Annotated in this window: 43 protein-coding genes and 1 tRNA gene (1 of these 44 running past the window's edge); 27 read left to right on the top strand and 17 right to left on the bottom strand. The window is 40.8% G+C overall.

Annotated elements, in window-relative coordinates:
• The 3 genes from aceK to A9479_RS04890 form a co-directional block, all read left to right on the top strand.
• Positions 1–404 carry the 3' end of a bifunctional isocitrate dehydrogenase kinase/phosphatase gene (aceK, locus tag A9479_RS04900; RefSeq protein ID WP_013464685.1) on the top strand. Its footprint begins 1,315 nt before the window's first position, so only the last 404 of its 1,719 coding nucleotides appear in the window; the start codon falls outside the window, past its left edge; the stop codon is at positions 402–404.
• 16 nt (positions 405–420) lie between these two features.
• Positions 421–1,359, top strand: a complete 939-nt coding sequence (locus A9479_RS04895; RefSeq protein WP_064662851.1) for a LysR family transcriptional regulator — start codon at positions 421–423, stop codon at positions 1,357–1,359.
• 172 nt (positions 1,360–1,531) lie between these two features.
• Positions 1,532–1,975 (top strand): PA2169 family four-helix-bundle protein, encoded by a 444-nt coding sequence (locus A9479_RS04890; RefSeq protein WP_024601388.1) that lies wholly within the window; start codon positions 1,532–1,534, stop codon positions 1,973–1,975.
• A 330-nt stretch (positions 1,976–2,305) separates the two neighbouring features.
• On the opposite strand, the gene A9479_RS04885 is transcribed toward A9479_RS04890, so the two are convergent.
• Genes A9479_RS04885 through A9479_RS04875 form a run of 3 tightly spaced genes read right to left on the bottom strand, consistent with a single transcriptional unit; the run spans position 2,306 to position 6,978 of the window.
• The gene (locus A9479_RS04885; RefSeq protein WP_064662850.1) at positions 2,306–5,338 is read right to left on the bottom strand and encodes a TonB-dependent siderophore receptor; all 3,033 of its coding nucleotides are present in this window, start codon (positions 5,336–5,338) and stop codon (positions 2,306–2,308) included.
• A gap of 9 nt (positions 5,339–5,347) precedes the next feature.
• Positions 5,348–6,424, bottom strand: a complete 1,077-nt coding sequence (locus A9479_RS04880; RefSeq protein ID WP_064662849.1) for a FecR family protein — start codon at positions 6,422–6,424, stop codon at positions 5,348–5,350.
• Positions 6,421–6,978: an RNA polymerase sigma factor gene (locus tag A9479_RS04875; RefSeq protein ID WP_064662848.1), complete on the bottom strand. Its 558-nt coding sequence runs from the start codon at positions 6,976–6,978 to the stop codon at positions 6,421–6,423. The genes A9479_RS04880 and A9479_RS04875 overlap by 4 nt, the downstream gene beginning before the upstream one ends.
• Positions 6,979–7,278: 300 nt before the next feature.
• On the opposite strand from A9479_RS04875, the gene A9479_RS04870 reads away from it, so the two are divergent.
• From A9479_RS04870 to A9479_RS04845, 6 genes are all read left to right on the top strand, one after another.
• Positions 7,279–7,887: a PilZ domain-containing protein gene (locus A9479_RS04870; protein ID WP_013464679.1), complete on the top strand. Its 609-nt coding sequence runs from the start codon at positions 7,279–7,281 to the stop codon at positions 7,885–7,887.
• Positions 7,888–8,001: 114 nt separating this feature from the next.
• Positions 8,002–9,057, top strand: coding sequence for an agmatine/peptidylarginine deiminase (locus tag A9479_RS04865; protein WP_024601384.1), 1,056 nt, complete (start codon positions 8,002–8,004; stop codon positions 9,055–9,057).
• Positions 9,054–9,947 carry a carbon-nitrogen hydrolase gene (locus A9479_RS04860; protein WP_064662847.1) on the top strand — a complete coding sequence of 298 codons (894 nt, stop codon included), beginning with the start codon at positions 9,054–9,056 and terminating at the stop codon, positions 9,945–9,947. The genes A9479_RS04865 and A9479_RS04860 overlap by 4 nt, the downstream gene beginning before the upstream one ends.
• Positions 9,948–9,997: 50 nt before the next feature.
• Positions 9,998–13,471 carry a transcription-repair coupling factor gene (mfd, locus tag A9479_RS04855; protein ID WP_064662846.1) on the top strand — a complete coding sequence of 1,158 codons (3,474 nt, stop codon included), beginning with the start codon at positions 9,998–10,000 and terminating at the stop codon, positions 13,469–13,471.
• Positions 13,471–14,307, top strand: a complete 837-nt coding sequence (locus A9479_RS04850) for a peptidoglycan binding protein CsiV (RefSeq protein WP_064662845.1) — start codon at positions 13,471–13,473, stop codon at positions 14,305–14,307. Before mfd ends, A9479_RS04850 begins: the two co-directional genes overlap by 1 nt.
• A gap of 16 nt (positions 14,308–14,323) precedes the next feature.
• Positions 14,324–14,578, top strand: coding sequence for a DUF3862 domain-containing protein (locus A9479_RS04845; RefSeq protein ID WP_064662844.1), 255 nt, complete (start codon positions 14,324–14,326; stop codon positions 14,576–14,578).
• Positions 14,579–14,601: 23 nt separating this feature from the next.
• On the opposite strand, the gene A9479_RS04840 is transcribed toward A9479_RS04845, so the two are convergent.
• The 3 genes from A9479_RS04840 to A9479_RS04830 form a co-directional block, all read right to left on the bottom strand.
• Positions 14,602–15,969, bottom strand: coding sequence for a hypothetical protein (locus tag A9479_RS04840; RefSeq protein ID WP_013464673.1), 1,368 nt, complete (start codon positions 15,967–15,969; stop codon positions 14,602–14,604).
• Between the two features lie 107 nt (positions 15,970–16,076).
• Positions 16,077–18,764, bottom strand: a complete 2,688-nt coding sequence (locus A9479_RS04835) for a TonB-dependent receptor (RefSeq protein WP_013464672.1) — start codon at positions 18,762–18,764, stop codon at positions 16,077–16,079.
• Positions 18,765–19,519: 755 nt separating this feature from the next.
• Positions 19,520–19,948, bottom strand: coding sequence for a hypothetical protein (locus A9479_RS04830; protein ID WP_013464671.1), 429 nt, complete (start codon positions 19,946–19,948; stop codon positions 19,520–19,522).
• Positions 19,949–20,284: 336 nt separating this feature from the next.
• Between A9479_RS04830 and ccoN the strand changes: the two genes are divergently transcribed.
• The 11 genes from ccoN to ttcA all read left to right on the top strand — a co-directional run bounded on the left by ccoN (position 20,285) and on the right by ttcA (position 30,300).
• Complete coding sequence (gene ccoN, locus A9479_RS04825) at positions 20,285–21,718, top strand: cytochrome-c oxidase, cbb3-type subunit I (protein ID WP_064662843.1); 1,434 nt, start codon at positions 20,285–20,287, stop codon at positions 21,716–21,718.
• A 12-nt stretch (positions 21,719–21,730) separates the two neighbouring features.
• Entirely contained in the window at positions 21,731–22,405 is a 675-nt protein-coding gene (ccoO, locus tag A9479_RS04820) for a cytochrome-c oxidase, cbb3-type subunit II (protein WP_064662842.1), read from the top strand.
• Between the two features lie 6 nt (positions 22,406–22,411).
• Entirely contained in the window at positions 22,412–22,597 is a 186-nt protein-coding gene (locus A9479_RS04815; RefSeq protein WP_064662841.1) for a cbb3-type cytochrome c oxidase subunit 3, read from the top strand.
• Positions 22,594–23,628, top strand: coding sequence for a cytochrome-c oxidase, cbb3-type subunit III (gene ccoP / locus A9479_RS04810; protein WP_064662840.1), 1,035 nt, complete (start codon positions 22,594–22,596; stop codon positions 23,626–23,628). Before A9479_RS04815 ends, ccoP begins: the two co-directional genes overlap by 4 nt.
• A gap of 149 nt (positions 23,629–23,777) precedes the next feature.
• Positions 23,778–24,269, top strand: a complete 492-nt coding sequence (locus A9479_RS04805; RefSeq protein ID WP_024601378.1) for a FixH family protein — start codon at positions 23,778–23,780, stop codon at positions 24,267–24,269.
• An 8-nt stretch (positions 24,270–24,277) separates the two neighbouring features.
• The gene (locus A9479_RS04800; protein WP_064662839.1) at positions 24,278–26,650 is read left to right on the top strand and encodes a heavy metal translocating P-type ATPase; all 2,373 of its coding nucleotides are present in this window, start codon (positions 24,278–24,280) and stop codon (positions 26,648–26,650) included.
• A complete protein-coding gene (gene ccoS, locus A9479_RS04795) occupies positions 26,647–26,814 on the top strand; it encodes a cbb3-type cytochrome oxidase assembly protein CcoS (RefSeq protein ID WP_008109812.1) in 168 nt (55 codons plus the stop codon). The genes A9479_RS04800 and ccoS overlap by 4 nt, the downstream gene beginning before the upstream one ends.
• Positions 26,807–27,478: a sulfite exporter TauE/SafE family protein gene (locus A9479_RS04790; protein WP_064662838.1), complete on the top strand. Its 672-nt coding sequence runs from the start codon at positions 26,807–26,809 to the stop codon at positions 27,476–27,478. Before ccoS ends, A9479_RS04790 begins: the two co-directional genes overlap by 8 nt.
• A 42-nt stretch (positions 27,479–27,520) precedes the next feature.
• Positions 27,521–28,258: an FNR family transcription factor gene (locus A9479_RS04785; protein ID WP_064662837.1), complete on the top strand. Its 738-nt coding sequence runs from the start codon at positions 27,521–27,523 to the stop codon at positions 28,256–28,258.
• Between the two features lie 107 nt (positions 28,259–28,365).
• Positions 28,366–29,292: a universal stress protein UspE gene (gene uspE, locus A9479_RS04780; RefSeq protein ID WP_064662836.1), complete on the top strand. Its 927-nt coding sequence runs from the start codon at positions 28,366–28,368 to the stop codon at positions 29,290–29,292.
• A gap of 93 nt (positions 29,293–29,385) precedes the next feature.
• On the top strand, positions 29,386–30,300 hold the full coding sequence (gene ttcA, locus A9479_RS04775; RefSeq protein WP_064662835.1) for a tRNA 2-thiocytidine(32) synthetase TtcA: 915 nt from the start codon (positions 29,386–29,388) through the stop codon (positions 30,298–30,300).
• A 48-nt stretch (positions 30,301–30,348) separates the two neighbouring features.
• On the opposite strand, the gene A9479_RS04770 is transcribed toward ttcA, so the two are convergent.
• Both A9479_RS04770 and A9479_RS04765 read right to left on the bottom strand, forming a co-directional pair.
• A complete protein-coding gene (locus A9479_RS04770) occupies positions 30,349–31,413 on the bottom strand; it encodes a hypothetical protein (protein ID WP_064662834.1) in 1,065 nt (354 codons plus the stop codon).
• A gap of 64 nt (positions 31,414–31,477) precedes the next feature.
• Entirely contained in the window at positions 31,478–32,536 is a 1,059-nt protein-coding gene (locus A9479_RS04765) for a hypothetical protein (RefSeq protein WP_064662833.1), read from the bottom strand.
• 324 nt (positions 32,537–32,860) lie between these two features.
• On the opposite strand from A9479_RS04765, the gene A9479_RS04760 reads away from it, so the two are divergent.
• Positions 32,861–34,150, top strand: a complete 1,290-nt coding sequence (locus A9479_RS04760; protein ID WP_064662832.1) for an amidohydrolase — start codon at positions 32,861–32,863, stop codon at positions 34,148–34,150.
• Between the two features lie 115 nt (positions 34,151–34,265).
• Entirely contained in the window at positions 34,266–34,898 is a 633-nt protein-coding gene (locus A9479_RS04755; RefSeq protein ID WP_013464657.1) for a trimeric intracellular cation channel family protein, read from the top strand.
• Positions 34,899–34,911: 13 nt separating this feature from the next.
• On the opposite strand, the gene recD is transcribed toward A9479_RS04755, so the two are convergent.
• The 7 genes from recD to A9479_RS04720 all read right to left on the bottom strand — a co-directional run bounded on the left by recD (position 34,912) and on the right by A9479_RS04720 (position 49,731).
• The gene (gene recD / locus A9479_RS04750) at positions 34,912–36,930 is read right to left on the bottom strand and encodes an exodeoxyribonuclease V subunit alpha (RefSeq protein ID WP_064662831.1); all 2,019 of its coding nucleotides are present in this window, start codon (positions 36,928–36,930) and stop codon (positions 34,912–34,914) included.
• Positions 36,927–40,493 carry an exodeoxyribonuclease V subunit beta gene (recB, locus tag A9479_RS04745; RefSeq protein WP_064662830.1) on the bottom strand — a complete coding sequence of 1,189 codons (3,567 nt, stop codon included), beginning with the start codon at positions 40,491–40,493 and terminating at the stop codon, positions 36,927–36,929. The genes recD and recB overlap by 4 nt, the downstream gene beginning before the upstream one ends.
• Positions 40,480–43,779 carry an exodeoxyribonuclease V subunit gamma gene (gene recC, locus A9479_RS04740; RefSeq protein ID WP_064662829.1) on the bottom strand — a complete coding sequence of 1,100 codons (3,300 nt, stop codon included), beginning with the start codon at positions 43,777–43,779 and terminating at the stop codon, positions 40,480–40,482. Before recC ends, recB begins: the two co-directional genes overlap by 14 nt.
• A 166-nt stretch (positions 43,780–43,945) precedes the next feature.
• On the bottom strand, positions 43,946–45,007 hold the full coding sequence (locus A9479_RS04735; RefSeq protein WP_064662828.1) for an alkaline phosphatase D family protein: 1,062 nt from the start codon (positions 45,005–45,007) through the stop codon (positions 43,946–43,948).
• The gene (locus A9479_RS04730; protein ID WP_064662827.1) at positions 45,004–46,149 is read right to left on the bottom strand and encodes an alkaline phosphatase family protein; all 1,146 of its coding nucleotides are present in this window, start codon (positions 46,147–46,149) and stop codon (positions 45,004–45,006) included. The genes A9479_RS04735 and A9479_RS04730 overlap by 4 nt, the downstream gene beginning before the upstream one ends.
• Positions 46,150–46,217: 68 nt before the next feature.
• On the bottom strand, positions 46,218–48,491 hold the full coding sequence (locus A9479_RS04725) for a TonB-dependent receptor (RefSeq protein WP_064662826.1): 2,274 nt from the start codon (positions 48,489–48,491) through the stop codon (positions 46,218–46,220).
• A 196-nt stretch (positions 48,492–48,687) separates the two neighbouring features.
• Positions 48,688–49,731, bottom strand: a complete 1,044-nt coding sequence (locus tag A9479_RS04720) for an alkene reductase (RefSeq protein WP_064662825.1) — start codon at positions 49,729–49,731, stop codon at positions 48,688–48,690.
• A gap of 173 nt (positions 49,732–49,904) precedes the next feature.
• On the opposite strand from A9479_RS04720, the gene A9479_RS04715 reads away from it, so the two are divergent.
• The 5 genes from A9479_RS04715 (at position 49,905) to A9479_RS04695 (ending at position 55,869) form a co-directional block, all read left to right on the top strand.
• Entirely contained in the window at positions 49,905–50,483 is a 579-nt protein-coding gene (locus A9479_RS04715; protein ID WP_013464648.1) for a TetR/AcrR family transcriptional regulator, read from the top strand.
• Between the two features lie 64 nt (positions 50,484–50,547).
• A complete protein-coding gene (locus A9479_RS04710; protein WP_013464647.1) occupies positions 50,548–50,937 on the top strand; it encodes a DUF2750 domain-containing protein in 390 nt (129 codons plus the stop codon).
• Positions 50,938–51,166: 229 nt separating this feature from the next.
• Positions 51,167–52,279 carry a methyl-accepting chemotaxis protein gene (locus A9479_RS04705; protein WP_064662824.1) on the top strand — a complete coding sequence of 371 codons (1,113 nt, stop codon included), beginning with the start codon at positions 51,167–51,169 and terminating at the stop codon, positions 52,277–52,279.
• 292 nt (positions 52,280–52,571) lie between these two features.
• Positions 52,572–53,453, top strand: a complete 882-nt coding sequence (locus tag A9479_RS04700) for a c-type cytochrome (RefSeq protein ID WP_064662823.1) — start codon at positions 52,572–52,574, stop codon at positions 53,451–53,453.
• Positions 53,454–53,697: 244 nt separating this feature from the next.
• Positions 53,698–55,869 (top strand): M3 family metallopeptidase, encoded by a 2,172-nt coding sequence (locus A9479_RS04695; RefSeq protein ID WP_064662822.1) that lies wholly within the window; start codon positions 53,698–53,700, stop codon positions 55,867–55,869.
• A gap of 276 nt (positions 55,870–56,145) precedes the next feature.
• Here A9479_RS04695 and A9479_RS04690 read toward each other — a convergent pair.
• Together A9479_RS04690 and nadA are read right to left on the bottom strand one after the other, a co-directional pair.
• Positions 56,146–56,235: transfer RNA gene (locus tag A9479_RS04690), tRNA-Ser, on the bottom strand.
• 170 nt (positions 56,236–56,405) lie between these two features.
• On the bottom strand, positions 56,406–57,446 hold the full coding sequence (nadA, locus tag A9479_RS04685) for a quinolinate synthase NadA (protein ID WP_016899824.1): 1,041 nt from the start codon (positions 57,444–57,446) through the stop codon (positions 56,406–56,408).
• Between the last annotated feature and the right edge of the window lie 225 nt (positions 57,447–57,671).

Genomic DNA, 57,671 nt, shown 5'->3' with positions numbered 1-57,671 from the left:
AGTATGGCCAGGCGCTTAAAGAAATGATTGCCGTGAATATTTTCCCTGGCGATATGCTGTTAAAGAACTTTGGTGTAAGTAAGCACAAACGTATTATTTTTTATGATTACGATGAAGTGCAATATTTAACAGACATGAACTTTAGAGCACTACCCAAAGCAAAAAGTTATGATGATTATTTGATGGATGAACAAAGTTACTCGGTTGCTCCGCAAGATGTATTTCCAGAGCAATTATGTACCTTTGTAATGCCTAACCCAACATATAAACAATTTTTAACCAGTACGCACCCAGAACTACTTGATGTGAGCTTTTGGAAACAAGCACAACAAAATATAAAAAATGGAAAGGTGAGTCATATTTATCCCTATCCTACAGCACAGCGTTTTATCCATTACTGGTAAACGTTAAGGACACACAATGAATATAAGTAAAATAGATTTAAATTTACTGGTTTACCTCGATACATTACTGCGCGAATGTAACGTTACTCGTGCTGCTAACCAGCTTAATATTACTCAACCGGCAATGAGTAATGGACTTAAACGCCTACGTAACCTTTTTAACGATCCTATTTTAGTGCGTACCAGCGATGGTATGGTGCCGACCGAGCGCGCTATTGAGTTACAGCCTGTTATTCGCGGTATTTTGATGACGCTTGAAGAAACGCTAGCACCTAATCGCGAATTTGAAGCTAAACAAAGTAAACGCGTGTTTAGAATTATGGCCAGTGACTATGCAGCCAGTACCATGGCACCGCGTTTGTTAGGGAAATTACATGAAGAAGCCCCAGACACCACATTAGATATTTTAACGCCCAGCGATGTAACTTTCCATGATGTAGAAAACGGTAAAGTAGACATGGCAATTAACCGCTTCGAGAACTTACCGCAATCGTTTCATCATAAGCGAATTTGGAAAGATAGCTTTTGCTGTTTAGTAAGATCCGACAACCCTATTATTGAAAACTTTAGCCTAGATAGCTATTTAAAAGCCCGTCATATTTGGGTAAGTAAAACAGGCTTTGGTGTTGGGGTTGGCATGGATCCAAAAGATGTGCAAAAGCTGGGTTGGGTTGACGAAGCGCTCGCACATTTTGGGAAGCATCGAAATATTGCCACCTTTACTCGTAACTACCATGTTGCGATTCATTTAGCGAAAGAAAAAAACCTCGTGGCGACTTTACCTTCAAAAGCGGCCAATATTTATGTAGACGATCCGGGGCTTAAAATACTTGAACCACCCTTTCCAATTCCACCATTTGAACTTGATATGATATGGAGCCCTTTGTTACACAGAGATGCTAGCCATATTTGGTTACGTCAAAAAGTGGCCGAAGTAGCTGAAGAGCTTAAATAACCTTCTTACATGCTTTTATGTAAATTTTGCTTGCTAGCAGCATGTTAGCAAGCTTACCTAGACCTCCCCATAATAATAAAACCATGAAAAACAATTAGTTAAAAAATAAAACCGCGTTGGAATGCCGCTTGCTTAGTTATCTATGTATTTTAAATTAACAGAGGTCATTATTATGAGCACCCATCAAGGACAAGAGATAAATCATATCACCGACATTATCCAAGTAATGAATAGCGGTATCGACTTTTACGAAAAAGCACAAGATAAAGTACAAGATCCTAGCGTAAGTGCATTATTTCAGCGCATGATCGACGCCCGCAAAGTAAGTGTTGAAAGCTTACAACCCTATGCAATTAATCAACAAGGTGCACGTGAAGATGGCTCTTCGTTCGCGGTAGAAGCACGCAGAGCATTTACCGCTTTGCTCAGTACATTCACTAGCGATAACGACCAAACCTACATTAAAGAGCTTGAAGAAGTAGAAGATAAAACCTTAGAAGAAATCAAAACAGCGTTAAAAAAGCCTCAATCACATGATTGTGAAGCGGCGCTGTCAAAGGTATTGCTTACCATGCAAAGCTGTCATGCTGAAATGAGTAAAATGCAAAAACATTAAGTTTAAAAACTATAAAAGGGCCTTGCGGCCCTTTGGTTGTTAAATAACAATAGGAGAGTTATTAGGGTCTGTTGACCTTTTAAGGTTGAATTTGCAGCAGTCTGTTTGGTATTTAGGCAAGACAGAGCCTATGTGGTGTGGTTATTCCCCATAAATAGGCGATAACGCCGCATCAATACCAAACAGGCGCTGCCCGAAGGGTTCTGCCTGGGGCGATTTACTCTTTGTTGCTCGGTTTTTACTTAGCCCACTAGGTTACAAACCTCGCGCCGCGATTAAACCGCTCCTAGTTTGAACAAATTTTAATCCAAAAAGGTCAACAGACCCTTATTAAAAGCGGTATTCTGCACCTACGTAGTAGTAAGCACCGTTAAAACCAAATGGCGCTGAACGACGAGAGTACTTAAATACCCCATCACTGCTGACAATGGTATTACCTTGAGCATCTACAATAGTACCCGAACGTGAATTACCTATGGTGTTTTCATCTGGATAAACATCAAATAAGTTATTTGCGCCAATATTTACCGATAAATTATCAGTTACAAAGTAATTAACTTTAATGTCAGTTAAAATTTCAGCACCGTAAGTCTGGCGGCCACCATCTTCAACTGTATACTCACCAAAACGATTAAGTGATAAATTAACAGTCCAATCGTCACGGCGATAAAGCGCACTTAAGTTAATGCGATCTTCTGGTTGCCATTCTTCAATGATAGAAATTTCTTGATCAGAAAACACATCATCGACTGGCACGGTTTCAAGACCAGAACCTGCAGGTGTAAATAACGACACCACATCGGTTTCGGTAAAGTTGGCCGCTAATGTAAAATCAAGTGTGCCGCCTAGACCTTCTGTATTCCATGTAGCCACAAAGTCGATACCTTGCGTTTCTGTGTCAGCCCCATTTAAGAAAAACTGTCCTGCACCAGCACCCGAGCTAAGTAACGCGGCATCAAGACTGTTTGATAAACCTTTGCCTAAGCGATTACTAATTACAATACGGTCGTCAATATCGATTGAGTAGTAATCAAGCGTTACATTAATATTATCGCTTACGTTATAAACAATACCTAAACTGCGGTTTTGAGATTTCTCTTCTGTTAACTTAGGAATACCTAAACTTTGCGCCAGGGTTGAATCGTTTCTAAACGTGCCCACTTCTTCAGCCACTAAATTGCCATTAGGACCAACAACAAACTGCGTGCTGATGTTGTTAAAGTACAACTGCTGCATTGAAGGCGCTCTAAAGCCTGAGCTTAATGCACCACGAAGTGAAATATCTTCGGTTAGTGACCAGTTACCCGCGAGTTTAAAGTTAACTGTATCGCCAAATCCTTTGTAATTATCGTAACGTAACGCCCCTGAGATAATCACATCTTCAATAACGTAAGCTTCAGCGTCTAAGTAAAACGAGATCACATCGCGCGACTCATCAACCGACGATGCTGGCGATGAACCACCAAAGCCTTGTGTGCCACCTGATGCATTTTCGCTACCAATACCACCGCTTAGTCCATCATAAATATTAACACCATTGTTGGTATCGTAATCGCGGTATGCGTATTCGCTGCCCTCTAAAATACGGTACTCATCGGTGCGTATTTCTGCGCCCATTGCTAATGAGTAATCATCAAAATTTTGAGTAAAATCAAGATTAATCGTTTGCAGTGATAACTCCATACCATAGGCGTAACCTTCACGTGGAATAGTGGCGCGAATATCTGCAGCGCTTAAGCCTTGGTCGTAACGTAAGAAGTTGGCATAAGAGGCATTAATCGTATCGCTAGTGGTGTAATCAATGCTGTTTTCACCATAGGTGTACGATAAGTCTAAGCTTGAGTCGTTATCAAACTGCGTTTTATAACCAAAGTTATATGAAATATCGTCAATCGTAGTGTTTATTTTTGGTAAAAAGCCAGCCGGAACTGTCGCATCACCATCTTGTAATACTGGGTTACCACCGGCATTGGCATTATGACGGAAAAATGCTGCTGATTCGTTATCACGCGTTGAGTAGGTAATAAAACCGTATAGTTCACCCGCTCCTAATTCGTAGCCGGTGTTAACCGTTAAACCAAATTGTTGAGAGTCGGCATCGCCAATTCTAAATGTATCGCGTGGCGCGGTTAGTTCACGCGGGTCGCCTGCCAGTAACGTGCCGTCACTGAGCTCAGTACAACCATAAAATTGACATGAACCATGAAGCCCTGCACGGTTAGTTGGTGCGCGGTCACGGTAGTTTATAGTTGTATTTAAATAACCATTGTCACCTAAAGCAAAGCCTTTATTAAAGTCGATGTTAACAGTTTCGCCATCACCTTCTGAATACTCACCGTAGTTAATAGCGGCTTTACCACCTTCGCTGCCATCTTTGAGCACAATATTTATAACACCGGCAATTGCATCAGAACCATATTGAGCCGCAGCGCCATCACGCAGTACTTCAATACGTTTAATTGCTGAGGCTGGAATAGCGTTCATATCGGTACCCGCCGTACCACGCCCCACCGAAGTATTAATATGAATTATACTGGCTTGGTGACGACGCTTACCATTGATCAATACCAACGTTTGATCTGGCCCTAGGCCACGTAGCGTTGCTGGTCTTAATGCGTCAGTACCATCACTGATAGATGAACTTGAAAAGTTAAAAGAAGGTGCAATAGCTTGAAGCATGCGGCCAACTTCTGTTTGGCCGGTATTTTCGAGTGCTTCTGCACTTAAAATATCAACGGGGACAGGTAAGTCTTCAACTGAGCGCCCTGCCACACGACTACCTACAATAGCAATTTTTTCGATGTTTTGTTCTGCGCTTTGTTCAGCGGCATTGATTCCTTGTGAATTAACTGCAAGTAAAGCAGGTAATACAGCTGCACTAACTCCTGAAAGCTTCATCATGTTGTTATCTTTCCTATTGATTTGTTTGAGTTTAATACTCAGTAAACCATTTTGATCAACAACCGCATCGAGCTGTGTCTCAGCCAGTAATGCTTTTAGTGCATCAAGTTGAGAATAAAATCCATACAACGAATTTGCTTCGTATTGCTTGGCAAGTTCATACGAAAAAACCAAAGTTTGTTCTGTTTGCTTAGCAAATTCTATTAAGGCTTTGTCTGCTCGTTGCGCTTTTATATCAAATTGCATCATTTGCCCCTCGGTTTGACTTGCATACACACTGATACTTAAAAACAGCGGTGCAACAAGGCCAAATTGAGTTAAATGGCACGTATGGTTACTGCGCAACTTATATAAACAGTTAGCAAACAAAAATCCTCTATAGTTTTTTATCATTTTTTTAATCTTTAAATTACTTTTTACACCCTTATGAGCAACATTGATTAACAATGGTGTGATTTTCATTACGATTACCTATGATTTTTTTTGATATTTTAGGCTAACAACATGCTCGCCTAAACGTTCATGTTCAATCGAAAAATTATTTTGTAAGCTCTCTAACAGCCCTGCCACATCACCCGCTTTAAAAACACCGGCCACTTTTATACGGGCTAACTCATCAGATGATAGTTCAAACCGCGTAGCGGTATAACGGCTGACTTCGTTTAAGGCATCAACCAGTTGCTCACCATTAAATATCAACATGCCATTTTGCCAAGCTAAGTCACGCTGTACATCATCAACCGATAACTGTGTGATTGGTTTGGTAACGCTTTGTTCAATAATGGCTTTTTCACCGGAAATCACAATATTGGCATTAATTTGACGAATTTCATGATTGTTATTATCAGCTTGTTGATACGCTTTAAAATCATCAGCATTAACAGCAACGCTAGGATCGGTGATCATCACTTTACCCTCAGTAACAACCAGCTCGAGATCTGACGAAGTATTGCGCTGCACATTAAATACAGTACCGAGAGCGGTAAAGCTTTTATCACCGGCCATCACGCTGAATGGGCGTGATGCATCTTTAGCAACATTAAAGCGCCCCTCGCCACGACTTAGTAACAATTGCCTACGGCCTTGGCTATAAGCGACTTCCAATGAGCTATTGGTATTAAGTTGTACAATTGTGCCATCCGGTAAAACATAGGTTGCTTGCTCGCCAACTTTTGTTTTATAAATTTTTGTATAATTTACCTTGGCTAAATTTTTGTTGAAATTGCTATCTAAATTTAGCAATAAATAGCTGCACATCATTAATGCAGCAACAATACTTGCTGCCATGCCAAATACATACGCAGGCTTTGTTTTGCTATTAGCCGGTTGTTTATTTGGAAATAATACGCTGAGTTCGTTAAGTACACTCAGGTCATCCCAAAGCTGAGCTAATTCATACACCGCATTTTGATGAGCAGTACTTTGTAGCATCCACAGTTTAAATTGTTCTTGCTCTTCTTTTGTAAGGCCACGGTCAATAGCACTGATCCATTGGGATGCTTTTTCTAATATTAATTCTTTTGAGGTAAATTGATGGATGTTATTCATTTTGCTGCCCTCATTATGTCCGCACTTTGTTGGCAATGGTCGCTCTCATCGTGTGACTGTTCGCGCATATATAGCATGGTATTTAATAACCCTTTGGCAATGTGTTTTTCTACCGTACTTTGACTTAGCTGCATTTGCTGCGCGATCTCTTTTTGGCTCATTCCATAGACTTTTTTTAAAATAAAGCACTTTCTTACAACAGGACTTAATTGCTCAGTCGCCCGACAAAATAATAAAAAACGCTCTTTAGAGGTGTATTCGTCTTCTAATTGCATTGATTTAAGCAATTTGGGGAGTTCAGTTTCGTGATTTAAAGGGGTACTAAATTTATTATCCCATTTAGCTATATGATTAAGTGCTAGGTGTTTAGCTGTTTTTAACATGTAGCTACGGGTGTATTGAATATCTTGCTTTAATTCAGCTTCATAACTTTTAACAAAGGTTTCTTGAACAATATCATCAACATCGTCAGGCAACACAATTTTAGACACGAAGCGCCGCAGTTGCGTGGATATGTCTGAGAATGTACTGGCTAATTTAAGTTCTCGAGCCACGTGGGTAGTCCCTTGTTATTATTATTACCGTAAGATTACGAGTTTTAGGGCTAATTACAAGGAGTTTTGTTAATTATTGGTTATTTATTAGTTGCTAACATACATAGTGCAATGTAAACGTATTACCTTTTAAAACTTTTTTAATCATTATGCCTGTTTGGTAAATATTGAAAGTTAGCGCAATTTTAGTTGATTTGGCTTTTTATAATGAGGGCAAACAGATATTTAGCTTAATTTTATTGGCGTGTTGTGTAGTAATTTAGTAGTCGCAACGCTACTATTAACGGATAGGAGTTACATATGAATAATCAAAAATTATCAGATTTTGAGCTTTACTTTCAAATTGAGGAAAGTAATCGCGTCAATCTGTTTGCCGTGGATGATTCGGCTGTGCCAAAAAGCTTAGCTGAACTTGACGCTGATATTCCGCCTTTATTTAAACTTGCTAACGAAGTAAGCAGTTTAGAGCAAAGCGCCTTAGGCCCTTTGCGTAATTTAGGTGATATTGCCCAAGAACTAACTACTTTTTTACAAGCCCAGTCACGCAAAATAGATTTGATCATGAGTCATATTTTAGCCTCTGAACAACCTGAAGATAACTCAATCTATTGCGACAGTTATGGCGGTGGCGGCATTAAGTTTACCAGTGAACATTTGTATACATTAGGGCAAAAGTTTCGTACTAAACTTTTTTTACAACACGAGGCCTCTGCGGTGTATTGTTATAGCGAAGTGGTTGCCATTGAAAAACAAGATAATGAGCATTACCAATATACCCTGTTATTTGTATCAATAAGAGACAGCGACCAAGAGCTGGTTGTAAGAGCCAGCTTACATGCGCAAACTCGCCAGCTTAAAAAGCGCCAGCAACTTGAAAAAGCCAAAGAGAGTACAAACGATAAAAGCTAGCGTTTATTTACTTCTCAAATCGCTTTAAAATTGTGAGCCAAACGCTCATTTAGAAGTGACTTAGCAGTAATTGAACTGCTAAACTAGCCCCATCTTTATTTGTATTAAAAATCCATGAACTTTAGACTTTTACCTGAATGGGCCGAGCAAGACGCTGTTATGCTTACATGGCCGCATAAAGACACAGATTGGGCTGATAATTTAGCCCGTGTAGAACCTGTATATATTGAGCTTGCTAAGCATATAACAACGCAGCAAAAGCTTGTTATTGTGGCGCATAATAGTGCCTTAAAAATGCATATTACAGCATTGCTAAATAGCGCTAACATCCCTTTGAATCGTGTTCATTTTGTAGTAACCCCTACCAACGATACATGGGCTCGCGATCATGGCCCGCTTACTTGTAGCGCTATTGACTCACCTGAGCAACTAAAAGTATATGATTTTACTTTCAATGGTTGGGGCAATAAATTTGAAAGCGCATTAGATAATCAAATTAATCGTACTTTGGTAAAAGAGTTAAGTAGCAAAAAAAACCACTATCAAGCGCTCGATATGGTACTTGAAGGTGGCGGTATTGAAATAAACGAGCATGGTGTGTTGCTAACAACCAGCGAATGTTTGCTTAATAAAAACCGTAATCCAAATTTAAACCCAAGTGACATAGAAGCGCTTTTAAAAGCGCACTTGGGCGCAACAGATTTTTTATGGGTTGATCATGGCTATTTAGCAGGTGACGACACCGACAGCCACATTGATACCTTAGTGCGTTTTGCACCAAATAATACCCTTGTGTATGTGCAATGTGACGATAAAAGCGATGAGCACTTCAGCGCGCTTAATGCCATGCAAAAGCAACTACAAAGCTTTAAAACTGCCGATCGCACCCCATATAAGCTAATTGAGTTGCCATGGCCAAAAGCCGTGTACGATGATGAAAACACGCGCTTACCCGCCACCTATGCAAATTACTTAATTATTAACAATGCGGTATTAGTGCCTACTTATAACGATGTAAACGACCAACGCGCGTTAGCACAGGTTCAAAAAGCATACCCAGATCACACAATTATTGGGGTAAATTGTTTACCTATTATTGAGCAATTTGGCAGTCTTCACTGCATTACAATGCAATTACCTCGTGGATTTTTAGCTGGAGCAGCACAATGACAAGCCCTGCAAATTTATCAGTTGCCTTAGTGCAACAAAGCAACAGTGACAACGCTGAACACAATATTGAAAAATCAATTGCTGGCATTCGCGATGCAGCCAGTCAAGGTGCACAACTTGTTGTGCTACAAGAGTTACACCGTAGTTTATACTTTTGCCAAACCGAAGATGTCGACGTCTTTGATTTAGCCGAAACAATCCCTGGGCCGAGTAGTAATACGTTAGGTGAACTTGCTAAAGAGCTTGGTATTGTGATTGTCGCGTCTTTATTTGAAAAGCGCGCTACAGGCCTTTACCACAATACCGCAGTGGTGCTCGAAAAAGACGGCAGTATTGCCGGTAAATACCGTAAAATGCACATACCGGATGACCCTGGCTTTTATGAAAAGTTTTACTTTACCCCAGGCGACTTAGGCTTTGAGCCTATTCAAACCTCAGTGGGCAAACTTGGCGTACTGGTGTGTTGGGATCAGTGGTTTCCTGAAGCGGCGCGTTTAATGGCGATGGCCGGTGCCGAGCTTTTAATTTATCCAACGGCCATAGGCTGGGATCCTCGCGATGATAAAGACGAGCAAACCCGTCAAAAAGATGCTTGGGTTATTAGCCAACGAGCCCATGCGGTAGCCAATGGCGTTCCAGTGATTAGCTGTAATCGTGTTGGTCTTGAGCGCGACCCGAGTGGACAAAGTGACGGCATTCTATTTTGGGGTAACTCGTTTATTGCAGGTCCCCAAGGCGAAATATTGGCAGAGGCTGATAACCAAAGTGAACAAATATTAATGGTTGAACTTGATCAAAAACGCAGCGAGAACGTAAGACGTATCTGGCCGTATTTACGCGACCGCAGAATTGATCATTATCAAGATTTAACAAAAATCTATCGCGACTAAATAATAGTATGGCTCTTAGCAGCTAAGAGCCTAATTTAATGGAGTAATTAATGGCGTTTGAGCAATGGGCAGCCTTGCCTTGGGTAAAATCTCAAAAAGATAAAATTCAATGGGGCGAGCTTTTAGGCAGTGGCTTGAGCATTGCCATTGCACAAGGTGTAAAACAACAAGATAACTTAGTGTTAATAGTTACGCCAGATACACCAAGTGCTTTGCGCCTTGAAACTGAATTAGAGTATTTGCTTCCGGATAACCCGGTAATGATATTTCCGGATTGGGAGACATTGCCTTATGACCACTTCTCGCCCCATCAAGATATTATTTCAGCGCGCTTAGCAACGCTTAATACCCTGAAAAACGAGCAACAAAGCGTACTCATTATGCCTGTATCAACGCTGATGCTGCGCACGGCCCCAGCTTCGTTTATATACGGTTCAACGCTTAATTTTAAAGTGGGCGATAGATTAGACACCCACGCTTTGCGTGAAAACTTAGAGCAAGCGGGTTACATGCACGTGCAACAAGTTATGGAGCATGGCGAATATGCAATACGTGGCTCTATTGTTGATTTATACCCGATGGGCAGTAAACACCCATTTAGGCTCGATTTTTTTGATGACGAGCTTGATACCATTCGCTTATTTGATGTGGAAACACAACGCTCAGATAAAAAAGTAGAAAAAATTGAGTTACTTCCTGCCCATGAGTTCCCCACTAACGATACGGATATTGAACGCTTTAGAATAAACTATCGTGAAAAGTTTGGCGCAAGCGCAGAACAAGACTCTGTATATATGCAAGTTAGTAAAGGTAATTGGCCTGGAGGTATTGAATACTACATGCCATTATTTTTTGATGGCTTGGCGACTATTTTTGACTATTTGCCTGAATCAACGACCGTGATGCAATTAGGCGATTTAGAACATGCGGCGGATAATTTTTGGCACGATGTTAATGTACGCTATGAAAACCGCCGTGTGGACCCCTTGCGCCCACTTTTACCACCGGATGAATTGTACCAGCCAATCAATGAGCTATTTTCAAACTTAGGTAATTATGGCCGCATTCGTTTATCGCAAGCAAAATTGGGCACTAAAGCCGGCAATAAAAACCTTGCCGTTAATGAATTACCCAATGTCCGCATTGATCATAAACAACATGAACCTTACAACGCATTCATTAGCTATGTGGCAGAGCAAAAAAAGAAAAAAGGCCGAGTTGTCATTAGTGTTGAGTCGGATGGTCGACGTGAATCCTTACTGAGTATATTAAAACCCAGCGGCTTAAAATTTAAAGAATTTGATACTTTTGAGCAATTTACCAACAGCAGTAGTGACGTTGGTTTAATTGTAAGCCCACTTGAACAAAGTGTCGTGCTTAGCACAAAACCTAGCCTGAGCATTATTACTGAGCAAGAATTGCTTGGAATTAAAGTATCACAACGCAGACGCCGTAAGCACAAGTATGAAGCAAGCCAAGATGCGCTAATTCGTAACTTAGCAGAGTTAAAAGAAGGCCAACCGGTTGTGCACCTTGACCATGGTGTGGGCCGTTATCAAGGACTGCAAACAATTGATGCTGCCGGTGTGGTTACTGAATTTGTAACCATTATTTATGCGGGTGAAGCAAAGCTCTATGTGCCGGTATCAGCTCTTCATATGCTTAGCCGTTACTCTGGCGGTGAAGAAGCCAGTGCCCCACTGCATAAGCTCGGCTCTGATGCGTGGGATAAGGCAAAAAAACGCGCCGCTGAAAAAGTACGCGATGTCGCTGCTGAATTGCTCGATATCTACGCTCAGCGCCAAGCAAAGCCGGGTAATAAATTTATGCTGGATGGCCAAGCTTATCGTCAATTTAGTGATAGCTTCCCGTTTGAAGAAACGGATGATCAACGTAACGCTATTGAAGCTGTACTGGGTGATATGCAATCAAAACAAGCCATGGATCGCTTAGTCTGTGGTGATGTAGGCTTTGGTAAAACCGAAGTAGCAATGCGTGCAGCCTTTGTTGCGGTTAACGATAATAAGCAAGTTGCTATTTTAGTCCCTACCACCCTACTTGCTCAACAACACTACGATAACTTTAAAGACCGCTTTGCTGATTTTCCAATTGAAGTGGGTGTGCTGTCACGTTTTAATTCGACCAAAGAGCAAAAAGAAACCCTTGAAAAAATGAGTAATGGCAAGCTTGATGTGGTTATTGGCACGCACAAACTAATTCAACAAGACATCAATTTTAAAGACTTAGGCCTGTTAATTGTTGATGAAGAACACCGATTTGGGGTGCGCCAAAAAGAAAAAATTAAAGCCCTGAGAGCTGATGTTGACATACTCACCCTGACCGCAACCCCTATCCCCCGTACTTTAAATATGGCCATGAGTGGTATGCGCGATTTATCTATTATTGCTACCCCACCGGCTAAACGCTTAGCCGTTAAAACTTTTGTGCGCCAACGCGACGAAGAGCTTATTCGCGAAGCGGTACTGCGTGAAATTAAACGCGGCGGCCAGGTGTACTTTTTACACAACAATGTAGAAACCATTGAGCGTGTTGCTCAAGAAATTAGCGAATGGGTGCCTGAGGCAACAGTTACCTCAGCCCACGGGCAAATGCGAGAGCAAGAGCTTGAGCAGATCATGACCGATTTTTATCACCAAAAATACAATGTACTGGTATGTACTACGATTATTGAAACCGGCATTGATGTACCCACAGCAAATACCATTATTATGGACAGAGCCGATAAACTCGGTCTTGCTCAGCTGCATCAATTACGCGGACGTGTTGGTAGAAGTCATCACCAAGCCTATGCTTATTTACTCACAGGTAACCCTAAAGCTCTCTCTAAAGATGCGAAAAAGCGTTTAGATGCCATTGCTTCATTAGAAGATTTAGGCGCAGGCTTTGCCTTAGCAACCCACGATTTAGAAATTCGTGGTGCCGGTGAGCTATTAGGAGACGATCAATCTGGACAAATGCAAACCATTGGCTTTAATTTATACATGGAAATGCTTGAACAGGCTGTTAACGCGCTTAAAAATGGTCAAGAGCCAACCCTTGAAAATCTATTACAAAAACAAACCGAAGTTGATTTAAAGCTACCTGCCTTGTTACCTGATGATTATATTCATGATGTTAACGCGCGTTTAGGTATGTACAAGCGTGTAGCAAGTTGTGCTAACCTTGCTGATATTGATGAACTGCAAGTAGAATTGATAGATCGCTTTGGTTTATTACCCGATGCAGCTAAAAACTTGTTTAGCTTACAACAACTAAAAATGCAGGCGAGCAATTTGGGCATAACCAAAATAGAAGCTAACCCGAAAGGAGGCTACTTTGAGTTTAGTCAAAATACCAAGGTTAATCCTAGCTTCATTATTGGTTTGATACAAAGTGCGCCACACATTTATAAAATGGATGGCGCAAATAAATTACGCTTTGCCATTAGCGAGGCGAATGCCCGTGAACGCTTAAAAATGATCACTGCTATGATTGCAGATTTCGAAAAAAAGGTTAGCCATTAATGTTGCTGAAAAAATCGCTGGTTATTTTATGCTGCTTATTTAGCAGTACTGCATTTGCAGAGCGCTGGTTTGAAGTAGAGGTGTTAATATTTAAACAGCGCCCTGCTCCTTACTTACAAGAAGACTTTAGCTTAAAGCATGACGCCATTGAAGATAAAAACACCTTAGATTTATTGGCCTCTGCTTATAAAAACCAAGCAATGGACGCGTGTATAAACGGTGACCCACGCTTTCAAACACGTACATTTGCTGACACTTTGGTTAATTCAAACCCACAGTCTGCAGCGTGTAACGACAGCATTGATTATGTAAAAAGTTACGATGTGCTGCCAGTAACCCCTCAAGCACCAGTACAAGATACGATGGAGCAAACTTATCTGCTCGCTCCTGAACAACTGCAGTTTGAACAACAACGTCAAGCTTTAGACCGCAAAGGACTCACCCCTTTATTACATACCGGCTGGCGGTTTGAAGGCGCAAGTAAATCACGCTCCCCTAGTATGCACTTATTTGCAGGCAACAAATTAAAAAACAATATGAACACCGGTTTTAGTTACGCCAATTCCGACTTTATTAGCTTACTTGATACTCCTGAGCCATTGTTTAATGAAGCACAGTCTCCGACCATGAAATGGGAGTTAGATGGCTTATTGAAAATACATTTACGCCATTATTTATACATTAATGCGGATTTCGATATTAGTGAAAAGCAAGATAATGGTGAGCTAGAATCAGCCCGTTTTTCACAATTTAGACGCGTTTTCAGCGAAGATATTCATTACTTTGATCATCCTCGTATGGGTATGATTGTACAAATTCGAAAATTTAACCATTAACAGTAGGAAAATAATAATGAAGAAGCTCCTAATAATTGCTGCAGCACTGAGTCTTGCTGCTTGTTCAAAAGTAAGCATGGAAAATTACGAAAAAATTAAAATTGGTATGGACAAAACAGAAGTTGAAGCCATTTTAGGCAGTGCTGATAACTGTGTAGAAAAAACATTACATACTAGCTGTACTTGGGGTGATGACGCTAAAAACATCGAAATTACCTTGGTATCAGACAAAGTAACGCTTTACAGCAAAAAAGGGCTAACGGATAAATAAGGACAACAAAGGAATAACGTATGTTATTCCTCTTTTTTTGCATCGCTGGTGTAAATAAGCTCTATGTTGACTATTTTACTGCGGTTTAAAGTGATTTTGTAACGCTGATAGAGCGTTTTATCCGGTTCGGTTAGAACCAATACCATGTTTAACTGATAGCGCCTTTCTACTCCCTGTTTAGAAATTTTATTGTTTTCTAAATGATAGAGCTTCCCTTCCCCTTTTTTTAAATAACGTGCAAACGGCGCGAGATTAAATTGCAGCGTTTGCTGCAAGCTATCGTAGCCTGGCAAAAATTCTTTAGCACTTACCCGGGTTTCACTAGCAAAATGCAGCCATTGCGCCGCCTGTTTGTTTTGCTGACGACGCTTAGAAAAAATTTTCCTCACTTCTTTGGGGATTTTTTTAAACCGGGTGTACTCTAACCAAATAAACTGACTCGCCACTTTATCTTTTGTGATACTGTTTTTAAAAATAAAGCGCCATTTTGGCCGCCCTCGCACAATAGCACGCCAAATAATACGGGTAATATCTTCTTTAAATATTTCTCTTAGCCCGTAAATAACCCCTAAAATTAGAATTAATGAAGCGGTTATTTCAGTAAAGGTAGAGCGCGCATTTAAAATAACCACCATCACAAAAGCCATTATAACAGCTGTTACAGAGCCTTTTACCAACCGCTTTAAATAGCTATTAAGATAGCGTGTTTGGCGCTGTAAAATCACTCCATGCTCTATTAAACGCTGGAGTAAACGCATCTTATTAGTAATTCTGTTGGCGTCTTTAAGTGTTGAATCAGAATTATATTGCTGCTCTGCTCGATACTCACTCTCTGACTTACAAAAGTTTAATAAGTCGTTTCGTTCTTTAGCGTGATCGCTACTACGCGGGCCTTCATCAAGTAGCTTTAAAAAAGTTTGTTCAATTTGCCAGCTTAGGTAGTTATCAGCATTAGTATAAAACGGGATCAGCTTTTCGTTATCTGGGGTGTAACGTCTGAGTTTTCTAAGTAGGCTTTGGCTTTGCTCGCAAAGCTCCATGGCTCGTTGATAAAACTCATCGCTTTCTTGAATTTTTAACGCATCTTTAATATCGGCATCAATTGCCAGACGCACTTGATAACAATATAAATTTAAATTTTGTCGGTAATCTTGCTGCTCACCTTTGTTTTTACTCACAAAGCGGCTTCGTACCAATGGAAGATGAATGTTATTCGCGTTATAGGCTACAAAAGATTTAAATTGGTTATTAAAGTAAGACTCTTCGCTGAGTGTTTGCGCGTTAATACCCATTTCGTTTGGGATAGAAAAATAAAGATCGAGACGCTGCTCTGCACGCGGTGATAGTTGCGGTTCAATAACAAACGATAAATTTTCGTCTTGCTTTAACAATGATGCCTCCTTCGGTTATCTACCTGAGTTTACGTGCCTCTTTAATTTTGTTCAACAAAAAAGGCCTAGTAAAAACTAGGCCTTTTAGTAGTTCTAATGAATTAAAATTAGAACTTAACGTTTACGCCAGCGAATAAACGACGACCTAACGTATCAAACGTGTACGGGTCAGTGTTTGAATCGTTATTACCTGAGTAATACGGTGGCTCTTTATCAAATAAGTTATTAACACCTGCAGACAATGTCACTGTATCATTAATTAAGTAAGATCCACTAATGTCATGGTACACAACTGAAGGCGTTGAAGGTGCATAACATGTCTCACCATCAATACATGCGAAGCTATCTAGGCCAGCAATGTAGCGTGCTTCATAAGTTGCATCCCAGTTATCTCCTTTAACTGTTAAGTTAAAGTTTGATTTGATATCTGCGTAACTACCAGCTCCACCCGTAATGTAACCAGCGTAATCTACAACAGCACCCGTATCAACAACGTATTCATCTAAATATGTTGTATCAAGGCCAGCTCTCCAGCTTAAGCCTAATGCATCAAATGAATACTTCAGATTTAAGTCAATGCCAGATGTTTTTTCAGAACCAATATTACGAAGCTGATTATTGAAAACAATTCGACCATCAGCTTGTAAAATTGCACCTGTGCTTGCACAAAGTTCGTTTGAACTGCTGTTTGAATTACCAATACATTGATCAACAACGAATTGGTTGTTGTATGTTGAAATAGCATTTTCGATTTCAATGTCGTAGTAATCTACGGTCATTGAGAAACCTTCAAACCATTGTGGTTCGTACACCACACCAAACGTTAAAGTATCAGCTTCTTCTGGTGTTAGATTTTGATTACCGCCCACAGTTACTTCTGCCTGGCTATCAGCACCTGGGTATTTTACTTGCTCATAAGATGGCGCATTACCTGAGTAAAGCTCATCTACCGTTGGAGCACGGAATGCGGTTGAACGTACGCCACGGAACATCAATTCATCATTTGCTTTCCAAGTAAAACCAAGTTTCCATGTTTCATCAGAACCAAAAGTGCTGTAATCAAACGCGCGGATTGCCGCACTTAATTCAACATACTCTGCAAATGGAAGCTCAGATAGTAAGGGTAATGCAAACTCAACATAAGCCTCATTCACATCAAACCCACCACTTGTTGGATCTACACGTGGATCGTTACCTAGACCTTGAGCAGCAATTGAATCAGGATTATACCATGCCTTTTCTTGGCGACGCTCTACACCCGCTGCAAATGCAGCATAACCTGCAGGTAGCTCAAACATTTCACCAGATAATGAAGCTGCCAAAATAAATAACTGGCTTCCACCTGAGTTTTGCTCTGTGTATATATAATCTTGAATGTTTTCTTGTGACCAAGATGCCTCATTTAAAGGCTTAAATGTACCTGCAGCTAAGTCTTCTGTGATTGCAGAAACGTTGTGCAGATTACTCATTTTATCAACAGAATCATTGCGACCAAAGTTTGCTGATGCATCCCATGAATAATCACCAATAATACCTTCAGCACCCACAACAACACGAACAGTATCAACTGTTTGCGATAAGTCACGAGTACCACTTTCAGCCATACGACGACGGTAGCTTATTTCATCACCATAGGCGTAATTAGTCGGTGTTGTAACGTAATTATCATTAGCATCTTTTACAAATGCACCGTTAACGACTTGTCGCTTATCATAAGTTTGTGACAGTAAGCTGTCACCCATATCTTCGGTATATTTAAAGCCAAAGTTGATAGGCTGTGGTGCTAACTTTTGCTCTGACCAGCGCTTAGTATAGGTAAACTCGCTGAAAAGCATTGTGTCATCATTTAGTTCATAATTACCTAAACCTGTGATGTTTAAGCGTTCCATAGGTGTGTATAGGTAGCTTTTAGACGCATAGTTGTATGCATCGTTTTCATCGGTATAGCGGTGTAAGTTACCGCCAAGGCCACTTAAACCAGCATCGTCAGCAACACCCTGCTTCTCGATTTCACCTTTATCGTTGATGATATTAGCTGTATTAACATTGTAAATATGGCCGCCTTCGCTGAATGAAGAACCGCCACAGAAAAGTCCATTTTCGCCTTCAAATAAAGGACATGATGAGAAACCACGATCACCTTGACTTGCTTCACCACGATCAGTGTATTGAATACCAAAAACCATATTACCTTTGTCAAATGTTGTACCTAAGGTAAAGTCGATTGATGTTTCTGACGCATCATGTTTTGAAGTCATGGCTGTGTTGACGTTTAAATCTAAACCTTCAAAGTCATTTTTAAGGATAATATTTACAACACCCGCTACAGCATCTGTGCCGTATACAGCAGAAGCACCGTCTTTAAGTACTTCAATTTGTTTGATCATTGATACTGGAATAGTATTTAAATCAACCGTTGAAGCCGCACCAGTACCTGAATTGATCATACGACGACCATTAACAAGTACTAAAGTACGCTGTGAACCTAAACCACGCAAATCTATAGATGCACCACCGCCAGAGCCATTATTAACGCCAGGGTTTGTCATTGCACCACCCGTAGCCGTCATTTGTTGTAATACGCTATCTACAGATGTTGCACCTGATGCTTTAATTTCATCGGCACCGATAAGTGTAACTGGGCTAGCAGTTTCCATATCTGAACGCTTAATACGAGAACCCGTTACTTGAATTTTTTCAATTGACTTTGCTGCTTCGTCTGCAGCTAAAACCTGAACACTTGAGAACATTGGGATCGCTGCAATTACAGCTAAACCAAGAGTTGATTTTTTCATGGATGAACCCTACTTGTTGAAAATTTACCTAAATTGGTAATGCTCACTTTTATGAGAATTTTGAGTGAGCGGGAGCAACTTAGGCGCCTTTAACTGAATGAAAACTTAACGAACGATCACTATGCAACCAATGAAAATTAAGACGTCCCACGAAAGGAACAAAGGTTACAGTATGTTTCATTGTTAATTAATAAAAACATTTAAAAATCATAAACTAAAGACCAAGCAATCACATAAAAAACACAGCTGAAATCAAATGAGTAGAGTTTGTAATCAAATGTAATTATTACAATAATGTGCCCTAAACAGGAAAATTAACATGTTAATCACAGCTCGTTATTAAAACGGTAAAACTAGGTGTTAATTACTAACCATATTTATGCAAGTAGATTGTTTATTTAGTCTGAATTTTTTTGTTATAAGTTTTAATCATGCAAATTTTATGTGTATTGAAGGTTTAAGACGGGCTGCCAATTAAACTAAAAACGGCTATCAAAGTGGATCCATTAGATAAATCTACATATTAATGACATGGGTGCTTTATTGCACGTATGAGCACAATTGAATAAGTAAGCCAAGCAGAGCTTAAGTTATAAACTTGGAAGGTAAATGGATATGTAAAAGCTATATTAAGAATGGTTATTTTATCAGATGTACTTTAATTGCAGATAACTATTAAATGTGAGGCATTTGGCTTTGCCGCTATAATTTTACGGGAATGGCGCAGTTAAAAACCACGCCTGAGTAGAAAGCCTTTAATAGGTAACGTTAAAAAAATATTCAACATTTTCACTTATGCCAGTGTTTGTATCGACAGTAGTAAGAATAAGCTTCCACACCATGTTTTTTTCTGAGCAAATCCCTACCATGGTATTAGCTACCCAAACGCTGCCCTGATTTTTAAATTGTACGGGAATGTAACCCATATACATGCTAACGCCTTCTAATTTAGCTGCAGTTATTGTTACACCAGTCGGTAACTGAGTGTAAATTGAAAACGGTGTCTCTGGTGATAGGGTTTCTTCGCTTAGCCAAACTTTAACTTGATTTGGAAAAATACACGGGTTGTTATTTTTACACTCTGTTTGTGATTGATTTACTTTTGGTGTTGATGTTGATCCAGAAAAGTCACAACCTAGTAAGAATAGTAGAAAAGAAAGTAAACATACTCTATATATATACATGCAGGTTCTCAAAGTATCTAATGTATTAGCCCAACATTTGGGCACGTTGGTTGATTATCGGCTTTAATGGGCAAGTAAGGTACAAATCACCTCAAAAAATAGACAGCAAGTTAATAAAGTTTGATTGATGTCATATTATTACGCAATTGACCTATCTTTTTAAGGCCAAAAAATTTATCATTTCAACCGCAAAAAAAACAAGTATTTCTTGAGATTATTATCTTTAACACCACATATTGTGGGTTTTAGATAGTATACTTTGGAATAGTAGTAGGTCCTACTTTTACAAGTAGGTAATTCATTTCTAAACGCATTTATTGCAGCGGAAGCCAGAAAATGAGCCAAACAGTAGCATCACAAACTGAGTACAATTATAAAGTTGTACGCCAATTCGCTATTATGACAGTGATTTGGGGCATCGTTGGCATGGGTATTGGGGTTCTGATTGCTGCCCAACTAGCTTGGCCAGCACTTAACTTTGACACACCATGGTTAACTTACTCTCGACTTCGTCCGTTACACACGAACGCAGTAATTTTCGCATTTGGTACAAGTGCTCTTTTTGCGACGTCTTATTACGTCGTACAACGTACATGTCAAACGCGCCTTCTTTCAGATAAATTAGCCGCCTTTACCTTTTGGGGATGGCAGCTAGTGATTGTTCTTGCAGTAATAACACTTCCTATGGGTTTAACAAGCACAAAAGAGTATGCAGAACTTGAATGGCCTATCGATATCTTAATTGCCATCGTTTGGGTCACATACGCTATTGTCTTTATGGGTACTATTGCTAAACGTAAAGTAGCGCATATTTACGTGGCTAACTGGTTCTATGCAGGCTTTATAATTACTGTTGCGGTATTACATATTGTAAATAGTATGGCTGTGCCTGTATCGCTAACTAAGTCATACTCTATTTATGCAGGTGCTGTTGATGCGATGGTTCAGTGGTGGTACGGTCATAATGCCGTTGGCTTCCTATTAACAGCTGGCTTCTTAGGTATGATGTATTACTTTGTGCCAAAGCAAGCGGGTCGCCCTGTTTACTCATACCGTTTATCGGTTGTTCACTTTTGGGCTCTTATCTCGCTTTACATTTGGGCAGGTCCTCACCACCTTCACTACACTGCACTTCCTGATTGGACGCAAAGTTTAGGTATGGTGATGTCTATTATCTTATTCGTACCGTCTTGGGGGGGTATGATCAACGGTATTATGACGCTCTCAGGTGCATGGCATAAGCTACGTACTGACCCAGTTTTACGTTTCTTAGTGGTTTCATTGTCTTTCTATGGTATGTCGACGTTTGAAGGCCCAATGATGGCAATTAAATCTGTAAATGCGTTATCGCACTACACAGATTGGACTGTAGGTCACGTACACTCAGGCGCATTAGGTTGGGTTGCGATGATTTCTATCGGTGCTATTTACCACCTTATTCCGGCGTTATTCTCACAAGGTCGTATGTACAGCATTAAATTAATCAATACACACTTCTGGTTACACACAGTGGGTGTTGTTTTATACATTGTTGCAATGTGGATTTCAGGTGTAATGCAAGGTCTAATGTGGCGTGCAGTTAACTCTGACGGTACATTAATGTACAGCTTTGTTCAGTCGTTAGAAGCCTCGCATCCTTTCTACGTTATGCGTTTCTTAGGTGGTGTTTTCATCGTCGTAGGTATGCTGATTATGGCTTATAACGTTTATCGTACAGTTTCAGCGAAAAATAATTCGCTAGAACTTGATGAACAAGCGCAGTTAGCATAACGGAGTCAGATAATGAGCAATAAAAATTCGCAAAATAAACACGAAATAATCGAGAAAAACATCGGCCTTATGGCCATCTTGACTGTTTTTGCAATCAGCTTTGGTGCACTCGTGGAAATTACTCCACTAATGTTCCAAGACGATACAACTAAACCCGTTGATGGGTTACGCCCATTAAGTGCGCTTGAAATGGAAGGACGGGATATATTTGTTAAAGAAGGTTGTCATACTTGTCATACACAAATGATCCGTCCATTTCGTGACGAAGTTGAGCGTTACGGTCACTACTCGGTTGCAGGTGAATCAGTATGGGATCACCCTTTCCTTTGGGGCTCTAAACGAACTGGACCTGACCTTGCTCGTGTAGGTAAACGTTACTCAGACGACTGGCACTATGCACACTTAGTTGACCCACGTGTCGTGGTTCCTGAGTCGAATATGCCAGGCTTTCCTTGGTTAGCAGAGAATACGCTTGATACTAGCCTTACTCTGAAAAAGCTACAAATCTTCCGTGATAAATTTGGAATCGACAGCCGTACCGACCGTTACGATGGTTTGGGTTACGGCAGCGATGAAGAACTAATCGCTGACATTGCTAAAGTTGACGCAATGAATGACGGTAAAGGTGCAACAGAAATGCAAGCCCTTATTGCTTATTTGCAACAACTTGGCACACATTTGAAGTAGATTATTATGGACTACGGGACATACAGAGGCATTTTGACTCTGGTAATTTTAGTATTATTTATTGTGATTGTTGGATGGGCATATAGTAAGCGCAGTAAAAGTCGTTTTAAAGACGCTGCTAATGTCATATTTGAAGATGAAAAAAAACACAACAATACACTCTCTAACGAGGAAAAGGAGTCTGAGAAATGACTAGCTTTTGGAGTATATGGGTTATTGTATTAACCCTATCGTGTCTTTTCATTTTGTTTGGTTTACTCGTGTGGAATTTAAAAAACTACGTTGGTGTACCTGAAGGTGAAAGCTGCGGACATGAATATGATGGCATTGAAGAATTAAACAATCCACTACCAAAATGGTGGACTTACATGTTCTTCGCAACGTTTGTGTGGTCTGTTTATTACTTAGCAGCCTACCCAGGTTTAGGTAATTGGGAAGGTTTAGCAAAATGGACAAGCTCAAACCAAGGTATTACCTCTTTAACTGAATCGAAAGAAGCAGTCCTTGAAGCGAAAGAAGATGGCCGTTTTGTAAAGCTAGATGCTGAATACCGCGCTGCTGAAGAGCGTTTTGGTCCTATTTTTAATGAATTGGCTCAAATACCTGTTCTAGATTTAGTAGAGTCTAAATTTGCTGGTGATGCAGCACAGCAAGTTGCGCTAGAAAACGGCACTAAACATGAGCAAACTCAAGGTCAACTCGCAGTTGAAATTGGTCAACGTTTGTTCTCACAAAACTGTGCACAATGTCATGGCTCTGATGCTCGTGGTGGTGCTGGCTTCCCTAACCTCACTGACAACGATTGGTTGTACGGTGGCTCTCCTGACAAGATCAGAGAAACATTACTTTTAGGTCGTGTTGCAGCAATGCCACCTTGGGGTGATGCATTAGGTGAGCAAGGCGTTAAAGAAATGACAGCTTATGTACTTAGCCTCTCTGGCCGTACTGTTAACCAAAAAGATGCCGATGCAGGCAAAGCAAAATTTGCTATGTGTGCTGCGTGTCATGGTCCAGATGGTAAAGGTTCAGTTGCCCATAACCTACCGTTTGGTGCACCAAACTTAACTGATAACATTTGGTTATACGGTGGCTCTCAACGCGCTGTTGAAGAAACACTTAACCATGGCCGTGCTGGTGTAATGCCTGCTTGGAAAGAGATTTTAGGCGAAGATAAAATTCACCTATTAACTGCTTACGTTTACAGCTTATCGCAAGATAAATAACGATAAAGTTAACAAAACGTTTCAGTTTTAATCTTTTTATTTCAGTAGATTAATTCAGATCAAAAAAGCCTCCACTCGGAGGCTTTTTTTTAGTCTTTTTCTTTTATTTATTATAATATAGCTGCACATTCATCAATTTTAGAGCGACTATGCAACCGACTCCGTGGTATAAAAATTTTTGGCCTTGGTTTTTAATCTTCTTTCCTTTAGCTGCAATTATTGGCTGCATTAGTTTATTTATTACAGCCATTGGTAACGGCCCAGATATGGTTGTAGATGATTACTATAAAAAAGGCAAAGCAATCAACTTAGAACTCGTTAAGTTTGATAAAGCAAAAGCGTTGTATTTACATGGCGACCTAAATGTATCAGATGAGCGTGTCAGCTTTAAATTTACCAAAGGCGATACCAGTAATATACACGCATTAAGATTGTCGTTTTTTCACCGTACCATAAAAGCGCACGATTTTGAGGCCACTCTCACCCCAAATGCTAATCAAGAGTTCACTGCATTATTAGAAAGCTATATACCAGGCGCATATTCGGTGTTTATTGAACCCGTTGATAACAGTTGGAAAATGAAAGAAAACGTTAGTTTACCAACCACCGCCACCGTTTTAGTGACTCCTAACTATAAGTAGTATTTAGTATGTCTAAAAATTGCTTTCATTGTCTTGAAAGTGTGCCTGCTGGATTTAGCGCACATGTTGTTATAGACAATACCGCTGAGCCAATGTGTTGCATTGGCTGCCAAGCTGTTGCACAAAATATCATTGACCAAGGGATGACCGACTACTACAAATATCGCACTGTTAGTGCCGGTAAAGTAGAGCAACTCGTCCCTGAACAACTCGCTTTTATTAAAAGCTATGACAATGAAGATATTCAAGATGAGTTTATCAGTACGCATAACGACAACTCTGAGGTGCTTCTCAGTGTTGAGGGCATTACCTGCGCCGCCTGTGCCTGGCTTATTGAAAAGCAATTACTTAATCTTAAATCGGTAAAGCGCGTTGATGTAAACACCTCAACAAATCGCGCCATGATCCAATGGGATAAAAGCGCAACCCCTTTAAGTGAGCTAATCACCTCACTGGCTGAAATAGGCTACGAAGCATATCCATTCCAATCAGATGTAGAAGCCCAGCAAAAACAACAAACAGCTAAAGCCTATATTCGCCGCCTCGGCGTGGCAGGCTTAATGACCATGCAAGTGATGATGTTTGCCTTTGCTATGTACTTTGGCATGTTCTCTGGGATGGACAGCAACTTTGAACAGTACTTTAGATGGATCAGCTTGATCCTTGCAACGCCCGTTATTTTATACAGCGCCCTGCCCTTTTTAAGTAATGCAATTAACGGCTTAAAAGCAAAACAACTGAATATGGATTTACCGGTATCATTGGCGATTTTTGGTGCCTATGGTGCAAGCTGTTACGCCACCGTAATGGAAGTCGGTGAAGTTTACTTTGAATCTATTTGTATGTTTACCTTTTTACTCTTATTAGGTAAATACTTAGAATTTAGAGCGCGCTTAAAGGCCAGTGAATTTACAGCAAACTTACAAAAGCTACTGCCACTGACTGCCCGTACACTCGATGAAAACGGCAAAGAGCACATAATTGCCGCTAAAAAGCTCAAGCTTAACGATATCGTTTTAATAAAAGCAGGCGAAACTATCCCTGCCGATGGCATCTTAGTCAAAGGCAGCACCAGTGTTGATGAGTCTATGATGACTGGTGAACATCAGCCAGTACGAAAGTATATTGATCATAACGTATATGCGGGCACGGTTAATCATGATGGTATTATTGAAATAAAAATCAATAAGCTGGGCCAAAATACCCTGCTTAATCAAATTATTCGCCTGCAACATAATGCCCTAACAAAACGCCCACGGTTAGTAGAAATTACCGACAAAGTAGCGCAGTGGTTTGTTGCCGTATTACTGGTATTTGCCTCTCTAACCGCCATTGGCTGGTATCAAATTGACCCTGATGTCGCTTTTTGGATCACTATATCGGTGTTAGTGGCCACCTGCCCGTGCGCATTGAGTTTAGCTATTCCAACCGCGTTAACGTGTGCTGTGGCTACCTTAACTCGTAAAGGAATATTAATTAAGCAAGCACATGTGCTCGAAACACTCTCAAAGCTTACTTTAGTTGCTTTTGATAAAACCGGGACGCTTACGCAAGGTAAATTTAGCCTCGACGTTGTTGACATACTTGATGGTAAGTACAGCAAAGAGCAAATTCTTGATATTGCAGCACAGCTTGAGAGCTATTCTGAGCATCCTATTGCTAGTGCCTTTAAAGAGTTTAAAGGTCAGCGTAAATTTGACGATGTACAGCTCCATCCAGGGGTTGGGATCAGCGCTCAATACGATAATACGCACTACGCCATTGGTAAAAGTGGCTGGTTTGATACCAAAAAAACCAATGCGCAAGCTACCCTTTACATAAACAAGCAACCCGTTGCACGCTTTTACTTTGTTGATAAAGTAAAAACAGATGCCGATAAACTCATTAACTCGTTAAAGGCTGCCAATCTAAGTTGTCATATGCTAACAGGTGACGCCTCAGATGCCGGTGCCAAGGTGGCAAAAAAATTAAAGCTTGATTCAGTACAAGCCAGTTGTAGTCCAAAAGATAAACAAGACGCCGTTGATCATTGGTCAACTCAAGGTGAAGTTGTTGCTATGGTTGGCGATGGCGTAAACGACAGCCCAGTATTTGCCAGCGCCCACTTATCAATCGCCATGGAAACAGGAGCTGATATCTCTAAAAACAGTGCCGATGTTGTGCTGCTTAACAGTGATTTAGCCTCTATTGATCATTTGTTGACGATTGCTAAGCAAACACGACGTATAATTAAGCAAAACCTAGCGCTTTCTTTATTATATAATGGCTCTATATTACCGCTTGCTGCTATGGGTTTAGTTGCGCCTTGGATGGCGGTAATTGGTATGTCTGCCAGCTCTATTATTGTGATATGTAATTCACTAAGGCTATTAAAGTTATGAGCATAATTTATATTTTAGTTCCTATCGCTATCTTGTTTGTACTAATTGCCATTGGCGTGTTTTTTTGGGCAGTAAAAGGCGAGCAATTCTCTGATTTAAACAAGCAAGGCCACAGTATTTTGTTTGAAGACGATAAAGAGCAACATAATAAAAGTAATGATTGATCCAATTTTTGTTAGCGCTTTTTTAATGGGGTTGATTGGCAGTGGCCATTGCATTGCTATGTGCGGCGGCATTGCCAGCTCATTACAATTAGCCAGTAACAAGCGCCAAACTTGGTTATATTCTCTAGCCTATAATAGCGGCAGAGCGCTAAGTTATATGCTGGCTGGTGCCCTTGTTGCCGGTATTAGTAGTCAATTTGCCACACAAAACTCGGCCTTTGCGCTGTTTTTATCATTTTTAGCGGGCGTGTTTATGTTACTGGTCGGCGTTTATATCATGCGCTTAGCCGCGACATTACAATGGCTCGAAAAACTTGGCAAAACCCTCATTTGGCAGCACTTAATTAAACTTAATAAATATTTAATGCCCATTGATTCCCCATTAAAAGCGCTTGGTTATGGCGCACTATGGGGCTGGTTACCGTGCGGCTTAGTATATTCTGCGCTCACATGGGCGATGACCAGTGGCACTGCCATAAATGGTGCTCTGGTTATGCTGGCATTTGCCCTAGGGACGTTCCCTGCCATGATCACCTTAGGTATGGCTGCACAAAAGCTCAATACGCTTTTTAATCACCCTTGGACGCGAATAATATTAGGCAGTGTTATCATTTGGTATGGTATCTACCTTCTGATCATTGCAACAGACAAGCTAGTGCATTAACATTGGTAAATGTTGTGCATAGAAATTTAACGGATTGAACTTATGGATTTTTCTCAAAGTCGTGCTAAAGGTAATTGTGCCATTAGCTGTAATAACTGTAGTATTAGCCAGTTATGTTTACCATTTTCTTTAAATGGCCAAGAAATGGATAAACTTGATGAGATCATTGAGCGAAAAAAACCATTACACAAGGGTGACTACTTATTTGAATCGGGCGCACCTTTAAATGCAATTTATGCAGTTCGTTCGGGGTCGTTTAAATCGTATACCTTGTCAGAGCAAGGCGATGAGCAAATTACAGGCTTTCGTTTAGCGGGTGACCTTGTAGGCTTTGACGCCATTAATAAAATGCAACATCAAAGTTTTTCTCAAGCACTAGAAACCTCAATGGTATGTGAAATTCCCTTTGAAACTCTTGACGAACTAGCCGGTAAACTGCCTAAATTGCGCCAACAAATAATGCGTTTAATGAGCAGTGAAATAACCTACGATCAGGAAATGCTGTTATTACTTAATAAAAAATCAGCAGAAGAACGTCTTGCTAGCTTTATTTATAACTTATCAGAGCGTTTTGGTGAGCGTGGTTTTTCACGTAAAGAATTTAGATTTACCATGACTCGCGGCGAAATTGGCAACTACCTTGGTTTAACAGTAGAAACTATCAGCCGTTTATTAAGCCGTTTTCAAAAAGCCGACTTAATTAAAGTAGAAGGTAAATTTATTACTATTTTAGATAATGACGCTTTAGCCAAAACGGCTGCGATTGTTAAGCCTCGTTAATTAAATCAATAAATTGATATAGAACAAGAATATTAGTGCTACCCCTTTAACTGTTGTGTATTTGCGTTACACTCAAGGTATAACTGTTAAGTGAATGGAGTAGCACAATGGAAACGATTAAACGTATTATCGCGGTTATTGACCCAACTAAAGACGATCAAAATGCCCTCGCGCGTTCAATAGATTTAGCCAAAAAATCAGGGGCTAGCATTACCGCCTTTATGACGGTGTACGATTTCTCTTACGAAATGACTACTATGCTCTCTGGTGATGAACGTGAAGCAATGCGTAAAGCGGTGTTAAAAGATCGCGAACTATGGTTAAAAGATCTTGTCTCTCCTTATCAAAACATTAATATTAATACCCAAGTCATTTGGCATAACCGCCCTTACGAAGCCATTATTAATACCGTTATTAATGATAAATATGACCTAGTGATCAAAGGTACTCATCAGCATGGTGCGCTTAAAGCGGTTATTTTCACGCCAACAGACTGGCACTTAGTCAGAAAATGCCCAACCCCTGTATTATTTGTAAAAGATATGGCGTGGCCAGCACATGGGAATATTTTAGCGGCTGTTAATGCAGTCAGTGAAAATGATCAGCACCTGTCACTGAATAAACGCATAATTAAAGATGCACAATTTTTATGTGAACTGGCTAATGCTAAACTTAACTTAGTCAATGCATACCCTGCTACACCGGTTAATATAGCCATAGAGATCCCTGAGTTTAACCCAGGGTTATATAACGAATCAGTTAAAAAACATCATATTGAATCAACCAATGAACTCGCTAATGAGTTTAACCTAACCTCTGAACAATGCTTTATTGAAGAGGGATTGCCAGAAGATGTGATACCGGATGTTGCAAAACGCTTAAACAGCGAATTAGTGGTTATTGGCACGGTCGGACGGACTGGCTTAAGCGCTGCCTTAGTAGGCAACACTGCTGAGCATGTTATTGACAGCCTTGATTGTGATGTACTTGCACTTAAACCTGATGGGTACGTAAGCCCGCTTGCAGAAAGTTAGCGTTTGCAGTAGCTCCCATATTACATATGACTTATAATACGCCCCTTTATTTTTAGCAATTAATTTTGCCGTACTATTTTATAAGGGGGCGTAGTGTCTCATTCTGCTCAAGCCAAAGCTCAATACAACTTAAATAAGCTTCAAAAGCGTTTACGCCGCCTCACAGGTCAAGCTGTCATGGACTTTAACATGATTGAAGAAGGTGACCGTATTATGGTGTGCTTATCGGGTGGCAAAGACAGTTACACTATGCTCGACATGTTGCAACATTTACAACGTGTTGCACCTATCAAGTTTGATTTATTTGCAGTAAATCTCGACCAAAAACAACCTGGTTTTCCTGAGCATGTGCTTCCTGAGTATCTTGATAATTTAAATATTGAATACAAAATTGTAGAAGAAGATACCTACAGTATTGTTACTGATATTATTCCTGAGGGTAAAACAACCTGCTCGCTTTGCTCTCGCTTGCGCCGTGGTATTTTATATCGCACGGCTAAAGAGTTAGGTGCGACTAAAATTGCACTGGGTCATCACCGCGATGATATGATAGAAACCTTGTTTTTAAATATGTTTTACGGTGGCAAACTCAAAAGTATGCCGGCTAAACTAATGAGTGATAATGGCGAGCATATGGTTATTCGCCCATTAGCTTATTGTAAAGAAGCCGATATAAGCAAATATGCGTTCAGCCAAGGCTACCCTATTATTCCGTGTAATTTATGTGGCTCACAAGAAAACTTACAGCGTAAACACACTAAAAATATGCTGGAGCAATGGAATAAAGAGCACCCAGGGCGTATAGAAAGTATTTTTACTGCCATGCAAAATGTTGTGCCTTCGCATTTAGCTGATAACCAATTGTTTGATTTTGCAAATCTGCAAACCGGTGACGTTATTGATGGTGGCGACATTGCGTTAGATAAACCCGACATACCAAAAGCGCCGGTTAATTCTGAACAAGATGAGACAAACCAAGCCGATGTAGTTACTATTAATTTAAGCTAATTTTTAAGGGTTTGCAGTAATGCAAACCCTACACTCTGTTCTATGCTGCTACTTACCTGCAGCTAATCCTTGTAAAAACTCTAAACTCTGCATTTCTTGTTTATTCGCCTGATAAGGCAGCTGTTGTAAGCTATCGTAAGCAAAATCTTCAATAGTAAACTCGCTAATTTCACTTTCACCAAAACTGTTACGCTCACCGGGGCTTGGCGACATACGTTCAATAACAAAGTCGCTCAACCGCAAATCATTCGTTTGCTTGGGCAAAACAGACCAATGCGCTTTAAAATCAATTTGTTGGCTGCCTTCATTTAAACGTGCTTTGGCAACTAAATGTGCCAATGGCGAGGTGCCACTGTATAAGTTAGCCCTTAAACGGTATAAGCCACTTTTTATAACTGTTATATTGGCCGGTACTATCATGTTTTCATTACGTGGATAGGCGTTTTCAAAATCAGTTAAGGTTGCACTAGGCGGCATATAATGTATTTGTGCCACCACCGGGACTATTTTACCCGCGATATCGGCTTCAACTAATAATTGTAAATTACGTGGATAGTCTTCTTCACCTTTAAATGTCATTGCCAGCTCATTTTGACGAGCCACACCACTTTGAGTTTTTAGCGACTTTTTGGTGTCTGTATTACTGAGTGTTACGACCGCCTTACCTAAATTTGGGGCGCTTACGGTTAGCTCTATAGCTTGTGGATACACATACCGATATTGAGACAAGCTCACTGTTAACTCCCCTCCTTGCTCACCCACTGGGCTGCTAACAGGAAAGAACTGATTTGGCTTAAGTCTGTCCTCATCATATACCGTTAATGGTTGTGAATAAGGCGGAAACGCCAAACTTTGTTGATACTGTTGTGCCACCGCCGATGCCGCTTTGGCTAAGTCTTCATCAAATGCTGACTGAGTTACTAAGCTGGTTTTTGTTGTTGCCTTTGTCACAGGTTGGCTTAGCGTGCGCTGCTGAGCTGGAGGTGTCGATATCGGCTTTTTATCATTGAGAGGGGCTTGTTTTAGGGGGTAACTTGCATGACCCTCATCAATTAAAAACCACATAAGTAGGCCCATGCTGATAGCAAAGCCAATCACGTAGGACTTTTTCATCGGTTAGTTATCCTATATAAAACGTGTAGTACGTATACTACACGATGTTTTAAGTATGCTTATATTACGGGATCACATTATATATAAGTGCCGATGCACTCAAATTATCTGAGTCTTTTACATAACGATATTGTTTCTTCCAAAACCAACTACCTGTGGTTTCATCTACGGTTTCAAACCCTAGCGTGTCGCCAGCTACCATAATGTTATTCATCGCAATCGTTACATTTCCTTGGCGCTGCGCTTGTTGAATCTCATTATGGCTGTAACTGTTAGTCATCATTAATGGATAATGATATGGCATAAAACTATTAACAGCATCACCTTGCGATTTTAAACGCCCATTAGTGTCAATATTGGTGCTACAGCTACCAAATGAGTTTACCGAGCTTGCACCACATGATGAGTGAGTAGCCACTACCGAGTCGTCATTACCGCGTAAAAATCCAGCCGTTAAACCTAAGTAAGCATTACCATCGGCTACAAAACGTAAACGAGGTGTGCGTGCATCAGGTAATGGCGCAATTCTGCGTGCATTATTTACTTTTAAATCGTGCAATACGCCTACCGCCTCATTAACTTCACTGCCTAACCACCACGTTAGTGCGGCATCTACAGCAAAATTCCACGATGCGCCTGTTAATGTACTCACCGCTAAGTCGGCCAATTCACTGCCGCCACCAGCACCGGCTAAATCAAAGGTGGCAATAATATTAAGCGGCTGTAATCCGGCATTTGCAAGCCAGTTTTCTTGGTTATCTATAATATATCGGGCAACTAAATCACCGGTTGAATGAGTCACAAATACACAGCCTGGCTCGCATAGATTTGAGCGAGAAATTTGCTGTAGTTTAGGCCATACCCAATCGGTGGTGATTTTTCCTTCTATTCGTTCATATGCAGGCCAATCGATGCGCTCATCTGCGCGGTTCACCCAGTAAGACTGCCAATAGCTTTGTCCATCGTTTACCACATCACTGGCTGCTCTATTGGTAAGTTGTGATACCTGCAAACCATGAATTAAAATTACTTTATACTCTTTACTGAGCGCAGAAAAACTCATTAGCAGGCTTAATGCTGCTGCAAATAAAGAGATGCGTTTAAATATGTGTGTGTTGTTCATATTAATCCTTAACTGATTCAATATTTTTATTATGCTTAGCTTGTTACACGCTGTTGTCGGTGCATGGTAACAGCAACGCATTGACCAGTATTGGGAACAAAGTTAAAAAATGCAACATTTTGTTATCATTTTCGCTGTTAAGGCTAAATATCTGCGTTAAAATACGACAAAAGCGCTAAACTATTGTGCTATTTGGAACAGTTTGTGGGCTTTATAAACCGCCATTGAAAACACCGTGAACTTTTTTGTTAACTATCGCACGGCACTACTTTTTATCAGCGTAATAGCGTAAGTTAGTTACATACGAACAACCAAGGAATCATAATGATAAAAAAAATAATATGTGGTGGCTTTTTATTAACCGCCATTTCCGCCCCTAGTTTTGCCGCGAGTGTTAACACCCAACTTGAACAAGCAACACAAAGTGTGAGTGAAAAAGTCATTACATGGCGTCGTCACTTACATCAATATCCAGAGCTGAGTAATCGCGAATTTGAAACCGCCAAGTACATTACTGAACATTTAAAATCACTGGGTCTTGAAGTGCAAACGGGCGTTGCTCATACCGGTGTTGTGGCTAAATTAAGTGGCGGTAAAAAAGGCCCTCTAATCGCATTGCGTGCTGATATGGATGCTTTACCGGTTACCGAACAAGTTGATTTACCCTTTGCCTCTAAACAAACATCAACCTATCGTGGCAATGAAGTAGGCGTAATGCATGCCTGTGGTCACGATACCCATGTTGCTATTTTAATGGCCGTGGCAGAGTCACTGGTAAAAATAAAAGATCAGTTAGCGGGCGAAGTACTGTTTGTATTTCAACCGGCTGAAGAAGGTGCCCCCGAGGGAGAAGAAGGTGGCGCAGAGCTAATGCTAAAAGAAGGCTTATTTAAGCAAAAGCCTGAGGCCGTGTTTGGTTTACATGTCACCAGCTCACTCAATACAGGGCAAATTGGCTTTCGTGAAGGGCCACTAATGGCCAGTGAAGATTCTTTCACAATTAACGTTACTGGGCGTCAAACACATGGTTCACGTCCATGGAATGGCGTAGACCCAATTGTTGCTTCATCGCAAATTATAATGGCAACCCAAACTATCGCTTCTCGCCAAGTTGATGTAACCAAAGCGCCTTCTGTCATTTCGTTTGGCGCGATTAACGGTGGCATACGCTCAAATATTATCCCCGATAATGTAGAGCTGATTGGTACCATTAGAACCTTTGATCAAACTATGCGTGCCGATATTAAAAAACGTTTAGCTAAAACCGCAGAGCTGGTAGCCGAATCAGCTGGTGCAAAAGCCGATGTGCATATAGATCACGGCTACCCTGTCACAGTAAACAATGTAGCACTCACCCAAAAAATGACCCCAACGCTTGCCCGTATTGCTGGTGCTGAGAACGTTATTACCACCGATTTAATTACCGGCGCAGAAGACTTTAGTTATTATGCGCTTGAAACCCCTGGGCTATTTTACTTTTTAGGCGTCACTCCAAAAGATCAAAACGCTAAAACGGCAGCAAGTAATCATTCACCTCAGTTTTATGTTGACGAAAGCGCCTTACAACTCGGCGTAGAATCATTATCTCAACTGGTTGTTGACTACTTACAATAACAACTCAACGTAGCAAGCACAGGGGTAATAACCTTGTGCTTGTGTTATTCAGCTAATATAAATCCCCTTTCGCTTACCTTTAATTATAAATTCTCAAATTGGAAAGGACGCCTTAGTGACAGCAGAATATTTTAATTTTTTAAGCCTAATTGGTGTGGCTTTTTTTGCAATTTCAGGTGCGTTATTAGGCCATGATAAAGATATTGGCGGATTTGGAGTGGTGGTTGTTGGCTCAGTCACTGCGCTTGGCGGTGGCACGCTCAGAGACATACTTCTTAACCAACCCGTTTTTTGGATAGCCAACCCCGATTTTTTATATGTCACCTATGGCGCTATTTTTGTCACTGTTATGTTTATTCGCCACTTACCCGATGTGTCTAACTATTACATGTTGTTGGTTGATGCAATTGGTATGGCTATCTTTAATGTGGTCGGTATCGAAAAAGCATTAATTGAAGGCACCACCATGATGGTTGCACTTACAATGGGCATGACTACGGGGATATTTGGTGGCTTAATACGCGACGTGATCTGTCGAGAAGTGCCGTTGGTGATGCGAGAAGAGCTCTACTCCACCGCCTGTTTTGCAGGAGGCTTGACCTATGCCGCGCTGTTTTTATTAGAAGCCCCTTATTTATGGTGCATTCTTGGTTCGCTGTTGGTCAGTGTTTTTTTAAGATTGGGCGCGCTCCATTTTGGCTGGCAGCCCAATCTATTTAGAAAAAGAACACCAAAAATAAACGATTAGTATAAGTATGGCGTTACACTAATCGCTCATAGAGTCCTGATGCCCGTGACACACTTTTACCCATCGCCAGTTGCAGCACTTTTTTATCTGCTACCAGCTCAAAGGTCTGCTTTGCACGGGTAATACCGGTATACACTAATTGCCGGTTAATCCCCACACTCGCTTGTTTAAGTGGTGGCAATACCATAGCAGTGTAACTAAACTCTGAGCCTTGCGATTTATGAATGGTCATAACATACACTTTATCGTGCGCTGGGAGTCGTGCAGGTGAAAATGCACGTTCATTACCCTGCTCATCAATAAACACTGCTTTGAGTTGGCTACTGTCATCAGGCATTAAAATACCTATATCACCGTTAAAAAGTTTAAGTTGATAATCGTTTTGGCTAATCATAATAGGCATTCCCGTGTAATGCCGCTGATTAGGGTTAACGCTAATTAACCCTTGCTGTTGCAATACCCGCTCAATACGTTGATTTAAACTATTAACGCCGTAATCGCCTTCACGCACCGCGGCAAGTAATTGATAGCGGGCAAAAGCCTCATGCACTTTGGCAACACTAGCCCCTTGGGCAATCAGTGTTAAATAATCACCGTAGTGACTTGCCGCGCTGTTTATAAGCTTTTCAATCGGTGTAGAGACAAAATCGTAGTCTAAAATAACATCGCTAAAATGCCCTTGCGTACTGTGTTGTTCAACGTAATTTAAAATACCCCGATCATTGGTATTAACAGCCAAAGCCAATTGGCCTATGCCACTTTTGGCATCAAAGCGATAACTATGTTGTAAAAAGGCAATGCAATCAGCCAGTTTAAACTCACTCTGATTTTGCGCGCCAAGTTTAGCAGTGCCATTAAAACACACCTTATTTAATTGCTCACAGCGTGCTTTTGAATACTGCGGTGTTTGCCCAAGCACTAAACCTTGGCATAAATCACTCATTACGCTGCCGGTATCAACCGAGGCGAGTTGGTCTTTATCGCCGAGTAAAATCAATCGGGCATGCGCTGGCAAGGCCTCAATTAATTTGGCCATGAGCGATAAATCGACCATACTGGCCTCATCAATAATCAATACATCAACATGCAACGGATTGCTTTTATCGTGCCTGAATTTATTGGTAAATGGCTTAACTCCTAACAAACGATGAATAGTTTGCGCACTTTGCGGGATCAACGCATTAATATCAGCCGGTATTTCTGTGAGCTTATTTTTAGCCCCTAAAATTGATTCTGTTAATCGCGCCGCTGCTTTACCGGTCGGTGCCACCAATTTTATGCTCAATGGTGCAGCCTGATATAACGACTGTAAAATGGCTAACAGCTTTGTTACCGTGGTGGTTTTACCTGTACCAGGCCCGCCCGTGATCACACTAAAACCTTTTGTAGCGGCAATGGCACACGCTACTTTTTGCCAATCAATATCAATACTCGGATCATCAGGAAAGTAGCGAGTTAATAACTGAGCAAGTACTGCATCATCAATATTGAGTTGTCGCTCACTCATTGCCAGTAATCGTTGCGCTAAGGTTTGCTCATACCCTGCTAAACGGGAAAAATACAACCGCTGATTAAACAATTGCAGCGGCTTGTGATCCCCCACACTGTGATGCGCGTGTAAGTAACTTATTGCTGCCTCAGTCGTAAAATCGTCACTAAATGGGGTGAGAGTGTCAGGTACGGTGCCTTCTAATTTAGTAAAGTCGCTTTGGCGTAAATTAAACGGATTAGCCCAATCAACCTCTGTTAGAGTTAAACAACTATGCTGGCTTTGCTGTGATAAACACAGCATTAAAATAATATAAAATAATTCGTCATAATCATGCTCAGTATTGTTACCACTGAGTAATTCGGCCAGCTTTACATCCACAACACGTACGCGATGCTGCTCAGTTAAATAGCTAAGCAGCGGCACAACTTTAGGTGTTTGAGTAACAGAGTCCGCTAGTTGTTCATTGAGTAGCGCCGACTCATCAACAAGCGCGTCGTCAAAGTCATCAAACAAACCAGGTTGTTGGTTTAAATCACTCATAGCATCGCTCCTTGGCTAAACAAACCATCTAAAATAATAACTTGCTCTGCACTTAACTGTTTAAAGTACACCCCTTCACCCGCTGGCATACCGCGTAAAAAGGTATAATACACGCCGCCTAAATGCGTCTCTATGGCATAGTCAGGAATACGTTGTTTAAGTAATCGATGCAGCGCTACGGTATAAATTAAATACTGTAAATGATATTGGTGGCTGGTCATGGCTTGCTCTAGCTGCTCTGGCACATAATCAGCGGCGGTGTTGCCCAAATAATTCGATTTATAATCTAAAATATAATACTTGCCTTGGTAGCAAAAAATTAAATCAATAAAGCCTTTTAGTAACCCTTTAACATGGGCAAACTCAAGTTTACTTTGGTTAAAGCCAAAATGTTTAATCAACACTTCATTAAGCTTAGGTGCACTGAGGCTACTAAGTGGTAAGTTAAACTCCATTTCTACTAAACAGTCACTTGGCGCTAATTGGCTCAAACTTAAATTATTATCGCTGTTTAACGGGCAATTAAGTGCATCGAGTACCCATTGTTCGGTAATTTGCTGCCATTGCTCATCGATATGGTATTTTTCAAAAGCACGCTCAATCACAGCCGTTAAGTTTTGCTCGGTATTCGTGGGATGACTTACCGGACTGGTAAAATCAAGCTGCTCAAATATTTCGTGCAAACAACTCCCTGGTTTTGCACCCTTTGGAAAGCTATACGGTGAAGGAAGTTCATCTTGCTGCACGGCAAACTCATCTCTGTGATGATCTTCATCGCTGCGCCCAGGAGCAAGTTGCTCTGCATGCTTTTTAAAGCTCAAGGCACTAAAGCTAGTTGCTCGCCAGTCACGTTCAATCTGCGCCGTTACTGTATTAATAAGTAAATCGTGTTGTTTTGTGTCGCTGTTATTTAAGCGAAGTATGCCCTGATCAACTAATTCGCCTGAGGTAAATTGCTGGTATTGCATAGCATGATTAGCCTCACAAAATTCACTTAAATGGGTGCGCCACAATTGGCTGCTAGTTATCTCTAACCCTGAGAACAACACATGCCCCAGCGCACTACTTTGAATTGCTAAACGGCTACTTTGCCCTTGAGAAATGTTATACACGCCCAGCGAACAAAAATGCACTGCACGGGTCAGTGCCACATAAAGCAAACGTAAGTCTTCTGCTAAACGTTCTTGCTCGGCTTTTTGCAGAGCATCTTCATCTTTACTTAAATCGTAAATCAACTTGCCGTTTTGATGATAAAGCGCGTCTTTAGTTTCACGATAACCACTGGCAAATGGCATAAATACCAATGGGTATTCAAGCCCCTTTGAGGCATGCATAGTCACAATTTTAACTAAGTTCGCATCACTTTCTAAGCGAACTTGCACTGTTTCGCCATCTTGCTGGCTCACCTTTTGCGCAAACCAACGTAATAAACGAAGTGTCCCTTCAAGCTCAATTTGTTTTTGCTGCAGTATTTCGCCAAGGTGTCTAAAGTCGGTAAGCCACCGCTCTACGTTATAGCCCAAACCTTGCCATTTGGCACTGAGCTGATTATGACTCAGTAAGCGTTCAAGCATTGCCATTGCCCCTTGCTTATGCCAAATATGGCTAAGTTGAGCAAAAAAGTTTAGGTGTTCTTGCCAGCTATTTTCATCATCGGCTAGAGCAAAAATATCATTATAGCTTAAACAAAATAACGGGCCGGCTAATACACCGCGTAGTAATGCCTCATCGTACTGACCATGCAAAGCTGTTAAAAAATTGAGCAAGTGATGACTTAACTCTTGGCTAAATACACTGTCGCGCGACAAATACACACTAGCAATATTAGCTTTACTCAGCGCTTGCTTCATTATTTGTGCTTCAACGCGGTCGCGCACCAAAATACAAATATCAGCAGCGCTTACCGGCGTACTGCCAATACAGGCTATTCCTTGGTTTGCCTGCTCAAGTAAAGTAACAATTTTATTAGTAAAATGGGTGGCTAAATGAGCTTGCCCTAAGCCTTTACTGGTCGGCTTATTTTTTTCATCGCCGGCTTCATCTACAAACACATTAAACTCAAACGCGGTGGCAGGTTTACCGTCAATTAAAAACGACTCATCTGCTTTTTTTCCTTTCGCTTTCACTTTATTAAATGGAATGGCGTTGTTATAAATAAAGCTGTTTTCGTATTTGCTAAATAAGCTATTTACGCTATTTACAATATCACTGCTTGAGCGAAAGTTAGTGCCCAATGTAAATTGTTGTGGCTCATCTACCGCTTCTTTTGCGCCAATGTAGGTAAATATATCTGCGCCCCTAAACCCATAAATTGCTTGTTTGGGATCGCCTATCATAGCTAAAGTGGTATTGCTTTGAGCATAAATTTTACTAAAAATCCCGTACTGAATCGGGTCAGTATCCTGAAACTCATCTATCATTGCCACCGGAAATAACTGCGCTATTTTTTGTGCGAGCACATCACCTTGTTCACTCTTTAAGGCACTGTGTAAATTAGTCAGTAAATCGTCAGGGGTGATCACGCTTTGTTCTTGTTTGCGTTTAACTATGGCCGCTTTTACCCAGCTCGCCGCATATTGCACTATCGCAATTTTTAACCCTTGGTTAATGGTGTTGTTAAGTGCGGCTAAGGCATCGAATTGGCTAATAAGTGGATGAGTCAGTAATGTGCCATTTTTTTTATAATTAGCGGCATTACTTAAGTTCTCGCTACTCCATACCTCAAACGAATACTTACTGGTACCAAATTCAAAAAAGTCATCACTGCCTAAGCAAAATGCTTCAAGCGCCGCTAAGCTGCCTTTTCGTGCCGGTGTTTTTGAGCCGCTTAAATCGGATGCTTTCACAGCGCCAATAAATTCTTGCTCTAGGCACGCTTTTTTAAAGGCGGGTACAAGCTCCAAGTATTCACCTCGGGCTTGCCATACCGCATCTAAACTAACTTGCGGTGTTATCTCTGCGTTCGCCTTATTTAAAATACTACTTACATGACTAAATAGTGATTCGGGCGCGGCAAATACCGCTAAAATCGCATCTGTTCTTTCTTTACTAAGTGGGTATACAAACGCGCGCCAAAAGTCTTTTATGGTTTCAAGCAGAATATCGCGCTCATCTAAAATGAACTCTAAGTTAAATGCCACACCGGATTCAAACGCATGCTGCTTTAGCATTCGCTGACAAAAACCATGAATGGTAAAAATAGCCGCTTCGTCCATTGATTTAGCTGCGGCATCGAGTAAGTCAAACGCACGGTGCTTGTCATCAACACCCGCGATTACGCCTTCAATTAGCTCATCATTGGGTACTTGCCCTAGTAACGCATCACGCGCGGCAATAATACGGCTACGAACACGGTCTTTAATTTCTTGCGTGGCGGCATCGGTAAAGGTTACTACCAAAATTTGCTCAACACTCAATGGCGTATTCAGCTCACCAGGTATTTGCATGCCCAATAAATAACGCAAATACAAACCCGTGATCGTGTAGGTTTTACCTGTGCCAGCACTGGCTTCAATTAAGCTTTGCCCTGATAATGGCATAGTGAGTGGATTAAGCGCTTGCATAGTCACTCTCCTTGGCGTGCTCAAATAATGGGGCGAGTAATTTTTCGCTCCAATGTATAAATTCGTCTTGGCAGTCATTAAGTGATTGCACCGTTAAACGAATATAAGGGTTTTCCCCTTCACCTCGGCCAATATACTGTGGACTAAATTTACTGTTGGCTTTTGCCATGTCGCCACCGCTTTTAACGTATTCATAACCGCTCACCGGAAAAAACGCCACGGGCGCATTTCGCAGTGCTTTGTATAGTTCAAACCAGTCAGCGAGATGTAAGTCGGCATCGGTTTTACTCATAGGTGCAAAGCTAATTTGTTTATCTAAACCCAGTAATAAAGTTTCAACCTCTTGTTGCATGCTTTGAGCTGCCAGGTGATAAAGAAAACCTTTTATTAAATCTTTGGCTTTAATACTGGCACTGCGGTAAAACACTTGTTTATGCATATACACATGGTTAAGCCAGCCTTCAATGGTGGTATTTTCAAGCGTAAGTAACACTTCTATCGGTTCGCTTTTACCGGCTTTTATTTGCTCTTTTACTTGCCCTGCAAGCGCATCAACTCGGTGCTGCATACCCTCATAAATTAAGCTGCCTACATTGGCTTGCGGCAACTCACCGCGCTGCAGTATTTGCTCGGTACTGAGTGGTGTATCGTTAATGTTTGCCTCAAGAATTTCATCAAGGTAAAAATAACGGCGCAGCGCATCTAGGCTAAACGGTTCTTCGTCTTTCGCTATATCGTTAAATTGCGGCAAACGTAACCCTAAGCTTTGTTGATAAAAGCTCTCTTGGGCATGACATACACTACGAATAAACACATCAAGATCAAGTAGCTCTGGGGGCGTTACATCAAGCGCAGTGATTGCTTTTGGCTCAATAGCCTCGCTAGGCAGCCAAATTGGGTTATAGCTGTGATTATTTACTCCCGCCTGTTCATCGCTAGGGGCTGAGTAATACAGGCTATTAAAAGGCTGCAAATGCTGCTGCGTAATAAGGCATTCAGGCAGAGGTTTATCACTGGGTTCGCAAAGTTTAAAACTGCGTCCAATGTATTCTAAAAGCTCACTTACTAGGGTTGATGGCATGCGTGGTTGATTGTCAAAACATGAGCGACCAATGTAGCTCATATATAAATTATCTCGGGCACTAAGAAGTGCTTCTAAAAAAAGGTAACGGTCATCGAGTTTTCGTGAACGGTCACCTTTTTGCTTTTTAGAATAAGGTACTAAGTCAAAACCGATAGGTTGAACGGTACGTGGGTAATCGGCATCGTTCAAGCCTAACATACACACTACCTTAAACGGCACGGCGCGCATTGGCATTAGCGTACAAAAATTCACTTGCCCCACTAAAAACCGTTGGCCGACACCTTTCTCTTGTATGCCTTGTTTAATTAAATAGCTAACAATGCGCTGCGATACGCCCTCACTGTAATCACCATTATCATGATGTTTGCCAATGTCTTCGAGTACTTTTTGCAGTACTAATAAATCCCAACTGTCGTCACTTTCGCTCTCATAAATAGTGTTGAGCAGCTCATTTAAAATTTGGGCTTTATTGGTGAGTGTGTCATCGGGGGTGAGCTTAGCTTTAAAGTCTTGCAGCACATCAATAAAGTGTACCAGCTTATTGAGTGTATCAAGCGCCATGCCCTCAACCTCATCGGCACTGTAAATACCATTAAATGGGCACTGTTCATCGCGCATGGCAATACCCAGTAGTAAACGGTTTAAGCCATGCTGCCAAGTGTTAAGCTCAATTGCGGGTAAGTCAAAGGTACTTTTATGTTCAGCGTTTACGCCCCATTTAACGCCAACACGCTCCAACCAATACTGAATTTGCTCATATTCATGCGCTTCTAAACCAAACTTTTCAGCAATTTGGGTAACCTGTAATAAATCGAGAATATCCGACACGCCGAAGCGCGAAAACGGTAAATTAGCTAAACTAGCAAACGAACTCAGTACAGGTTTTTCTTGCTCTATGGCTAAATCAGCTAGCGCATAAGGTATAAATCGACTGCCCTGTGCACCACCAAAAACTGCTTCAATATAAGGGCTGTAGGTGCCAACATCGGGCATCATCACGATGATGTCTTTAGGGGTAAGCGCTGAATTTTGATTAAATAAATTAAGTAAGTAGTCGTGCAGGCGCTCTACTTCTCGAAGCGGTGTATGGCAATCACTTAGTGTAATACTTGCATCGTTTGCAGTTATGGGCAGCTTGCCCTCATCGTTAATAAACCATTCTTTATTATCGGTGAGCGACTCACCTTTAAAGGCAAGTTGGTAAATTTCACTTTGCACTTGGCCAAGTAAGCTGTCGTCAAATGCATCTATAAAGCCATCAATCCAGCGGGCATCAAGCTGCACTAGTTGCTCAAAATAATCGCGGCCGAGTTTACCCCACGACGATAACAGCGGATTACCTATAAAATAGTATTCTTCATCGGGATTCGTTTGCTTTTTTTGCTGTGCTTCCACCAGCGGCATTTTTGCGTATTTAGCAGTGATTTTAGCTGCTGTTTTTTCATCAATGATATCGCCCCAATAATGCTCGCTAGGGTTAAAAAAGAACAAAAACACTTCAGTTTTTTTACTTAAAGCTTCAAACACTTCAAGCTGCGAGCTAGCAATCGCAGATATACCAAATAAGCTAATGCGTTTTGGTAATAAGGCGCTATCCATGCTCTCAAGTGCACTGAGTAACTGCCCTTGCATATTGGCACGGTGAAATTGGCTTTGCCCTAGCTGTTTACTTAATTTGACGATACGACGCCATAAATCGGGTTGCCAAGGCGCAATCGTTATATCAACATCGTCAAGCGTATCAACACCACTATCCCAAGTGGCTATCCAATGGGGGCGGTACATCAAATATTGGTCGTACACATCGGCTATTTTTTCACATAGAGCAAAGGTTTTTTGGCCGTCAATATCGCCCTCTAAATAGGTTTTAAGCGGTAAGTACAGTGGCTCGTCAATACAAGTAGGTAAAATTGCAAACAGTTTCCAAGCAAGGTTAGGTTTGTTAAAGGCCGACTCTTTAGGCACGTTTGGCAGTAATTGCTGATACAACTGCCAAATAAAACTCGATGGTAGCGGAAAGTCTACCTGTGCAGCTACGCCTAAATTTTCACTTAAACCGATTTTAAGCCATTGCGACATACCCGGCGATTGCACTAACACCACTTCTTTATCAAATGGGCTTTGCAATGGGTTTATTTTTAATAGCTGATGAAACTGCGCTTGCAGGGCTTCCATACGGTTTGATTGAATAATATTGAGCATACGATACCAGCCTTACTTGAGATAAAGCCAGTGTAAGATATTTTCAATTTAAGCGGTAGCGCTAAGAGGAAATTGGCATTAATAAATCAGCAAGTTAGCCCGCCGATAGATGAAATTTTAAACGCACAGCTTTACCCGCAGTGCGTTTATTATTTAAATAGTGATGCTATTTATAAGGACTAATACTTGAAAGACTAAAGTCACTTTGCATAATAACCTGACCCTCAATGCCTTTAAGCTTTAATGAAATAGCAGGGTCGACTTGTTGCCAGTCTATGCTTAAATCACCATAGTTAACATTATGCGTGTAATTACCCACACGATGCTGGTTAGGGCTAACATCTTTCCACTTTTCTGTCAGGCCTGAGCTGGTCATTTCAATAAGCGGGTAATCAAGATTGTGTTGATACCTTGAAATCTCGCCCCAGTGAGTATCGCCACTAATAATAATCACACCATTTACTTGGTGTTTTTTAATTAGCGCAAATAAACGGTTTCGATCCTCAGGAAAATTTGCCCACGACTCCCAGCCGGTAAAATCTGGCAGTAACTGCAAGCTTGACGCTATTAGCTTTATTGCCGCTGGCTTTTTCAGCTCGGCTTCAAGCCATTGCCACTGTGCCTCCCCTAGCATAGACGCGCCTTGTACTTCAGTTGGACTGTACGGGCCTTGGTTATTTGCTTTACGCTTGGTGTAATACTCAAGCTCGCTAACAGAATTAAGTCTGTCACGATTAAAGCGTAAATCTGGCATGATCACCTGCACGGTTTGATTGCCTTCGCCATACATGTACGAGGTATAAATACCATCAGGGCGGGTACGGCGTTTTGAATTAGCAGGTTCTTGCCAAAAATCGAGCATAATTTGCCGTGATGCTTCTTTATGCGGATACTCTTTACCCGCATCGTTTTGACCATAATCGTGATCATCCCACATGGCTATTAGAGGTGTATTTGCTTTTAAGGTTTTAAAGCCAGGCTTTGCCCCTAATCGTTGGTATTTATTTTTAAGCACGGCCATGTCGTTAGTATCGCCATAAATGTTATCGCCTAAAAATATAAATAAATCACCCTGCTCTTTGTTAATCGCATTAAAGATGGGGATGTCTTTATCTTGATGCCCACACGAGCCAAACAATATTTTAGACGGCGCAGCCATTGCGCCACCACTAATAACAAAAGCAAGTAACAGCGCTGAATGATTAAAAGTTTTTAGTAACTGTTTCATTTTAAAATCTCGTTAATAGCCGGTGCCATATTAGGGTTAATCGTGTTTGGGTTTTGCCCAAGTGCTTTTAAAACGGTGGCGGCAATTTGCGCTTGTTTAAGCTCATTATCGGTTTTTATTAAGCCATTACCTTTAATTGTAGGGCCAATGGCAGCAAGCCAAATATGCTCTGAGCCAATAATTCCCTCAGGAAATGCCTTTTTACCCTGCTCCGACTTTGCTAATGCCCGTTTAGAGCTGTGATGTTGCCAATCGTTTGCGTAGCTGCCACGGCCGTGATCGGTAGTAACAATTAACGTAGTATTATTTTTATAACCTGCTGTACTTTGAATGGTTTGCCATAAATCTTTTAAAAATGCATCGCTTTGTTTGGCCGACTTTAAGTAAGCATCGTAATGGCCATCGTGAGCAAAATCGTCAGTTTCTCCTAAGCTAATCACCAATAATCTTGGCTTTTTAGCCAGCATATAGGCTTTAGCAAATCGATAGGTAAAACTATCAAGCCGCACATTGTGCCATGGGCTGGGGATTTCTGTTTGTAATGCGTTTAACAGGGGCGCATCGGCAAATAAATCATCGGCAAATAAATCATCGGCAATAGGCATAAATCCTGCATTTACATACACATGACTACGCTTAGTATTTACAATGTAAGGGAACACATCCCAGCTACCAAATAAAGCAGTGCTGTTTTTAAATTCAGGCTGCGCATCTAATCGCTCTAAAATGGTTTTATTTGGATTAAATACTTTATCGTTAATGTTAATGTTTTCATCCACTTCGCCGGTAAGAATTTCGTTATAACCCGGGTATGAAAAATACCATGGATTACTCACTGACATCGCTGAGCCGTTTGCTCTGTCGCCAATAATTACGCCTTGAGTGGCAATCGTTTGTGTTAAAAACGGCATTAATAATTGCTGGCGCTGTTGCACCCTTTCATCCCAAAATTCATTGCTTAACTGTGCTGGTTGCTTAACAAATTCTTTATTATTGAGCAGGTTTTTATCGGCACCATTAAATACTTCCTGCCAGCGTACGCCGTCAAGGGTGACTAGCACTACATTTTGTTGAGCAGCCAATGCCACATTATTAAACAATAAAATTAAACTTAATCCGGTTATTTTTATCATGCTTTTCATGGTGTTCTCATCAACCTTTTTATAGCAAAAAGCCCATCGGTGATGGGCTTATATAAGTTTACATTGGTTTAAAAAGTAGCCGTTAATGTAACCGCTGCTGTGCGTGGTGAGCCAATAAAGTAAGTACTCCCATTGCCCGTACCACCTGCCAAGTAACTTTTATCGGTAATGTTATAAACCACAAAGGCAATATCAACGGCTTTAAACGGGCCTGCGTTAACTTCGGCTGAATAACCTGCGTTTAAATCAAGCACGGTGTAGCTATCTACATCGCCACGCTCACCGGTGTATTTAGCCGATAAACCAAAGCGGAAATCGCCACTGTAGTAATCGGTAGATAGCACAAATAAATCATCCACTGAGTCAATTACTTTGCCTCCTGCTTCAAAGCCTGGCGCATCACCTTTGTATTCAGAGCTATTATTAGTGTATGAGCTATATATATTCCACTCATTATTAAGCATGTAACTTGCTGACAACTCTAGACCTTTGGATTCAATACCGCCCACATTGAGGTACGAGCCGTTTGTGCCTATGGTGTAGTCTATACCGCCGGTGTCGCTGCCTGGTGCTATAAAGGTAATACGGTTATCAAATTCAATTGAATAGGCCGTTGCCGTTAGTTTAAGTGCATTATTTTGATAGCGTACACCTAGGTCAATATTTTCAGCGGTTTCTGGCTTAATAGCTGATAAGTCAGAACTGTCGCGCTCAAGCACACCATCTTTAATGGCGGCAAAGTTTTCGCTGTAGCTGGTAAATAACTCAGTATTACTATTTAGCTGATACAAAATACCGCCACTAAATAAAAGGTCTGAATCACTGTTTACTTTAGCTGTTGTGGCGTTTTTATAGTGGTCATACTTTTCTATATCCACTAAGTATTTTTTTACCCCTAGGTTTAACGTAAAGTCGCCAAGTGCCATTGAGTCTTGTGCGTACCATTTAAGCGTATCAGTCTCAAAGGTGTTTTTGTATTGCGTCCAGTATGGGGTGTTATCAAAATGATGATAAATACGGGCATCGATTACCTTATGCCAATCACGCGACTCATCACGGTCACTTTGCTCATACCAAAAACCCGCTTCTATATCGTGCATGCCAAAGCTTGCTTGATAATTAGCAGTTACCCCTAAACGATCTTTATTGTAATGAGTATGACGATAAGACATAACAGGCGTTGCATCATCGTCGTAACACGCAGGATTAAGCTCAGGGCCCGACTCCCACGGCCAGTTTAAACTTGCGGTACAACCTGCGTTCGGCGCAAGTGGATTACCGTTGCTATCGGTAAAACCATAAGAGCCCGCATTTTTGCCACCCTCGGTGGTTGGGTTGCCATTTTCATCTACAGGGGACGTTAAATAAGGTGGGATCCAATCGCCACGGCCAGAATTTTTATGATAATACGGGCTAATGGTTAACAATGATGTTGGAGAAATCGCGTATTCAAATTTTAAATAGCCTAGGGTATTTTCACGCAGGGTGCCCCAACCTTCTGCAAACATTTGGTCAAAGTGCGGAACGCCTGTCCAGTTCCATGTTAGCTGATCCCAATTAGGGGTTTGTTCAAATTGATCTAGGCTCACGCTATTGTAGTTGGTCTCGCTTACATCGTCGTACGATAAACGCCCTGTAATAGTTAAATTATCAAGAGTGGTAACAAATTTCGCCTCAGCGTGTTGGTTATCTTTTCCGCCATTGCTGCCTGAGCCAATCCAGCGGCTAGTATCGGTTTGTGAGTAACTCACGTACGCTTGGGTATTATCGAAAATGGTGCCAGTTTCGTGCTTAACGTAATAACGCGAGGCGTCGTGACTGCCTGAGGTATAAGCAAATGTGGTGCTTTTATCTAAACTCGGTGCTTTACTTACAAAATTAAAGGTACCGCCTAATGCCTCTAATGAGGCCGATTTAATGTCTGAGGTACCTTGGCCAACTTCCACCGTGACTAAATTTTCGCTATCTAGGTAACGATTCGCTTTAGCACCACCGCCATAATTAGAACCGCCATTAGGAATACCGTCTACCGTCATACCTAATTGCTGCTGGTTTGAGTCAATACTAAAACCACGCATGGTAATAGTTGTTGACCAATCGTCGCCGCCAAATGCGTCGCCTTCGTTTATGCTAATGCCAGGTAAGTTATCAATTACCGATAACACACTCGATACCGAGCTTTGTTGCTCAAGCATGGCAGGTTCAATAACGTTGTTTGCATAACTGGTTGGTTTTGCAGTAACGGTTACTTCTTCTATCACGTTATCGTTAGCATAAGCTGAAGTTGATACCGCCATGGCCACAGCCATGCTCAAAATCGATTTATTTTTTAAAGCGTACATTGTTGTCCCGTTTGATTCTAATTATAAAAGGTAATTATGAAAGCGGGCACAGTCTAATTTTTAAATATGACAACGAGGGGGAACTTTATTGACAGCAAGGTTAAACAATTATGAGTTAATTATGGCAAACAAATGTATAAAAAAAGACACCTAACTTTGCAATTAGGTGCCTTATATTTAATTTAGTAAAAAGCGATTACTTAAGCTCAGCAAGCATTTCATCACTATAAGGAACCACTTCTTCACCATTTTTAATTTTGCTAATGTAATCTGGGTTAGCAATAAGTGGGCGACCAATGGCAATTAAATCAAATTTATTATCGTTGATCGCTTGTTTGGCAGTTTCAAAGCTGTAGCTGCCTACACCGACTAAAGTGCTTGCATAACCGGCACGTAAAAACTCAGAAATTGATTTACCTTCCAATGAATCAAAACGCATACTGTCGTCAAAAATACCGCCATGTAAATAAGCTAATTTGCGGTTTTCAAGCTCAGGTAATAAATAGTCGAACACCGCTTTATCGCGGTTATCTTCGCTCATGTTAAAATAAGCACCGGGTGTTAAACGCATTGCGGTACGCTCATTGCCTACCACATCAATAATGGCATCAGTTACTTCGAGTGCAAAACGCGACATGTTTTCTGGTGTTTGGCCGTACTCGTCATCACGCTCATTGGCAGCATAATGTAAAAATTGGTCAATTAAATAGCCATTAGCACCATGAATTTCCACGCCGTCAAAACCTGCTTCCATCGCGTTTTCTGCCGCTTTAGCGTAGTCAGCCACTAAGCCTTTAATATCGTCTTTAGTGGCAGCTTTTGGCGTAATATAAGTTAGCTCGCGCATACGCGGTACTGAACCTTCAACCCCTATCGCCGATGGTGCGAGTACATCACCACCAAAAAAGTGAGGGTGAGCAACACGGCCAACATGCCATAATTGCGCGAACATTTTACCGCCATTGGCATGCACAGCGTCAGTGACTTTTTTCCAACCTTGAACTTGTTCACTAGTGAAGATACCCGGTGTATTTGGGTAACCTTGTGCATCGGCACGAATAATAATTGCTTCACTAATAATTAAGCCTACATCAGCACGGCGAGCGTAGTAATCAACCATGGCTTGTGTAGGCACTAAATTGTCATCTGCCATACAACGAGTTAGTGGTGCCATTAGTACGCGGTTTTGCAGTTCAATGCTGTTATTTAATTTAAAAGGTGAAAGTAAGTCTGTCGACATAATGTTTATCCTTTGTTGAATGTACATTCAAGATAAGGTCACTTGAATGAATATTCAAGTATAATTTTGAAACTTTGTTCAAGATTGCGTAAACTGCTTTACCTAAACGCTGCTTAAGGTAGGATTATTGTTGAGAGTTCGCTTTACCTACTCTGCCAACGAGAAGAGTCATTATGAGAACTGCAGAATTTGATACAGAGTTTGTACTGCGCCAAGCAATGGCGATGTTTATGCTTCATGGCTATGCAAAAACCAGTATGCAAAAACTGACTCAAGCAACCCATTTACATCCGGGCTCGTTATACGCGGCATTTGGAAGTAAAAAAGGCATTTTTTTAGCCGCTACTGAGCAATACCAAACCGATCGCAATACACAGTTTACGGCGCTGTTTGAGCACAGCAGTTGTATTTTAGATACGCTGAAACAATACCTTAATATCATTGTGCAAGAATGCGTTGACGGTGAAGCAACCAAAGTGTGCCTGCTCACAAAAAGCATTAGCGAGGTAGAGGGTAACGATCCACAAATTTGCCACGTATTGCGTACTAATTTAACTGCATATGAGCATGCTTTTGCGCAGCAGTTACAAAAAGCAATTGATAATAAAGAAATTACCAATGGCCGAAGTGCCATAGAGCTGGCACGATTTTGTGTTATGGGTATATATGGATTACGCACCTACGCATTAACAAACCAAGACCCCGACGCACTAAACCAACTAGCCAATGAGCTACTAGCAGCCATCAGCTAAACTAAACTTTAAAGCGCAGCAGCTCGCTGCTCTTTGTATACTCCACAGTGAGAGAGAGCCAAAAATGACCACCGATAATTTATCAAAGCAAGACGACGTAATTTTAGGCCTTGGCGCAAAAAAACGACTCGCATACATGTACGAAACCGTGCAGCAATTTAAGCAAGTGTGGATTTTAAACGATGACGACGGCTGCGTAATGCTCACTAACGAGGACGACGATTGCGTGCCGGTATGGCCAACACGAGAGTTCGCACAAGCCTGGGCAACCGGCGAATGGCAAGGCTGTACACCTAAAGCAATTCCAACAAACGATTGGTTTAGCCGCTGGACACCTGGCCTTGAAGAAGACGACTTACTGGTGGCCGTGTTCCCTACCGAAGAAGACGACGGCACAATTTTATTCCCTGATGAGTTTCAAGCCCAGTTGAGTAAATCAATTAGGAAGTACTAACTTCTAAAGCAGTGTTCACCTTAAACAAGCTTATTATAAGCATTAAAAGAAAAGTTTATTTACCAAAAGGTTATAAAGCATCTATTATAGTGTTGTAACTTACTTTTATAAAAATCGACCTGGGTGGACGTCAATTCCACCCCTGTAAAAAATCGAATAAAGTAATCAATGTTCAGGTAAATTTAATAAAAAATATACGTTTATTTTCTGTGTTTAAATTGGGGTCTACATGCTGTTCAATTCAAAATATAAAAACAAAATTAATGAGTTAAATAACGAGTTAATTCAATTAAAAAAAACCAATGAAAAGCTTGAAGCGCAATTGTTAGCAGCAAACAGCGAGCAATCACAACAAAACGACAATGAAATAGCAAATGATACAGCATTTGTAAAACAGCGTGAATTAAACACATTATCATTACAGTTATCTGATTTAATTAGTGACATCAGAGAAAGCTTAGCCTCAACTTCACATAAACTAATTAATGATATTACGTCATTTAAGTCATCCCAAGAATTACTTGATACAATTTTAGATATGTTAGCAACGACTTCATCGTCAACACATAATATCTCAAGAGATACAAAATCAGCCACTAAATCCGTTAAAGAATTGCAGTCAGTAACAATCGGAATTAATGATTTTGTAAACATAATTAAAGGGATTTCTGATCAAACAAATTTACTTGCACTCAATGCGGCTATCGAGGCCGCTAGAGCCGGAGAGCAAGGACGAGGCTTTGCTGTTGTGGCAGATGAAGTAAGGACGCTCGCTCAGCGCTCTTCTGATGCATCTAACGAGATCTCTAATTTAATAGCTAAGGTCAATGAGCAAATGCAAAGCGTTGTAACTAACATTACTAACGTTAGCGAAGAAAGTGATGGCATTGCAAATAGCTCATCAGAAATTGATGCTACCGCTAAAAAAGTGGTTGAACTATCACAAAATATGTATAGCGTTATTGTTAATTCAAGTGCCGATGCATTTATTCAAACAGTAAAAATGGATCACATTGTATGGAAATACGATATTTATAAAGTCATTTTAGGCCAATCAAATAAGACTGCAGAAGACTTTTCTGATCATACCATGTGTCGTTTAGGTAAATGGTATTACCAAGGTGAAGGTGCATTAAAATATTCAAGCATTAACGACTTTAAAGCATTAGAGCAACCACATGAAGATGTCCATAAGAATGGCTTTGCTGCTTTAGAAGCATTCCAATTAGGCGATATCAATACTGCTGTAGAAAAAGTATCTCTTATGGAGCAAGCAAGTTTTAAAGTAGTGGACATACTTAGCGCTTTATCACACAAAATTATGGACTATAACTGTAAATAAAATAGTCAAAAAACACCTCACTTTGCATAGCGTTATGGTTCATAATCATTTGGCTATGCATACCAAACTTATATAAATTAATCACAAACTAATGACACCTCCACCTAAGCACTGCTGTTCAATAATCAAACTAACTAAATTATTAACCCTTTAAGTAATCGTTAACTATATTTTAATGATAGTGGGTCACGGTTTACTGATTCACCTAACTAATTCAGCGGTATTAAAATACTCAGCCACATTGCAGCAATAATGGCACTGTCGTTTTATTCTTTTTATTTAGGTTTTAATTATGTTTAAAGTTCATTTTAGTGTTGTATTAGCGACGTTATTTGCTTTACCCGTATGCTCACAAGAAGCGCAAACTCAACCACTCGTGCAAAAAGCGCTAAGTAATGCGCCCAAAATTATAAACTTATCAGCAAATCACCCTAACACCCTAGTAACGCCCGCTATTAATGAGCTCGATGCCAGCCCTGAGTCGGATTTAATTCGTTATGGGCGCTTATTAATTATTGATACCTATAAACAACTTCCCAATAACGTAAATAATAAGCTCAATTGTAGCACTTGCCATCTTAATGAAGGGCGTGTAGCTAAAGCCGCGCCTTATGTGGGCATGAATGTGGTATATCCAAAGTATCGCTCTCGCAATGCAAAAATAAACACCATTGAAGACAGAATTAACGGCTGTTTTCAACGCTCAATGAACGGTCAGCCACTGCCTACTAATTCAGTGCCTATGCAGGCTATTGTCAGCTACATGAACTTTTTATCACAAAATATAAAAAACAAAAACGATCTGCAAGACAACACAGGTTTTGTCACTATTAATAAAGAGCTAGTACCAAACGCCGATAACGGAAAAACCCTTTACGCACAGCATTGTGCAAGCTGCCATCAAATAGATGCTCAAGGTTTATACCCCAATAATACTTACATGTTCCCAGCCATTGCCGGCAGTCAGTCGTTTAATGATGGTGCAGGTATGGCACGCACTTACACCGCAGCGGCATTTATTAAAGGAAATATGCCATTGGGCCAAGAAGGCATGTTAACCGAGCAACAAGCTGTTGATATTGCTTATTACTTTTCACATTTAGAACGCCCTATTTTTGCCAATAAAGCGGATGACTGGCCAAAAGGTGGCGCACCAAAAGACGTGCGTCGATAAATAACTAGATAGGTAAATAAATTAAGCATCGCTGGCGTATTTAAGTCACTCAACGCCCCTCCTATTTACTGCTTTATATTTTACTCGCTCGTCAAAAAATGCACTATGGGGCATATAACTTAACAGCTCGTCGCAGTTAATTTAGACTTTATCGCAACCTAAGTGTAGTTACATTTAAGTCAACGTACTCTTACTTGATTAATGACAAGGTAACTACTGGTTACAATAATAAGAGAATGTAAATATGAAAACTTTACTTGCCACGGCAATCAGCTCGGCGTTATTACTTTCGGGCTGCTCTGAGCCAAATGTAAACGCTGACAACAAACAACAAACAACTGCGCAAAGTATTTCAGCGCAAGCACAACAAGCTACCAACCCATTATTAGAAAAAAGCACACTACAGTACGAAACCCCTGACTTTGCAGTCATCAAAGATGAGCATTTTTTACCTGCCTTTAATCAAGGTATGGCGCAGCAAATGGCGCAAGTACAAGACATTATTAATAATACAGCCCCTACGACTTTTGAAAACACCATCGTGGCACTTGAACAAAGTGGCGAGTTATTAACGCGTGCAAGCAGCATTTTTTACAACCTTGCAGGCTCTAGCTCAAACCCAGCGCGTCGTGAGCTTCAAAAAGAACTTGCACCAAAGCTTGCAGCGCACAGAGACAACATCTTTTTAAATGATGCGTTATTTAAAAAAGTAGCCACACTTTTTGAAAAAACAGACTCTTTAGCATTAACAGCGCAAGAAACACGACTGCTAGACGTTTACTATAAACGTTTTGTGCGCTCAGGCGCTCAGCTTAATGATGAACAAAAGCAGCAAATACGTGATATTAACTCATCGCTATCAACCTTAACGACACAGTTTTCACAAAACTTACTTGCGCTAAGTAAAAGTAATGTTGTCATCGTAAAAGACCAAAAAGAGTTAGCTGGCTTATCGGCAGGTCAAATTGAACAATTTGCTAATGCAGCCACAGAAGCCGGCCACGAAGGGCAGTATTTAATTAAAATCACCAATACAACTCGCCAGCCTGTTTTAGCTTCATTACAAAACCGTGATTTACGCGAGAAAGTGTGGCGTGCATCTTCAGAGCGCGCGCTAGATGGTGAATTTAGTAATCGCAATATTGTTGCGCAACTGGTTAAATTAAGAGCACAAAAAGCAAAACTACTTGGCTACAACAGCTGGGCTGAATTTGGTTTAGAGTCGCAAATGGCTAAAAAACCACAAGCTGTATTTGATATGTTTGCTAGCATGGTGCCAAGGCTAACTCAAAATGTAGCGTTAGAAGCAGCCGATATTCAAGAAAAAATAAATGCATCTGCAGAGCAGTTCGAACTTAAACCATGGGATTGGTTATATTATGCCGAGCAAGTACGCCAAGATAAGTACAACCTTGATGAAAAAGCAGTAAAAGAATATTTTGAGTTTAACCGTGTATTAGAAGACGGTGTATTCTTTACCATGAATCGTTTGTATGGCATTACATTTAAGCCACGTAACGATCTACCTGTATATCACCCTGATGTAAAAGCATATGAAGTATTTGACGCAAATGGTGAAAGCCTAGCTATCTTTTTTGCTGATTATTTTGCGCGTGAAGGTAAACGTGGTGGCGCATGGATGAGCTCGTTTGTTAAACAGTCTGGTTTGCATGGGCAAAAACCTGTTGTCGTGAATGTTATGAACATTCAAAAAGGCGCCAAAGGTGAGCCGACACTTATTAGCTACGATGAAACAACCACTATGTTCCATGAGCTTGGCCATGGCCTGCACGGTATGCTTTCAAAAGTAAAATACCCAACCTTATCTGGTACATCAGTATCAAGAGACTTTGTTGAATTCCCGTCTACGTTTGAAGAAGATTGGGCAATGCACCCTGAAGTAATTGCTAACTATGCTAAACATTATCAAACAAGCGAGCCTATTCCGGATGAATTACTTGAAAAAGTAATTAAATCAAGAAGTTTTAACCAAGGTTTTGATACATTAGAATATGTATCTGCCGCTTTATTAGATATGGAATGGCATTCATTACCAGCAGATGCTCCACTGCAAGATATTGAAAAATTTGAGCAAGATGTTTTAACAAAACACGGCGTTAACGTGCCATTTGTGCCGCCGCGTTATAAGTCTGCATTCTTTTCTCATTCAATGGGGGGCGGTTACTCTGCAGGTTACTATGCCTACATGTGGAGTGAAATTTTAGCAGCTGACGCTTTTGCTTATGTACAAGAGCAAGGAGGCTTAAAACGTGAACTAGGTGACAAATACCGTAAAGAAATTTTAGAAGTCGGTAACTCGCGTGACCTTATGGAATCGTTTAAAGCATTTCGTGGCCAAGAACCAGACACATCAGCCTTACTTAAACGTCGTGGTTTAACAGCCACGGTTGAATAACAAGCTGTTAATAGAGCTTGATGGCTACATAGCCATTAAGCTCTGCTTTATGCTAATACATTAAACTTCAAACGCCCCTCAGCCATTTTTATGGGTATTAATAATTGCCCAGCAGCAAAACGCCCCCACTTACCAAACCTGTTTAACCTTAGCCGAGCATGTATACGTTAAAACATCTGCATAAAAATAATCGGGTCACGCAAGCGATAAGTTAACAGGCTAAACTTTATTACGGGCACAAAAAAGGACGTCCTGAGACGTCCTGATATAGAATAATGGTGGAGAGAGAGGGATTCGAACCCTCGTTAGGGATTAACCTAAACACACTTTCCAGGCGTGCGCCTTCAGCCACTCAGCCATCTCTCCACAATGTTGCAGTGCAACAGCGCGCTATAGTATGAAATACACTTGCTTGGTGCAAGGCCTTTTTAATATCACGCTTTTAACTGCTCAATAATCAAACTAACTACTCATAAGCAAATAAAAAAGGCGATACCTGAGTATCGCCTTTATCTAATGAGTTATATTGCCATTTATTATTTTGCCATATTGGCTGTAAAATCAAGCATGCGATTTAACGATCTAAGTGCGCCTTCGCGTAAGTCCATATCAACAAATACTTCTTTGCCGCTGGCATCAATCAGTGCTTCCTCAATCGCTTGTAAGCCATTCATTGCCATCCATGGGCAGTGAGCGCAAGTTTTACACGTAGCGCCGCTACCGGCCGTTGGCGCTTCGAAAAACTCTTTCTCTGGGCATAGTTGCTGCATTTTATAAAAAATACCGCGATCGGTGGCTACAATAAACTTTTTATTGCTCATTGTTTGAGCGGCTTTAATTAGCTGGCTAGTAGAGCCAACTGCATCGGCTAATTCAACAATTTCAGCCGGTGATTCTGGGTGCACAAGTACGCCCGCATCTGGGTGCAATGCCTTCATGTCTTTTAAGGCTTTGGTTTTAAATTCGTCATGTACGATACATGCGCCGTTCCACATGATCATATCGGCACCAGTATTCTTTTGAATATAGCTGCCTAAATGCTTATCTGGGCCCCAAATAATTTTTTCGCCTTGCTCATCTAAGTGCTCTACTATTTCAAGTGCACACGATGAGGTAACAATCCAATCAGCACGCGCTTTAACCGCGGTAGAGGTGTTAGCGTATACCACCACTTTACGATCTGGGTGTTGATCACAAAATGCTGAAAATTCATCAACAGGGCAACCAATGTCTAATGAACAGGTTGCTTCAAGGGTGGGCATAACCACAGTTTTATTGGGGGTTAAAATTTTAGCGGTTTCACCCATAAAACGTACGCCCGCGACAATGATCATGTCGGCTTCGTGTCTAGCGCCAAAGCGTGCCATTTCCAGTGAATCGGCTACACAACCGCCTGTTTCTTCAGCGAGTGCTTGAATTTCGGGATCAGTGTAATAATGAGCAACAAGCACCGCGTTTTTTTCTTGCAGTAACTGTTTTATTCGCGCTTTATATTCGCCTTTTTCGTCTTGTGTTAACGGGGCTGGCTTAGGAGGAAAAATATAGCCTTCTGGCATAATAGTTTGAGCTAAACTCATTGTTCTCGACCACTTTATTTACAGTGTAATTAATAGCGCAAATTATACGAGAAACTAACACTAAATAATAGCAATCTAACAATGCAGTTTATAAATAAAAATTAGGGAGATAGTAGGAAATATTTTATGTCGAAGAAAGTGTACCAGAAGTGGTGGGTCATGATGGACTTGAACCATCGACCAATGGATTAAAAGTCCACTGCTCTACCAACTGAGCTAATGACC

It is taken from the genome of Pseudoalteromonas sp. MQS005, from assembly GCF_001661605.1.
Taxonomy (GTDB): Bacteria; Pseudomonadota; Gammaproteobacteria; order Enterobacterales; family Alteromonadaceae; genus Pseudoalteromonas; species Pseudoalteromonas tetraodonis.
Note: the sequence above shows the minus strand (reverse complement) of the source record. Positions and strands in the feature narration are given on the sequence as shown.

Coding starts and splice junctions, on each gene's coding strand:
- A9479_RS04895 (WP_064662851.1), top strand. CDS start 421: ATGAATATAAGTAAAATAGATTTAAATTTACTGGTTTACCTCGATACA.
- A9479_RS04890 (WP_024601388.1), top strand. CDS start 1,532: ATGAGCACCCATCAAGGACAAGAGATAAATCATATCACCGACATTATC.
- A9479_RS04885 (WP_064662850.1), bottom strand. CDS start 5,338: ATGAAAATCACACCATTGTTAATCAATGTTGCTCATAAGGGTGTAAAA.
- A9479_RS04880 (WP_064662849.1), bottom strand. CDS start 6,424: ATGAATAACATCCATCAATTTACCTCAAAAGAATTAATATTAGAAAAA.
- A9479_RS04870 (WP_013464679.1), top strand. CDS start 7,279: ATGAATAATCAAAAATTATCAGATTTTGAGCTTTACTTTCAAATTGAG.
- A9479_RS04865 (WP_024601384.1), top strand. CDS start 8,002: ATGAACTTTAGACTTTTACCTGAATGGGCCGAGCAAGACGCTGTTATG.
- A9479_RS04860 (WP_064662847.1), top strand. CDS start 9,054: ATGACAAGCCCTGCAAATTTATCAGTTGCCTTAGTGCAACAAAGCAAC.
- mfd (WP_064662846.1), top strand. CDS start 9,998: ATGGCGTTTGAGCAATGGGCAGCCTTGCCTTGGGTAAAATCTCAAAAA.
- A9479_RS04850 (WP_064662845.1), top strand. CDS start 13,471: ATGTTGCTGAAAAAATCGCTGGTTATTTTATGCTGCTTATTTAGCAGT.
- A9479_RS04845 (WP_064662844.1), top strand. CDS start 14,324: ATGAAGAAGCTCCTAATAATTGCTGCAGCACTGAGTCTTGCTGCTTGT.
- A9479_RS04835 (WP_013464672.1), bottom strand. CDS start 18,764: ATGAAAAAATCAACTCTTGGTTTAGCTGTAATTGCAGCGATCCCAATG.
- A9479_RS04830 (WP_013464671.1), bottom strand. CDS start 19,948: ATGTATATATATAGAGTATGTTTACTTTCTTTTCTACTATTCTTACTA.
- ccoN (WP_064662843.1), top strand. CDS start 20,285: ATGAGCCAAACAGTAGCATCACAAACTGAGTACAATTATAAAGTTGTA.
- ccoO (WP_064662842.1), top strand. CDS start 21,731: ATGAGCAATAAAAATTCGCAAAATAAACACGAAATAATCGAGAAAAAC.
- A9479_RS04815 (WP_064662841.1), top strand. CDS start 22,412: ATGGACTACGGGACATACAGAGGCATTTTGACTCTGGTAATTTTAGTA.
- ccoP (WP_064662840.1), top strand. CDS start 22,594: ATGACTAGCTTTTGGAGTATATGGGTTATTGTATTAACCCTATCGTGT.
- A9479_RS04805 (WP_024601378.1), top strand. CDS start 23,778: ATGCAACCGACTCCGTGGTATAAAAATTTTTGGCCTTGGTTTTTAATC.
- A9479_RS04800 (WP_064662839.1), top strand. CDS start 24,278: ATGTCTAAAAATTGCTTTCATTGTCTTGAAAGTGTGCCTGCTGGATTT.
- ccoS (WP_008109812.1), top strand. CDS start 26,647: ATGAGCATAATTTATATTTTAGTTCCTATCGCTATCTTGTTTGTACTA.
- A9479_RS04790 (WP_064662838.1), top strand. CDS start 26,807: ATGATTGATCCAATTTTTGTTAGCGCTTTTTTAATGGGGTTGATTGGC.
- A9479_RS04785 (WP_064662837.1), top strand. CDS start 27,521: ATGGATTTTTCTCAAAGTCGTGCTAAAGGTAATTGTGCCATTAGCTGT.
- uspE (WP_064662836.1), top strand. CDS start 28,366: ATGGAAACGATTAAACGTATTATCGCGGTTATTGACCCAACTAAAGAC.
- A9479_RS04770 (WP_064662834.1), bottom strand. CDS start 31,413: ATGAAAAAGTCCTACGTGATTGGCTTTGCTATCAGCATGGGCCTACTT.
- A9479_RS04765 (WP_064662833.1), bottom strand. CDS start 32,536: ATGAACAACACACACATATTTAAACGCATCTCTTTATTTGCAGCAGCA.
- A9479_RS04760 (WP_064662832.1), top strand. CDS start 32,861: ATGATAAAAAAAATAATATGTGGTGGCTTTTTATTAACCGCCATTTCC.
- recD (WP_064662831.1), bottom strand. CDS start 36,930: ATGAGTGATTTAAACCAACAACCTGGTTTGTTTGATGACTTTGACGAC.
- recB (WP_064662830.1), bottom strand. CDS start 40,493: ATGCAAGCGCTTAATCCACTCACTATGCCATTATCAGGGCAAAGCTTA.
- recC (WP_064662829.1), bottom strand. CDS start 43,779: ATGCTCAATATTATTCAATCAAACCGTATGGAAGCCCTGCAAGCGCAG.
- A9479_RS04735 (WP_064662828.1), bottom strand. CDS start 45,007: ATGAAACAGTTACTAAAAACTTTTAATCATTCAGCGCTGTTACTTGCT.
- A9479_RS04730 (WP_064662827.1), bottom strand. CDS start 46,149: ATGAAAAGCATGATAAAAATAACCGGATTAAGTTTAATTTTATTGTTT.
- A9479_RS04725 (WP_064662826.1), bottom strand. CDS start 48,491: ATGTACGCTTTAAAAAATAAATCGATTTTGAGCATGGCTGTGGCCATG.
- A9479_RS04720 (WP_064662825.1), bottom strand. CDS start 49,731: ATGTCGACAGACTTACTTTCACCTTTTAAATTAAATAACAGCATTGAA.
- A9479_RS04715 (WP_013464648.1), top strand. CDS start 49,905: ATGAGAACTGCAGAATTTGATACAGAGTTTGTACTGCGCCAAGCAATG.
- A9479_RS04710 (WP_013464647.1), top strand. CDS start 50,548: ATGACCACCGATAATTTATCAAAGCAAGACGACGTAATTTTAGGCCTT.
- A9479_RS04705 (WP_064662824.1), top strand. CDS start 51,167: ATGCTGTTCAATTCAAAATATAAAAACAAAATTAATGAGTTAAATAAC.
- A9479_RS04700 (WP_064662823.1), top strand. CDS start 52,572: ATGTTTAAAGTTCATTTTAGTGTTGTATTAGCGACGTTATTTGCTTTA.
- A9479_RS04695 (WP_064662822.1), top strand. CDS start 53,698: ATGAAAACTTTACTTGCCACGGCAATCAGCTCGGCGTTATTACTTTCG.
- nadA (WP_016899824.1), bottom strand. CDS start 57,446: ATGAGTTTAGCTCAAACTATTATGCCAGAAGGCTATATTTTTCCTCCT.